Below are 57,671 nucleotides of genomic sequence, written 5' to 3' on the forward strand. Positions count from 1 at the left end.
AATCTTTGCTGGATTATTATGCCGAAATCCTTGAGCAACGGGCTGACGAACTGCTCCAGATCAGTAAATACGTGGTAGTCGATGCGTACTTTTCCCGAAATCCATTCATCCAACGCGTTGTCAATGCAGGTTTTCATGTAGTCTCCCGCTTGCGTAAAAACGTCAGTCTGCGCTACTACTACAGCGGACCACAAAAGTCAAAAGGGCGGCCTAAGGAATATGCTGGCTTTGTCAACTTATTTAACCTTGATCCTGCCGTATTTAGTCGAGTGGAAGCGCTGAGTTCACCTCAAACCGTTGCTTGGACGGGCGTGGTTCAACTAAAAGTAGCAGGATTAAAAATCCGTATCGTGGTTATACACCAACTTGACGAAAAAAACAAAATCAAGTCTGTGAAGGTATACATGAGCACCGATGTTGATCAGCCAGCCGAACAAATTGTCCATGCTTACCGCTGTCGTTACCAACAAGAATTCATTTTCCGCGATGGCAAGCAGTTCAGCGGTTTAGAAGAGGGGCAAGGGCGTGATTGGCTTAAGATCGACTTCCACGTCAACTGCGCGCTAACGGTAGTTAATTTGGCTAAAGCTGCCCACCACTTAGCGGTTCCCGACCTTGAACGCGGAGCATTTTCCATGGCTGATATTACAACTGCCTATACCAATGAGCGCTTGGCTTTACGCATTTTCAGCAGGTGTGGGATTGACCCGAACCTGCCAAAAAGTCAAGAGGTACTGGCGGAGGTCAGGAACTACGCCGCTAGAGCAGCTTGAAATCGCAGCGGACCATTGTCATAATAGTACCTGCCAATGAATTGTCTTTCTTGTCCAACAAAGCAATCATCTTTGTAGTAAGGTCTGGTTATTTCGTCAAGTTCAAAAGTGATTAGGTGATTTTCGTCAATTAATCCTTTTCCGAAATATGTAATAGTTCTTCCATTGCTGCTAACAGTTTGGCCTTTAAGTAATAAACAACAGGGAATTAAAAGTATAAATAAAAATATCTTCATCCTTCAAAATTGTGGTTAACTACCTTCCACCCACAACACCCCTTGCGCTTTTCGCTTCCCAGAACCTCATCTTGGGGCTGACGATACTGTAGCAATTGCTGAGTCTTATACAGTGCTGTAAAGCAAGCAATCTTGACGTTCTTGTTGCCAAGCAGCCCCTAGGTGTAGCGTCCGCCAATACCGCGTTCAAGTAAGGGGCGGCGAAAAAGTCGCGAAAGCCAAGATGACTTACCTTCCGATAACTACGCCCCGCCAAGATATCCCTTTCTCCTCCAAAAATACAACTCCCTTTAAAAAAAACACCCCCACCCCCTATCTTCCCCCCCATGAAAACCACCCTCCTCCTCTTCGCATCCCTCTGCCTAAGCACGCTGGCCGGACAAAACGTACTGCAAGACCTCATCGCCGCCAACCGCGGCACCTTCGGGGAATGGGCCGCTGACCCCGACAAGTTCGAAATCCAGGTGCTGTATTCGGAGATTGAGCGGGGGGCGGAAGGGAGCGTCCGCCTGAAAACCCACCGCTGGGGGGCGCGGGATACGAGCCAGTATTTTTATCCCGCCAGCTCCGTCAAGCTGCCCGTGGCGGTTTTGGCTTTGCAGCGGCTGCGGGAGCTGGGGGCGACGGGACTGGGCTACCAAACCCCGCTCTTCCACGGAACGAGCACCGCACCTGCGTCCGCGCCCCAAACACCAGCTTACGCTGACCCGAGCAGCCCCACGGGCCTGCCCACGGTGGAGCACTACATCCGCAAGATTTTTCTGGTGAGCGATAACGACGCCTACAACCGCCTGTTTGAATGGCTGGGCCCCACCTACCTCAACCAGGCCCTGCACCGGGCGGGCATCAGCGGCGGGCGACTGCAACACCGCGTGGGCGTGAGCGGCTTCGATACCGAAACCCACGCCTGGCTCAACCCCGTGCGCTTCGCCAATGGCTACGAAACCCTTTTTCAGGTGGGGGAGCGCCACGACCGCTATTTCGACCCGCTGCCCCAGATCAAGGGGCAGTTCCGCGGCCGCGGCTACACGAACAACGCGGGAGACCTGGTGCAGGAACCCTTTGACTTCAGCGCCAAAAACTACCTCTCCGTGCGCAACCTCCACGATATCCTCCTGCGCGCCGTCTTGCCCGAGGCCGTGCCCGCCCACCAACGTTTTCAGCTGGATTCGGCGGACTACGCCCTGCTGCGCCTGGCCATGGGCCAGCGCCCCCGCGAGAGCACCACACCCGCCTACGATAAGCCCGATAACTACGTCAAGTTCTGGATCTACGGCGACCAGCCCGAGGAGACGGCCATCCCCAAGCGCCTGCGGATCTACAATAAAGTCGGCTGGGCCTACGGCTACCTGACCGACGCCGCCTACATCGTCGACGCCGAAACGGGCGCCGAATTTATCCTGGTGGGCACCATCTACGTCAACGACAACGGCATTTTTAACGACGGCGTCTACGAATACGCAACGAAGGGACTGCCCTTTTTCGGGGAGCTGGGCCGGGCCGTGCTCGACTACGAACGGAAAAAACGGCGGTAGCGGGAATGCCTGGCTGAACCCGCTTTTTGGGGAGACGAAGCGCCCCGGGGCGTTTATTAGGAAAACCTTGACGGTGGGCGGGTACGACTGCGTTTGCGGAAATCGTTTCCGTAGCGCTACCTTCCGGTGGCCAAAGACAAACATTTGGCACTGCATTTGCCTTTGAATGCTTGCTGGGACGGCAGTAATTGATCTGCCGGCTCCCCCCGCGCTTTTATCTTGGAATGCGAGAAAAAAACCAACTACTATGCAAAGATTCACCTTTCACAAACTAAGCGTTCTGGTCTTGTTGCTGTCCCTGAGCGTCGGCCTGCAAACTTGCGCCGTTAACCCCGTCACCGGCAAACGCCAGGTGTCGTTCATTTCCGAGCAACAGGAAATCCAGATGGGCCAGTCTTACGACCCCCAGGTGATAGCCGAGATGGGCCTTTACGTCAACCCCAAACTGCAGCAGTTCCTTTCTCAGAAGGGGCAGGCGATGGCGGCCATTTCCGAGCGGCCGCAGTTGCCCTGGAGTTTCAAGCTGGTGGATTCGCCCGTAGTCAATGCCTTTGCCGTGCCGGGGGGCTTCGTGTACTTCACGCGGGGCATCATGGCCCACTTCAACAACGAGGCGCAGTTTGCGGGCGTACTGGGCCACGAGATCGGCCACGTTACGGCCCGCCACACGGTGCAGCAGCAAAGTCGGCAAACCCTGGCCCAGATCGGCCTCATCGGCGGTATGGTTCTGAGCCCCGAGCTGGCCAGCCAGGGCGAAGGCCTGATGCAGGGCATGCAACTCTTGTTCCTTAAGTTTGGCCGCGACGCCGAGAGCCAGTCGGATCAACTCGGCGTGATTTACAGCACCAAAATCGGCTACGACGCCAAGGAAATGGCGGGCTTTTTCACCACCCTGAGCCGCCTGAGTGGTGGTGCGGAAAACCGCGTCCCTACCTTCCTGAGCACCCACCCCGACCCCGATAACCGCGAAGTCACCGTCCGCCAACTCGCCCAGCAGGCCCAGGCCAACCTCGGCACCACCAACCTGGAAGTTGGCCGCAACAGCTACCTGCAAATGATCGACGGCATGATCTACGGCGAAGACCCCAAGCAGGGCTTCGTCGAGGCGGGCTCTTTCTACCACCCCGAACTGCGCTTCCAGTTCAAGATTCCCGGGCAGTGGCAATTGCTCAATTCTCCCTCGCAGGTGCAGATGGTTTCCCCCGATCAAAAATCGGTGATGCAAATGCGTCTCGCCCAGGGGACCGACCAAAACGCGGCGGCCCAGTCGTTCATCCAGGAAGCCAAGGTGCAGGGCGCGCAAGTCAGCAACCAGGCCATCAACGGACTGCCCGCCGCGACGGTCTTGGGCGACGTTGTGCAGCAATCCCAGGACGGCAGCCAATCGCAAACCATCCGCGTACTGGCCAGCTTCATCTCCTACGGCGGCAACACCTACATGCTGCTCGGTATGGCCCTGGCCCCCGACTTCAGCCGCTACCAGCGCGACATCGAATACACCCTCAGCAGCTTTGCTAAGCTCACCGACGCCAGCAAGCTCAACCGCCAGGCCGAGCAGATCAAGATTGTCACCAGTAAAGGTGGGCAAACGCTCCAGCAGGCCCTCCTGGCCAGTGGTCTTCCCCAAGACCGCCTCAATGAGGTGGCCATCCTCAACGGTATGGAGCTTACGCAGACCCTGCCCGCTGGCTTGATGTTCAAGACCCTGACGGGGGGTAGTTTGCGCTAGGCGTAAAGAGCGAGGCTTTCTAATTAATTGGGATGGACCCGTACTACCTCCAGGGAACTCCGTTTTTTCCGCTGCGCGGGTTTTTCACCACTAAGGCATTAAGGCCACCGAGTTGCGCTAAGGGCTTGTCTAAGTTGGTTCTCTCCAGCCAATGATCCCGGGGGCGAAAACCCGCTATGGCTTTGGCCTAGCTAATTAGACAGCCTACGGAAAGAGGTTAGCGCTTCCTTGACAGATTGGCAAGCAAAGGAGTGTTTCTTGACACGAAAGCTCCTTTGCCTGTCTTTTTGACCCATTTTTGCCCTTTAATAGGCTTTCGTGTCATAGATTAGCGCTATGGATCCCTTCAAACCTTCGTTACTGCCGCTCCGTACCCTCGATCTAAACGATTATAAAGACCTTGTCGGCCCCGCCAACCGTGCCGTGGCTCGCTACGACGGGTTATTGCACGCTATGATTAATCCAGAGCTCCTACTTAGCCCGCTTAGGACGCAAGAAGCTGTACTGTCGTCTCGAATTGAAGGGACGGTCGCTACTTACCAAGACGTAGCCAGCTATGATGCCAAGATGAAAATCCCGGACGGGCAGGCTGCTGATTTAGAGGAGGTAATAAACTATCGGAGCGCACTGGGCCAGGCGCGTGAAGACATGTTGAAGCTGCCTCTAACGTTAAATTTGGTCCGTTCCATACACCATACATTGATGAATGGTGTGCGAGGTCATAATAGTGCCCGAGGAGAATTTCGCCGTATCCAGAATTGGATCGGCCCACCTAATTGTACCCTGGAAAATGCCACGTACGTGCCACCCGCCACCAGTGATATGCTCGATGCTTTGTACAATTGGGAAAAGTACCTCCATGAGGAGGATATTGACATTATGATCCAGTTGGCAGTAGTCCATGCTCAGTTCGAGATCATTCACCCATTCCTTGATGGTAACGGCAGAATAGGCCGTATTTTGATCCCCTTGTTTTTATATCACAAAGAGGTGATTCACACCCCCTATTTCTACATGAGTGACTATCTCGAGAGCAACCGCAGGGATTACTATCGTGCACTGAAAGCCATTACCCAAGATAATGATTGGAAGGGCTGGATAAGATTTTTTTTAGTCGGAGTCATTGAACAGGCGGAAAAGAGTACTAAACAAGCCTCAGAGACCCTCGGCCTGTACGAAAAAATGAAGCACGAAATAGTCCGAGTAACGAATAGCCAGTATTCGATTCCTACACTAGATTACCTTTTTGAACATCCAATATTCAGCAACCAAGCTTTTTTTAGTGACTCGGGTATTCCACGTCGGACCGCCAACAGGATAATCGACCAACTCTTAAGGGAACAGATCATAAATGTAATTAAACAGGGAAGTGGCCGAACGCCAAGCCTTTACAAATTCCACGCCCTTCTCAAAATCGTCAATCGGTAAGGCATGGTGGGCCTCAGATATAAATCGCAGTAAGCTCCGCCTCAATACCAGACAGGGTGGCGGGTTCCAAGGCGCTCATTTCCTCGCGGTGGGTGTGGAAGAGCACGAGGGTGATGGCGGGCAGGTCCAGGGGATCCAGGCCGATGAATTCTTTCAGCTTGGCTTCGCTGAAGCCCGTAAGCCGTTCCACCTGGGGGTAATCCAAGGCCAGGCTTTCCATGCGGCTGGCTAGCCCACGGTCGAGGTAAAAAAGTACCCGGGCGTACTCGTAAAGGCCGAGGTGCAGGTATTTTTTGGGCTCGATGCAGGAGCGGAGGAAAACGTTGAGCGTCCAGATGATGGCTCCGTCGTCGGAGTGCATCTCGCTGCAGTGCAGGACGTCGTGAACGGGGGAGGGGAAATAATGGCGGTAAAAGACGACGGTGTTAAACCCTTCCAGGAGGAATTCTCGGCGGTGAAAACCGATGGTTGCGGCGGAGGCGGCGACCATGATGGGGATATCCGGCGGAATTTCCTCGATGGCCTGGCCGTGGACGTGGGTGGCTTCGCGGAGCAGGAAGGTGCGGCGGCGGAACTCCCGCTTGCCCGCCAGGTCGAGCCGGCGGTAGAGGTCGAAACGCTGCAAGAGCGGTGCCAGGTCCGTCGGCAAATCCGGTGGATGGCGCTGCCAGAACCACCACATGATCTGGGGGGAAAGGCTGTACACGCCGGCGACCACGAGCAGGGGGATGATGATGAGGGCGGAGTGCACCTCGCCGGTGGTCCAAGACAAAATGAGGCCCAACAGAATCAGACAGGCGCTGGAGAGGTAGGTGGCTTGAACGGGATTCAAGAGGTTTTGCTTTTGGGGGTAACGATTTATGGGCGGTGTACGTTGTGAGGGCTGGGGGGTGCTTTTTCCCTGCTCTCCCCCTTTGGGGGTTGGGGGGCCAACCAACTCCCCCCTTCGGGGGGTCGGGGGGGAGCACCTGCGGCCGCGCCCAGCTGGAAAAACGGCGCAGCAAAACCACCCCAAGAACAAAAAACGCGAAACGCTTGGTGAAGTCGTGGAACTGGACTTAACTTTGCGTCGCTTTACCAGGAACGCCTGGTGGACGAAGCCGCAAACAGCGGTAAATAAACGGTGCGGTAGCTCAGTTGGTAGAGCAATGGACTGAAAATCCATGTGTCGGCGGTTCGATTCCGCCCCACACCACCCAGTAGACTTGTCTTGCTGGTCCTCAAACGGCTGCAAGCGGCAAATTTTACACTGTACGGCGTTAAAAAGCCTCGCCGATGCTAAGGCATCGCCTACGTTTTTTGCCTTGTCCAGTGTAAAATTCTGCACGCTCTCGCTCGTTCATGACCAGCAGAACAAGTCTAAAGAGAACGGAAGCTGGCTGGGCCGGTTTCCGTTTTTCGTTAGACCTTATCACTCCCTCATGTTTCACTCCCTGCACCATCATCTGGCTATGTTGTCTTGCCCACGCGGCGAGCGGTAATACCAGTGAAAGGCAAGGAGCGTCCTGAAAAATTACCCCTCAAGGTCCGTCGGCAAGCTGCCAACGGGCCTTTTTTCATTTGGCCCGGCGGCGGACAAACTCTTTCTCCCCAAAATTCTTACCTCTTTATGTCTACCCAACCCCTCCGCATCGCCGTGCAGAAATCAGGCCGCCTCCTCGATGAATCCATCGAGTTGCTCCGGGAATGCGGCATCAAAATCGACAATGGCCGCGACCAGCTGAAGGCCCCTGCCCGAAATTTTCCCGTCGAGGTGCTTTACCTCCGCAACAGCGACATCCCGCAGTACATCCAGGATGGCGTGGCCGACATCGGCATCCTGGGCGAAAACACCATCATCGAGAAGGGTAAGCAGGTAGACATCGTGCAGCAGCTCGGTTTCAGCAAGTGCCGTCTGAGCGTGGCTACGCCCAAGGGGATGCCTTACGCTGGCCTGGCCACCTTGCAGGGCAAGCGCATTGCCACCAGCTACCCCAATAGCCTCAGGGCTTACCTGGCCGCCAACGCCATCGAGGCCGAAATCCACGAAATCTCCGGCTCCGTGGAAATTGCCCCCAACATCGGTTTGGCCGACGCGATCTGCGACCTCGTCTCTTCCGGTTCCACGCTCTTCAAAAATGGCCTGGAGGAGCAGGAGGTGGTGCTCCGCTCCGAGGCCGTCATTGCCGCCAGTCCCCGCATGGACGCCGGGCGCCGGGCCATTCTCGATCAGCTCCTTTTCCGCGTCAAAGCCGTCCTGGAGGCCCGCAACAAAAAATACCTGCTGATGAACGTGCCTACCGCCAAGCTGCCCGACGTTACCCGACTGCTGCCCGGTATGCGCTCGCCCACCGTGCTGCCGCTCGCCGAGGAGGGCTGGAGCAGCGTCCACACCGTCATCGCCGAAGACCGTTTCTGGGACATCATCGATACCCTGCGCGCCGCCGGTGCCGAAGGCATCCTTATTGTCCCCATCGATAAAATGATCCTCTAAAAGCCTACCCCCAAAATGACCATTTACCCCAACCCACCGCGCCAGGAATGGCCCACGCTCGTGCAGCGCCCCGCCAAAGACCTCAGCACCCTGCGCGGGGCGGTCGGCGGCATCATGGATTACGTAAAAGCGCGCGGGGACGCGGCGCTGCTGGAACTGACCAGCCGCTTCGACGGCCTGAAACTGGAAGAACTGCGCGTTTCGGACGCGACCATTGCGGCGGCGGCGGAGCAACTCACGCCTGAACTGCGGGCCGCCATCCAATTGGCCAAGGCCAACATCGAGCGCTTCCACCTGGCGCAGCGCGAGCAAGCCAGCGAGGTAGAGACCATGCCGGGCGTGACCTGCTGGCGCGAGAGCCGGGGCATCGACCGCGTGGGCCTTTACATCCCCGGCGGCACGGCCCCCTTGTTCAGTACCGTGCTGATGCTGGCCGTACCGGCCCAGATTGCGGGCTGCGGCGAAGTCGTGCTTTGCTCGCCGCCCAACCGGACGCTGGGGGACATCCACCCGGCGGTGCTCTACGCGGCGGGCTTGTGTGGGGTGACCAAAATCTTCCGCGTCGGCGGCGCCCAGGCCATCGCGGCCATGGCCTACGGCACGGAGACGGTGCCGGCGGTTTACAAAATTTTCGGTCCCGGCAACGCCTACGTTACCGTCGCCAAGCAGCTGGCCCAGCTCGAAGGCCTGGCCATCGATATGCCCGCCGGACCGAGTGAGGTGCTGGTGGGCGCGGACGCAGGTGCAAAGCCCGCCTGGGTAGCCGCCGACCTCCTCGCCCAGGCCGAACACGGAGACGATAGCCAGGTCGTGCTCGTCGTAGCAAGTCTGGAGCAGGGCGAGGCCATCAAAAGCGAAGTGCTGCGGCAATTGGAGGATTTACCCCGCCGGGAAATGGCCGCCGCCGCCATCGCCAACTCCCTCATCCTGGTGCTCCCCGGGCGCCAAGACCAGCTCGACTTCATCAACGCCTACGCCCCCGAACACCTCATCCTGTGCCGGGCCGACGCACGCGATTTCGCAGCCGGCATCTCCAATGCTGGCTCCATCTTCCTCGGCTACCATACGCCGGAGAGTGTGGGAGACTACGCCTCGGGCACCAACCACACCCTGCCGACCTACGGCTACGCCCGCAACTACTCCGGGGTCAGCCTCGACTCTTTCGTCAAAAAAATCACTTTCCAGGAGCTGACCGTAGAAGGCCTGCGCCAAGTGGGCCCCGCCGTTGTTACTATGGCCGAGGCCGAAGCCCTCCGGGGCCACGCGCGGGCGGTGACGCTGCGCCTGTCGGATTTGTAATGCTTATGGCCCCGTACTCCGGAGCATCATCTTTCCACGCGTAAAAACCGTTATCTTAACAGCTAGAAAACAGCTACTGATATGAGCAGAGTAGAAGTCAAAGATTCGATCATCGAAAACCTTGAAAAGGTTGACGAAGCCATGCTGCTGGCCGTTCAGCGGATGCTCGATACTTACCTCGCTGCGCAGGCTAAGGACAAAGATTCTTATCCTGAAGACTACGATCCAGAAGGAAACAGACTCGACCGGGATGAGATTATTCAGGAGATAGAGCTTATCAATGACCGGATTGATGCGGGTGAAGAGCCCGAAATTCCACTTGAGGTGGTGCAAAATAACCTGGAAAAAGTTCTTGCTGATTAGCCAAAAGCTATCTGAAGACCGATCCAGGAATGATCATCCAGACCATCGAAGAAGAGTAGCTTTGCGTGCCTGAACGCTTTGATAGCCCGATAATTTTAAGACAATGACCATTACTTCCGTGCAGTGGACGGCCGAAAACATCCAATCTCTAGTCCTCCCCCACCTACTAACCCTCAAGGCCTATTCCAGCGCCCGTTCTGAATTCAAAGGCGTGGCCGAAGTGCTGTTGGACGCCAACGAAAGTCCCTGGTCCACCGGCCGCAACCGCTACCCCGATCCGTTATCCACCGAGTTGCGGCGGGCTTTGGGCCAACTGAAAAATTTCAACCCGGAGCAGATCGTCTTCGGCAACGGCTCGGATGAGTTGGTCGACCAGATTACGCGCATTTTCTGCGGCGGAGACGATGCGGTACACGCCCTGCCACCCACCTTCGGGATGTACAAAGTGGCCGCCGGCATCGCTGGTGCGGACTTCCGGGCGACGACCTTGACGGCAGACTTTCGCATCCCGGTCGAAGAACTGAAGACCAGTTGGGACGAGCGCAGCAAAATCCTCTGGCTCTGCAGCCCCAACAACCCGAGTGGGAACGCCATGGACGCGGAAGTGCTGGAAGATCTGATCCGGACCTTCCCCGGTACCGTGGTGCTGGACGAGGCTTACATCGACTTCGTGCCGGAGCTGAGCTTCCTGCCCCGGCTGGCGGAATTCCCCAACCTGATCATCACCCAGACGCTGAGCAAGGGCTGGGGGATGGCGGGCATTCGCCTGGGGGCGGCCTTTGCTTCGCCGTTCATCATCGGGCTGCTCAACACCATCAAGATGCCCTACAACATCAACGTCCTGACCCAAAACATCGCCCTGGAAGCCCTGCGCAACCCGGCGGCAATGCAGGAAAAGGTGGCCATCCTCATCCAGGAACGGCAGCGGCTGGAGGCGGAGCTGCCCCGCCTGGACTGCGTGGAGTACATCTTCCCTTCCGTGACCAACTTCCTGCTCGTCCGTTTCCGGGATGCGGAGCGGGCGTACCGGCACCTGCTGGACCACGGCATTGTGGTGCGCAACCAGAGCTACTTGCCCAACGCGGAGAACTGTTTGCGGATCACGGCGGGGTTGCGGGAGGAGAATGATCGCTTGTTGGAATGCCTGCGCTTGCTCAACGACTGATCCCCGCTTCCTTCTCCCCTATTTGCAACCCGAAATTCTTCGGGACTATCGCCTGCGACCGCGCCCAATTGCCGCAAAACGCAGCCTCAGTTTCCTCCCCGCCATGAAAAAAATTCTCTTCCTCGACCGCGACGGCACCCTCATTCTGGAACCGGCCGACTACCAGGTGGACCACATCGATAAGCTCAACTTCTTCCCCGGCGTTTTCCGCTGGCTGGGCCGCATCGTGCGGGAGCTGGACTATACCCTGGTGCTGGTGACCAACCAGGACGGGCTGGGCACCGCGAGCTACCCCGAGGCCAGCTTCTGGCCCACCCACAACGCGATGCTCCGCGCCCTGGAGGCCGAGGGCATCACCTTCGCCGAGCAGATCATTGACCGTACCTTCGCCGCCGACCAGCAACCCACCCGCAAACCCGGCACCAAGCTCCTGGAACACTACCTGAACGGAGACTACGACCTGGCCAACAGCTACGTCATCGGTGACCGGCTCACGGACATCCAGCTGGCCAAAAACCTCGGCACCAAAGCCATCTGGATCGACACCGACCCTGAGCTCGGCGCCGAGGAGCTAATCAATGAAAAAATTGCCTCCGAAGAGCCCGTACAGACAGGGCATGCCCTGTCTCCCAATGCCCCCAATGCCCCCCAAGCCCCCAATCCCGCAGAGCAACTAAAAACCACCATCGCCCTACGCACCACCGAATGGGCAGACATCTACCACCACCTCCGCCTCGCCTCCCGCACTGCCACCATCCACCGCAAAACCAACGAAACGGACATTCGCATTGACCTGGACCTCGACGGGACGGGGAAGACAAACATCCACACCGGCCTGGGCTTCTTCGACCATATGCTCGACCAGCTCGGCCGCCACTCCGGCTGCGACCTGAGCGTGGCCGTCCAGGGCGATCTCCACATCGACGAGCACCACACCATTGAGGATACGGCCATTGCCCTGGGGGAGGCTTTTGCCCAGGCCCTCGGCGACAAACTCGGCATCGAACGCTACGGCTTCAACCTGGTGATGGACGAGGCAACGGTGGACGTGCGCCTCGACTTCGGCGGCCGCCCCTGGCTTGTTTGGGACGCCAACTTCCGCCGCGAAAAAATCGGCGACGTGCCCACCGAAATGTTTCACCACTTTTTTAAGTCCTTCACCGACGGTGCCCGCTGCAACCTGGCCATCAAAGTAAGTGGCCAAAACGAACACCACATGATTGAGGCGACGTTCAAAGCACTGGCCAAATCCATCAAAATGGCCAAGCGCCGCGACGTAGACAACATGCGCCTGCCTTCCACCAAAGGAATGCTCTAACCCAAAACCCACATCCATGATTGCGGTCATCAACTACAACGCGGGCAACATCCGCTCCGTCCTCTACGCCCTCGAACGCATCGGGGTGGAGCACATCTTGACGAGCGACCACGACGTGATCCGGTCGGCCGAAAAAGTCATCTTCCCCGGGGTGGGCGCTGCGGCCTCCACCATGGCCCACCTCAATGCAACGGGCCTGACGATGCTGATCCGCAACCTGGAGCAACCCGTCTTTGGCATCTGCGTAGGGATGCAACTGCTGTGTAGCCACAGCGAAGAAGGGGACGTCCCCTGCATTGGCGTATTCCCTGAGAAAGTGAAACGCTTCCGCCCCAACAACGGAGACAAAGTGCCGCACATGGGCTGGAACAATATCCGGCTCACGCCAGAAAACGACTGGGTAAGCGACGCCGTCAACGAACAGTATTGCTACTACGTCCACAGCTACTACGTGGAGCCCGGGCCGCACACGGTAGCGACTACGGAATACTGCGGCATTACCTACGCCGCAATGCTACGGAAAGATAATTTTTACGCTGCGCAATTCCACCCCGAAAAATCGGCGCTGGTGGGGGAACGTATTTTGCGGGACTTTCTGGCCGCTCAGTAGCGGAAAGGAAAAATGTTAACGGTGGTATTTACAATTGAGTAGTGGTTGAGACCTAAAAAGGTAACAACCACTAAAACGCGGTTAAGCGTCTCTCAAAAAATTGTTCATAGTAATACTAAAAGCAGAGGGGGGGCTAAGTGCCAACAATATGCGTTTTAAGGATTTTCAAAAATTCAAATTCATCGTAAAGTAAGGACAGGCAATAGGCTAGGTGGCTATTCTTTATGCAAAGATGCTGCCTGGGCGGTGTAGGTTTCATCCTAATTCACCCAGCCTTAGTTTCATTTCACGGACGGAAAACCGTAAGCTTTCCTTCGCAGAGGTCGGGGGGAGGATGGAGGGCGGCTCCACTTTTGTCGCCTGTGCGACCGGAAAGCCGTTCAAAAGTTCTGAATCCCCATTTTTTGGGGTCGTAGAAAAAAAAAGTGCCAAACGGGGGTGTGCCTGGTGTGACTTTTTCATTGAAGTGCGGTCTTAGTCCGGATAGTTAGGGGAGCACGGGAAAAGTCCGGTGTTCGCCTCCGCCGGAATCCACCAAAATCATCTGATCACCCCGCCACGGGAGCAAATACGGCCTTAGCCCCGCGCCCCCGTTGCCCAAACGAGGAATGATGTCACTTAAAAGAATCTGTTGGTGTTTAAACACCCTGGTGGTGGGCGGCAAACCTCCTTAAATGCCCTCCGCCTGTCTCAATGTTTTGCATGGCAATTGCCTACATCAATTAACCGAAGAAAACCACCTGGACTGATGACACCAAAATTCAACGCAATTGTAATAGAAGACGAAAAAAGCGAACAAGATATCCTGATCACCTTACTCCAGAAGCATTGCCCGGAGATTAAACTCCTGGGCGTGGGGAGCAGCGTCGGGGAGGCCGACGAGTTGATCAGGAATCTGCAACCGCAGTTGGTATTCCTGGATATCCAACTGGGAGATGAAACTGCCTTCACCCTGCTTTCACAACTGGAAGCCATCTCTTTTGAAATTATTTTCGTGACGGCCCACGATCAATATGCCCTTCAGGCGTTTGAGTACATGGCAGTGGATTATTTACTCAAGCCCATTGACGTCAATAAGTTTATCCGGGCCGTAAACAGTGCCAAGGTGAAGATTGAAGGCAAATTCATCCACGCCTCTATGGGGGAAATGTTATCGCACGTCCGGACCTTCAACCGCAACCAGCACAAAATCGCGCTTTCTACTTCGAGTGGCTACGAATTGGTGCCCGTTAAGGACATCATGTACTGCCTGGCGGATGGCAGCTATACCCACTTCTTTTGCGTAGGGAGGGAGCCGATCATGGTCTCCAAAAACCTGAAGCACTACGAAACATTGCTGGCCGATTACGCTTTTTCCCGGATCCATCCTACGGCACTGGTCAATCTCTTCTACGTCAAAAAAATCGACCGCTCCGAGGGCGGATCACTGGTAATGGAAGACGAGCGGACGCTGCCCATTTCCAAGGCAAAGCGGCAGGAGCTGGAGGCGAGCATCAAGGAAAACCACCGTTTGGTTTAGTCATTAGTTCAATAGTCCATAGTTTCGTAGCAGCTACTGAACTACCAGACTATGAACCACTGAACTATGAACTCCCCTCTTCCCCTGCTCCTGATCCTCCTCCTGGCATCCTGCGGCCGCGCCCCCGAAACTGCCACCAGCGAAGCCAGCAATCTCCGCCTGGAACAACAGCGGGATTACCTGCGGATTTACCACGGAGATCGGCCCGTCCTCAACTACTGGCTGACGCCCCAACTCCCCGCAGGGCTGCCCGGGCACTACACCCGCAGCGGCTTTTTGCACCCGGTGTGGAGCCCTGCTGGCGCAGTGGTGACCGATGACTTCCCCGTCGGCCACGAACACCAGCACGGCATCTTTACCGCCTGGACGCACACGACCTTCCGCGATAGTTTCGTCGATTTCTGGAACACCCAAAAGGAGCTGGCTACCGTCGTGCACCAGTCGGTCGAAGACCTACTGGATACGGCGGGCTACGTCGGCTTTACTGCGGCCCTGGTTCACCGCAGCCACGCCTTCGGGGTCATCCTGGAAGAAGACCTGACGGTGCGGGTCCACGACCGGAGCGACGTTTTTGTGTGGGACATCCGCAGTGTGCAACGCAACGTTACGGCAGACACCCTTTTCCTCAACAAGCATCTGTACGGGGGCTTTGGGGCCAGGGGCAGCCGCTACTGGAATGCGGCAGACAGTGCTTTTTATACCGATCCGGCGGAATTTCTTACCAGCACCGGAGCCACCCGGGATTCGGCCAACCACACGCGGCCGGAGTGGACGGCCATGTACGGCCCATTACCGGATGGCCCTGCGGGGCTGGTGGTCATTCCTCATCCCGAAAATTTTCGTTGGCCCGTAGCGGTGCGCGTTCATCCCGAGATGCCCTACTTTTCCGTTTCGCCCGTGGTGGAAGAAGGCTTTGCACTGGCCCCTGGCCAAACCTACGAAAGCCGGTACCGCGTGCTCGTTTTTGATGGCGCGCCCCAGCCGGCGCAAATTGATGCCCTGCGCTGGGAAAAATCCTTGGGAGATTGATGGAGTTGGGGGACTGGTGCCTTACTGCTCACTCATGGTACCAGCCGGCAAAATCTTTGGCGAAGTAGCTGATGATGACGCTGGCACCGGCGCGGCGGATGGATAGGAGGGCTTCGCTGGCTGCGCGACGGTAGTCCAGCCAGCCCCGTTCGGCGGCAGCCAGCAGCATGGCGCATTCGCCGGAGACGTGGTAGGCGGCGATGGGCAGCGTGTGGGCGTCGTGCAGCTCGCGGATGATGTCGAGGTAATTGATGGCGGGTTTTACCATCAGGTAGTCGGCTCCCTCGGCGGCGTCGAGGGCGGCTTCGCGGAGGGCTTCGCGCCGGTTGGCGGGGTCCATCTGGTAGGTCTTTTTGTCGGTCGGCACCCCTTCGAGTTGGCGGGGGGCGGAATCGAGGGCATCGCGGAAGGGGCCGTAGAAAGCGCTGGCGTACTTGGCCGTGTAGCTCATGATGGCCGTATCGGTAAAGCCTTCGGCGTCGAGGGCCCGGCGGATGGAGGCCACGCGGCCGTCCATCATTTCGCTGGGGCCGATGACGTCAAAACCCGCCCGGGCCTGGGCGACGGCCATGGCACCGATGAGGGGGAGGGTTTGGTCGTTGTCAATCCTGCCGTTCAGTACCAGCCCGTCGTGCCCGTCGGTGCTGTAGGGGTCGAGGGCCACGTCGGAGATGAGGCAAATTTCGGGGAACTCCGTTTTCAGGCGGGTGGCGGCGTGGAGATAAAAATTGTCGGGACTGGTGGCGTAGCTGCCCGTCTTATCCTTGTGCTGTTCGGGTACGGCGGGGAACATGATGAAGCTCCGGATGCCGAGGGCCAGGCACCCGGCGACCTCCTGCACGACCTCTTCAATCCCCAGGCGAAAGGTGCCTGGCAGGCTGACGACGGGCAGGCGGGCGTGGGGATCGGGCAACAAAAAGATGGGCTGCACGAGATGGCCGGGCGTCAGTTCCCTTTCCCGGACGAGGGCACGGATGGCGGAAGATTGGCGGTTGCGGCGGGGGCGGGAAAGCATAGGCAAGAGGCGTGGTTGGTAGGTGGGAGCTGGGGTAGTTCAGTAGTTCAGTAGTTCGTAGTTCAGTAGTTCAGTAAACATACTTACTTGAACGGTCTCCGGGGGAACTGGGTAGGCCTTTTGGCTTCGCTCCTGTAGGCTAAACCCAACGCCCGTACATCCCTACGGTTGCACCCAGCGGGTGCCTTCGGCTGACCGAAAAAATAGACGGGTGGACTACCCGTTCGTTACGAGCGTGCCGACGGCCTCACCGTAAATGATTTTTTTGAGGTTGTCCGGGTTGTTGATGTCGAAGACGATGACCGGGAGGTTGTTGTCGTCGCAGAGGGCAAAGGCGGCCTGATCGAGGATGCGGAGGCCTTTGATCATGGCTTCCTTGAAGGAGAGTTTTTCGTACTTCGTGGCGGTGGGGTCCTTTTCGGGGTCGGCCGTGTAGATGCCATCGACGCGGGTGCCCTTCAGGAGAACGTCGGCTTTGATTTCGTTCGCGCGCAGGGCGGCAGCAGTATCGGTGGTGAAGTAGGGGTTGCCCGTACCGGCGCTGAAGATCACGACCCGGCCTTTTTCCAGGTGGCGTACGGCGCGGCGGCGAATGTAGGGTTCGGCAATTTGCTGCATCTCAATGGCCGAAATCAGGCGGGTGAATACGCCGTGGGTCTCCATCATGCTCTGCAGGGCCATGCCGTTGATGACCGTGGCCAGCATCCCCATGTAATCTCCCTGGGTGCGCTCTACGCCCGACTCAGCGGCCGAAAGCCCCCGGAAGATGTTGCCACCGCCAATGACCACGGCTACTTCCACCCCCATGTCTACCAATCCCCGGATTTGTTGCGTATAGTAAACCAGCATTTGGGGGTCGATGCCGTACTGCTGGTTCCCCATCAGGGTTTCACCACTCAGCTTGAGCATCACTCGACGGTATTTCAGGGACATTGGGAAGGGATTTGACGTTTGTTTTTCAGGAACGGCCCAAAGGTAGGCATTGGCCCGATGACCGGCGGCAAAACTGCGCCACACTGCTTCCCCGTGTTCCAACTTTCTGCGGCCAGTTTCTCCCCGTCAAGGATCTGTCTCCTGCTTTAAGCAGATACGCCAGTCCGGCGCAGCAGCGTTATAGTTAAACCCTTCGAGATCAAATTCACTGCCTTGCGTATCCTTTCCTCCCTCTTCGTCGCTTTTGCCGTCCTGGCCTTTTGTACGACCTGCCAGCGCAACCCGGCTGGCACGCGGCTCTTTGAAGTCATTTACCCCGTGACGGACTTTGTGATCCCCGCCGGCCAGCCCAGTTTCCAGACCCTGGTGATTGCCCAGAACCGCGTCCCCACCGGCTTCGTCGATGAAATGCTGCGAACGGGCGTTGCGGCGGGTGACATCGACCTGGTGGGCGGACTCCGGGCCCGCGTCACTTCGCTGACCAACGACGATTTCGGGGAAATTGAACGGATGGAGCTGCGGGTGTGCCCCGTAGGCCAAGCGGGAGGCTGCGACCAATTTGACCTGTTGTTCAGCGTAGACGACTTATTTCGCCGCCGGCAAGACGTGGTTAATCTCAGCCCAGGCCTGCGCAATTTCCGCGAGCTTTTCCTGGGCAGCGAAACCGTTCGGGTGGAACTGATCATCACCCCCGGCATCACCACCAGCCGTACGCTGGAGGCCCGCCTGGAATGGTCGGCCACGGCGGTGGGGGATTTGGATTAAGTAGCTTTCAGGGTTCCTCCCCGAGGGAGGATTTAAATTTGTCTCCCCCTTTACTTCACCAGCGCCAGGCGCATCCGTTTGATGCGATCTTCCAGCTTTTCGCTGCTGATCCGCTCGCGCAGGCGATCGACGATGAGGGCGAAGCTGAAGGGGGTAGCCTTGGCCGGCGTCGTAAAGAGGATCGTTTGGCCATTGATCCGCTCCAGGGCCTCCCGCAGGCGGGCTTCCTGGAGCTGGAAGGTCATGATCTCATCGTAAGCCTGGGCGAGAAGCAGGTTATCGGGCTCGTAATCGGTAAAGACATCAAAAAAGAGCTTGCTGCTGCTCTGAAGGTGTTTTTCCTTTTTGGCCTGCCCGGGGTAGCCCTGGAAGATGAGTCCGGCGATGGCGGCAATCTCCCGGAAGCGGCGGCTGGCCATCTCGGTGGCATTGATACTGGCCTGGAGATCTGCCCCCAGTCCGTGGGTATCAAAAAGGCCGGAGCCAAGGGCCTCTTCGATGGGGATGGGCTGGTCGCTGAGCAGCTCAAAGCCGTAGTCGTTGCTGGCAATGGTGAAAGTAAGGGCGGCAAACTGCGCAATGCGGTAGGCCACCAAACTGGCCAGTCCCTCGTGGATGCCCCGGCCTTCACAGGGGTACATCAGCAGGTGGTAGCCCTCCCGGTCCTGGAAGTACTCGATGAGCAACTCATCCGCCCCGGGAACGGCCGAGCGGCTGGCCTGGATGGCGCGCAGGGGTGCCAGCCTGGCCAATTCCGCATCGCGGTAGTTCTCGTGCTTGAGGTGGTCAAGCGCCTCCCGCAAGGCACCGGAAAGCTGACTGCTGAGCTGCATCTGCCCGCCGTGCCACGTGGGGACTTTCCCCTTCTTCGCATTGCTTTTCCGGACGAGCGCTTCCGTCCCTTTTACCTTGACCAACTTGAGGGAGCGGCCCGCAAACCAGAAAGTATCCCCCGTTTTCAGGCTGGAGATAAAGTATTCATCGATTGTCCCGATGAGGCCACCGCTGATGTACTTTAGCAAGAGCGCCGTTCCGCTGACGATGGCCCCGATGCTCATGCGGTGCATCATGGCGATCCGCTTGTTGGTGACGCGGTAAAGGCCATCTTCCACCACAACCTTGTGGTATTCGTCGTAGGCCCCCAGGCTGTTGCCCCCCGTAGTGATGAAATCCAGGCACCAGGCAAATTCGGCGTCGGTCACCGTCGCAAAGCAGAAGGTCTGACGGATCTCGGCGAGCACATCGGCGGGCCGAAAGCCATCCCCGACGGCCAGCGTGACCAGGTACTGAATCAGGACATCGAAACAGCGCAGATAAGGCATACGCGCCTCCACCTGCCCCGTGGCCACGCACTGCCGCAGGGCCGAGGCTTCCAGCAATTCGAGGCTGTGGGTAGGGACGAAATGGATGACGGACGTTGCCCCGGGCTGGTGTCCCGAGCGGCCGGCACGTTGTAAAAAGCGGGCGACGCCCTTGGGGCTGCCGATTTGGATTACCGTTTCTACGGGCCGGAAGTCGACCCCCAGATCGAGGCTGGCCGTGCAGACGACGGCCTTGAGGCTGCCTTCGTGGAGGGCGTCTTCTACCCAGTCGCGAAGCTCCCGGCTCAAGCTGCCGTGGTGCATGGCCAGGACGCCGGCCAGGTCGGGGTCGGCCTCCAACAAGCGCTGGTACCAGATTTCGCACTGGCTGCGGGTATTGGTAAAAACAAGGGTAGGGCCGGGAGCATGCAGCAGGGGAAGGACCTGGCTGAGCATCTTGATCCCCAGGTGCCCCGCCCAGGGGAAGGTTTCGATTTTCTCGGGCAGTACGCTTTCCAGGCGAATGGTCTTCCGGGTATCGGCGCGAATGATGACGGGCCGGGGGCCAGCCGGGGCCGTGCCGACCAGCACGTCCAGGGCCTCTTCCAGGTTGCCGATGGTGGCGGAGATGCCCCAGGAGCGAAAATCTGGGCCACGCAGGGCACGCAGGCGGCTCAAGGCCAGCTCCAGCAAGACACCGCGTTTGGTGCCCAGCAGTTCGTGCCACTCATCGGCCACCAAAACCCGCAGGCTGGCAAAGAACTCCGCATGGCCCGGGGAGGCCAGCAGCAAGTGCAGGCTCTCGGGCGTGGTGATGAGGATTTCGGGGGGCTTTTTGCGTTGTTTGCCGCGTTCGCTGGTGGAGGTATCGCCGGAGCGAATGCCTACCGTCCAGGGGATGCCCAGGTCATCGATGGCGCGCTGGGCGGCCTGCTGGATCTCGCGGGTGAGGGCCCGGATGGGGGTCACCCAGATGGCTTGCAGCCCAGCTTTGCTGCTCCCCCTTCGGGGGGTGGGGGAGCCTTGCTCCTCCCCCTTTGGGGGTTGGGGGGCCAACCTACTCCCCCCTTTGGGGGGTTGGGGGGGAGCACCTGCGGCCGCGCCCAAATGTTCCAACAGAATGGGCAGGAGCAAGGAATAGGTCTTACCGCTACCCGTGGGGGCGTTGACGAGGCCACTTCTGCCCGCCAGATAAGCTTCCCAGGCAGCAATTTGGAACGGAAACGGCTGCCAGCCCTGGCGGCGGAACCATTCAATACCGGGGAGGAGCAATGGAGAAAAGGCAGGCGATTCGGGCACAATGAACCGAACGGCAGTCTGGCGAAGAAGGTTTTGGCGGCAAGCCTATTCGCAGCCCATATCCGCCTTGGCCACTGCGTCACTGCTGGGGAAGCAGTTGCCGGAAAGCACCCTTTCGGGCACGTAGCGCCGCAGGTTGGGGTCGCGGAGGCCCTCGGCGAGGAAGTCCGTTAAGTCCGTCACTTCCTGCTCCGTCAGGTTCAGGGGATGGAAGTATTCGGAGATGTTGGCGGTGGGCACGTTGTCATTTTCGGGGACACCAGCGTTGAAATACTCTACGACATCCCGGAGCGACTGGTGGCTGGCCCCGTGGAAGTAGAATGGCATATCGCTGGTGTTGTACACCTGGGGCACCTTGAACTTGTAGAGGTCTTCGGGGCGGCGGGTGAAGTCGCCGCGGCCCAGATTGCGTCCGTCGTTGGGTCCGGTACGGCGGGCACCGCCCGGGAATTCGTAGAGGTCTTTGACCCCGATGGCGTGGAAGGTATTGCCGTTCAGGGCGGGCCCGTTGTGGCAGCGGAAGCAGCCGGCTTTGCCGAAGAAAAGCTGGGCGCCACGTTTTTGGTCTTCGGTCAGGGCGCTCTTATTGCCGCGCAGCCAGTCTTGCCAGGGGGCCTGGTTGGGGAGGACGGTGCGGATGTAGGCAGAAAGGGCAAAACTCATGGCTACGCGGCCGTATTTGGCTTCGCCGGCGAATTCGGGGAAGGCCCGGTCGAAAAGACGGCGGTAGCCGAGAGTATCGAGCAGGTAGGCATCGGTGCTCATGCGGTGCACCACGGTGCCTTCGATGTTCTGGGCCTCCAGGCCGTCGAGGCCGAGGTGGTTCAGTTCGGTCGTGGGGTCAAACACGCCCCAGATGTCTTCGTAGTGGGCATTATCGCCGCGGGCACCGAAGCGGCCGGCCCACATGGAGTTGGTCACATACGCCACGCCCAGCATAGAAAGCGGGCGGGCTCCCTGGGCATCGATGTTTTCCTCGGCGTAGTTGGGGTCCATGCGCCGGCCCTGCCCGGCTTCGCCGAAGCCCATGCCTCCGTCGGCAATGCCCTGGAAGGCTCCGGCGGTAAAGGCCGCATCGGCCACGTGGCAGGTAGAGCAGGAAAAAGTGCGCAGGTTCTCGGGGTTGAGGGCATCGCGGCCGAGGGCGGTTTCGTGGAAGAGGAGCTTGCCCAGCTCCACTTTCTCTGGGGTGAGGGGATTGCCAATACCCGCCGGGATGCCCGCCAGGTTGCTGCCGTCGGGGAGCATGTAATAGCTGAGGGAACCGTTCTCGCTGAGGCGGAGGAGGGTTTTTTCCAGCTCGGTATCGAGGGTAGAGACCGCCTCATCACGAACGCACGAGGCGGAAAGTACCGCCAGCACAAGCAGGGAGCAGATCCAAAGGCCAAAAGATTTCATACGGAGATTATGCTTAGATAACTGGGAAAATGAAGACTATATCGGCGGTAGATCCAACACAAAGCACAGAGCGGTGGGCAAATATAGGCAGATTTTATGCAGCGGATGGCATTTAGTGGTCGACATATTTTGTCTTTTCACCGGCGCAATTGCGAAGGGAAAGTTTTTTGGTGGTGCGTAACGCCCGTGGAACGGAAGGAATGATCCAGCCTGCGGTACGCTAAAATGGCACCAACAACCAACAGGAAGGTGCATTTGCTGATTTCTATCTACATTTTGTTTATTATTGCATTCAACTGTGCAGGTTTTGTGTTTTTTGTGTACTTTTGCTCTTGCCTGCGCCCGCGCCCCACCTCTACCTGTTCCTGCCCCGCCCGATTTCCCGCTTTCCGCAGCCCATTTCATGCCCTTTAGCCTATTGACTATGCATCCGGATACCTACGCCCGGGTAGCCCTGAGCCGTGCGCCCCACATCGGACCGAAATTATTCCGTGCCCTAATTGAGCATTGCGGCAGTGCCTCCGAGGTCCTTCGGGCGCGGCCGCAGGTGCTGTGTGAAGTGGACGGCATTGCCGAACGCACCGCTGCTGCGCTGGCCGACGAACGCAAAAACCGCGAGGCCGAAGCCATCCTGGAGCACGCCGAACGCTACGGCATCGACATCATTTGCTGCCTGGATGACGACTACCCCGACCGCCTCAAGGCCCTGACTGCCGCCCCGCCCATTCTATACCATTCCGGCGCGACCGATTTCCGCAACGCCCGCTCGCTGAGCGTGGTTGGAACCCGCGACATGAGCAGCCGGGGGGCCTTGCAAATTGACCGCATTCTCGATCCCCTCGTCGAGTACCAACCCCTCATCATCAGTGGTTTGGCCTACGGAGTAGACATCTACACCCACCGCCGTTGCCTCCAGCTGGGCTTGCCCACCCTGGCGGTGATGGGCAGTGGCTTCAACCACGTTTATCCCGCCGCCCACGCCCGCACCGCCGCCCAACTGGCCGATACGGGAGGCGGCGTACTGACGGCCTACCCCTACTGGATGCAGCCCGACAAAGACCACTTCCCCGCCCGCAACCGCATCGTGGCCATGCTCTCCGACCTCACCATCGTTGTCGAGTCCGCCCGCCGCGGTGGCTCGATGATCACCGCCGGGATGGCCCACGACCTGGGGCGGAAAGTCGGTGCCTGCCCCGGCCGCGGTGGCGAACGCCTCACCGAGGGCTGCAATGAACTGATCAAAACCGGGCGCGCCCACCTGATCGAAGACGGCACCGACGTGGTCCAACTCCTGGGTTGGAAAGGCAGCGCCGCTGGCCAGCAACGGCGCCTCTTCGAAGATCTGGACGCCGACGAGCAAGACATCGTCAACCAGCTCCGCGACCGCGACAGCGTGGAAATCGATGAGCTCCACTACCAACTCAAAGCCCCCCCGGCCAAACTCGCCGGCTGCCTCCTGATGCTGGAGATGAAAGGCGTCATCACCGCCCTGCCCGGCCACCGCTACCGCCTGAGTTGTTAACCCTTAGCAAACAAGGCGTGCAGCTAATTTAACCTCCCCATCCGGTCCTGCTGGCCACCGCTCGTATCTTTGCGCCATGAAAAGCTTGTCCTTCTTCCTCCTGTCATTGGTCTGCCTGGTCTTAACCGCCTGCCCGCCCGCTCCGGATGATACTTTGGCGCCCTCCGCACCAACGGCCCGGCCAGCCCCGGGTACGCCGCAAATGAGCACCACGCCAGCCAGCCCCACTGCGGAAAATACCGACGCTCCTGCCGCCCGCCGCCCCCGGAACATCATCCTCATGATTGGCGACGGTATGGGCATAACCCAAATCACGGCGGGCATGTACAGCAACAGCAACCGGCTCAACCTGGAGCAATTCCCCGTCATCGGCCTCCACAAGTCGTACAGCTCGGATAATCTGGTGACCGACTCCGCCGCCGGCGCCACCGCCTTCAGTGCGGGAGTGAAAACCTACAACGGAGCCATCGGCGTGGGTGCAGATACCCTGCCCACCGTCACCATTCTGGAACTGGCCGAAGCCGCCGGGCTACCTACCGGCCTGGTCTCCAGCAGCTCCCTCGTTCACGCTACCCCCGCCAGCTTCGTAGCCCACAACCGCCACCGGGACAACAAGGAAGAAATTGCGGAAGATTTCGTAAAATCGGAGGTAGATCTCCTCATCGGCGGTGGCTATCGCTACTTCGACCGGCGCAGCAAAGACGAGCGCAAAATCTCCGCCGAACTGGCCCGCAAAAACTACCTCATCGACGTATTCCAGGAAAAGAACATCCAACAGATCAAGCCCGACGTCAGCAAAAACTACCTCTACTTCACCGCCGACGGCGAGCCGCTGCCCTATGCCCAGGGCCGCGACTACCTGGTACCCGCCTCCGCCCTGGCCCCCACCTTCCTGGACGCCCGCGATACCAAAAACAAGGGCTTTTTCCTCATGATCGAAGGCGCGCAAATCGACTGGGGGGGCCACGCCAACGACAGCGAATACATCATTTCCGAAATGCTGGAGTTCGACCGCGCCATCGGGGCCGTCCTGGCCTTCGCCCAAAAAGACGGTGAAACGCTGGTGATTGTCACCGCCGACCACGAAACCGGCGGCTACGCCATCCAGACCGGCTCCAGGCTCAACGCCATCCAGGGGGCCTTCACTTCTGACTACCACACGGCGGACATGATCCCCGTGTTTGCCTACGGCCCCGGTGCCGAAGCCTTCGGAGGCATCTACGAGAACACCGCCATTTTTACCAGAATGCGCGATTTGCTGCGCCTGAAGTAGGGCCGGGACGCGTCAGCATTTTGTAAAAAGCAAACAAAGTGGTTCGGGCAAACATTCTCTAAGTGCGTATCTTACCGCCGCCTTCGTTAAGACGGCTTAAACTATCAACTTTTGATACGCTCTGGCCTGGGTCCTTTACCCAATCCAGGCCCCTTCGCGAAGGATCGTTTCACAAATCGGTCATCATCATCAAAATACTGCGTTTTGCATAGCTCCGTTACCCCCACCGTGGACGACATCAACCAGCACCTCCGGAACTGGAAAGCGATCGTGGCCAAATACCAAAAAGCTAACAGCGCCCGCGCCATTGGCCAGATTTTTACCAGCTTTGGCCCCTTCGTTGCGCTCTGGATTGCCATGTACTTCAGCGTGGATTATTCCCTGTGGCTCACCTTCGCCCTGGGAGCCCTCAACGCCTTCTTTCTGGTAAGGATTTTCATCATCCAGCACGACTGCGGGCACTACTCATTCTTCCAGAAACGACGGGTAAACGACGCCATCGGCTTCGTGTGCTCTTTCTTCAGCTCCATCCCCTACACCTACTGGGCACGGGTCCACAGCTTCCACCATGGCCACACGGGGCAACTGGAGCACCGTGATATTGGGGACATTGACTTCCTGACCGTCGAAGAATACCGGGCACTTTCCAAGTGGGGACGCTTTAAGTACCGGCTCTTCCGTTCGCCAATCGTGCTTTTCGTGGTGGTGCCCGTCATTTACCTCGGCGTTATGCTGCGCATCCCGAGCATCACTTTCGAAGGCTGGACGCCCATTCACCGCAAGCAACACCTCAATAACCTGCTGATTGCCGCCGTTTACGTCGGCCTGGGCTTCCTGCTGGGTTGGAAGGCGTTCCTGATCGTGCAGGGTTCCATCATCTTCTTCTTCGGCATCATTGCCTTCTGGTTCTTCTACGTCCAGCACCAGCACGAGCACACCTATATGCAGTGGACGAAGAACTGGGATTACCTGACGGCCGCCATCCGCGGAGCGACTTTCTACAAGTTGCCCCGCTTCCTGCACTTCCTGACGGGCAACATCGGCTACCACCACATCCACCACCTCAGCAGCCGGATCCCGAACTATAACCTGCGGCGCTGTGCCAGGGAAAACCCCGTCTTGCAGAAGTACGTCACCAAGATTTCCTTCTTCCAGAGCCTGCCCATGATGTTCAACAAGCTGTGGGACGAAGAGAAGCAGCGCATGATCAGCTTCCGGGAGTTCTACCGTTCGGAGACCAGCGGTACGCGCATGGCCTAGGGCCGAAAGAGGGCGACATTTACAGCCCTCGTTTTAATCATCTTCCTACCCGGTGGATGCGTCAAAAGGGCGCTGCCGCAGGTGCATAGAAAAGGACACGGAGCAAGGAGTGCCGGGGCAGCGCCTCCCCTTGCTTTTAGGTTCTTTACCTGGCACCTGCGGCAGCGCCCTTCTGATGTCTGGACGGAACTGAGGACTATTCCTCCGGCACCACCGCCGCCGTTTTCCCCGCCCGCTCCGCCGGCAGGATGGAGGCCAGCAGCCCGATGAACAGCACCGTGACGGCCACGATCGGAAAATCGTACCAGCGGAAGGAAATCGGGTAAGCCTCCAGGAAGGCCCCGGGCAAACTGATGAGACCGAAGGTTTTTTGCAGCAAGTAAAGGCTGGTGGCCAGCAGGTAACCGAGTAACAACCCTATGCCACAAAGCAAAAGGCCCACCCGCAGGAAAACGCCGCGGACGTCGGCCGCCGTCATACCCAGGCTGCGGAGGATGGAGATGTCGCGCCGCTTCTCCAGTACGATCATCCACAGTGCCCCGATCAGGTTAAAGCTGATGAGGATCATCATCAGGCAGACGATGGCAAAACCCACCCATTTTTCTACGCGCATCAATTTCAGGATGCTGTTCTCCTGCTGGTAGCGGTCTTTGATCACGTAATCGTCTCCCACGTAGGCCTGGATGCGTTGGTAAGTATCCTTGTTCCGGAAGCCGGGGTGCAGGCTGATTTCCAGCGAAGACACCGTTGAATCGCCCACGCTCAGCAGGCTGCGGGCTTCGCTGAGTTTGATGAGCACGGCCTGGTTTTCGAAAGCTTCCTGGCTGCGGATGATGCCGGTGGGCTGGAAGTCGCGCCGGAGGTAAGAACTGCGGCCCGTAACCAAAAAGCCCCCACCGCCCCGGGGTTTGGGCCGGGACATAAAGATGGTCAGGGGGACAAAATTGTTGAGGGGGTCGATGCCCAGAACGATGGACAATTGGTTGCCGACTACGGCACCCAGGATCTTGCGATCGGGCAAGTCCAGCTCGTAGTTCCCGTCGCGCACCAGGCTGTCGATGCCGTTGATGAGGGGGTAGGCCGCGTCCACGCCCTTGACGCGGCCGGCGCTCTGTTTGCCGTCGTAGCTGAAGATGGCCGTTTCTTCCAAAGTCTGGGAAATGTTGTGGACGCCATCCAGGGCGTAAAGTCCCTTCAGGAGTTCATCATTTACCTCAAAAGTCTTGCCCCTGGCAGCGGTGATGCGCACGTCGGGGTTGAGGTTATTGAAAAGACCGAGAAAGAGGTCTTCAAAGCCATTGAACACACTCAACAACAACACCAATGCGGCGGCCCCGATGGCCACGCCACAGGTAGCGATGATGGTAATGATGTTGATCGCGTTGGTGGACTTGCGGGCGAAGAGGTATCGCCAGGCCATGCGGGCCGGTAGATTCATAGGGTCGAAGTTACTACTTGTTGATCATACACACCATCACCACCGGGCCAGCCTTAGCTACTGCCCCGGAAGGAGAAGGGGCGGCTGGAATGTACCAGCCGCCCCCGTGAACTTCTGCCGTGGAGCAACGACTTACTTTAAGCGGGAGAGCAGCTCGTTGAGCTGTTCCACTTCGCTTTCCTTAAGCCGGTCGCGGAGCAGTTCATCCAGCGTACCGCGCCGGCTATCGATCTTCTGCAGCAACTTCCGGCCGCGGTCGGTGATGCGCACGCGGTTGCTGCGGCGGTCTAGTTCAGAGGGAAACTTTTCCAGCAGTGCCTTTTTCTCCAGGCGGTCGATGAGACGGCTGGCGTCAGACATCTTATCGGCCAGTCCTTCGCGGACTTCCTGGATGGAAAGCGACTCCGGATGGCACTCGGCCAGGTTCCGGAGAATACTGAATTGCTTCGGGGTGATTCCGAAGGGTTGCAGGAACTGCCTCGTTCCGTTGTTCAGCCAACTACACGACTGAAACAAATTGTAACGAAGTTCCTGCAATTGACCTCCGGCGCCGGTCAGGAGACTGGCGTTGTTGGTTGGATTACTCATTCGGTTAGTTTAAAAAAATCCTTTTATTAAAAACTGATCTGCTAGGAACTGGCTAATGGGTGCAAAAGTAGCGCCGCAAGCGGACGCTCAACATTAAAGTAGGTAGTCAATTCGTTTCTGTCGGGACAGTTGCACCACCCAGCACAACAGCGGTATAACATGAAATGATCGATTTCAGGAGCTAATTTAACGTCCCATTAACCATTTTTTTTGCATCATTTGTCGGCAGCGTGCGTTATTCAGTCCGTGTGTCAATGCTTTGGCCGGAGCCGTCTTTCTGGACCATCCGAAGGCCACACCAGCTACTCTTCCCCTTGTAAAAAGCGCATTCCCATGAAATCCTCCTTCCTTCTTATGTTGCTGTTGTTCCTTGGCGGCACCACCCTACTCGCCCAGAACAAACAATACACTTCCACCCAGGACAGCGACCCCGAGGCCATTGCCATCATCAAAAGCGTGCGGCAGAAGTACGATGCGTTTAAGACGATGACGGCGAACTTCCGTTTGGACATTGCCCTCCCGAATCAACCCCTCGAAACCCAGAAGGGCAACATCAGCCGGCAGGGAGACCTGGTCCGCTTCAAGCTGGGAGACCAGGAGGGCATCATCAACGCCCAGGGAGCCTACATCATCCAGCATGGCAATAAGGAGGTGATGATCAACAACCTTCCCGAGCCGGGCGAAGACACGGGTTTGCTCACTCCCCAGTCTTTATTCAGTTTCTACGAGGGCGAAAACTTCATCCTTTCCCTCCAGGGCGAAGAGGTACAGAATGGTGTGAAGGTGAAAATCATTGAACTTAAGCCCGTTGACCGCAACAACAATGAATTTACGAAGATACGCTTGCTGGTAGACGCCGCGCGCAAGGAAATCGTCTCCATCAAAGCCTTCGCCCGCGATGGTTCGGCCTTTACCTTCTACCTGGACAAAACCCAAGGCAACGTTGCGCTGGCCGCCAACCTCTTTACCTTCAAGAAAGAGGAATTCCCTGGCTACCACGTTGAAGACCTGCGCTTCTAGCGGGCCACGGCTCCTGATCCCTGCTCCCCTTTGGGGTTGGGGGGGCCTTGCACCTGCGGCCGCGCCTGAAAATGACGACGGTCAGGTAAAAATATCAAGCACCTCAAGGGTGTGGCGTGGGCCGGCAAAACATTGTCCGGCCCATTTGCTTTTCTATGCAAAAGTACGCCACATGCCACTGCCCACTGTCGTCATTGCCGGAGCTACGGGCTTCATCGGGCGGTGGTTCATCGAACGCTTTTTCCGCGAATTTCACATCGTAGCGCTGAGCCGGACGGCCATGCAGGCACCGGACGGAGAAGCCAAGGCCGAATGGCGGCAGGTGGAACTTTATTCCCTTAGCAGTACCGAGGCGGCCTTGCGCGGGGCGGATTATGCGCTTTACCTGGTCCATTCCATGCACCCCACTACGCGGCTGCACCAGGGGTCATTTGAGGATACGGACTTGCTCCTGGCGGATAATTTTGGCCGCGCCGCCCGGGCCAACGGCGTGAAGCAAATCATCTTTGTGGGGGGCATCCTGCCGCAAAACGAGCCGGTGGAGGCGCTGAGCCGCCACTTGCGCAGCCGCTGGGAGGTGGAAAAAACCCTGGGAGCCAGCGGGGTACCGGTGACGGCACTGCGGGCGGGCATCATTGTCGGTGCGGCTGGCTCTTCCTTTACCATGATCCGCAAACTCGTAGAGCGCCTGCCCGTGCTGATTTGCCCCGCCTGGTGCCAATCGCAAACCCACCCGATTGACCTGGACGATGCCCTGCGCATGATCCACTACTGCCTGGGCCGCGAAAGCACTTTCCACCGCCATTTCGACCTGGGCGGTGCCAACGTAACCACGTACATGGAAATGATTGAGGTGGTGGCGGAGCTGTTGGGCAAACGGCGGGTGGTACGGCCGGTACGCTTTTTCAGTCCGGGTTTTTCCAAATTTTGGGTCAGCCTTTTCACCGATTCCAGCCAGGCGCTGGTATCGCCGCTCATTGAAAGCCTGCGCCACGACCTGGTAGCCGAGCCAAATGAACTGCTGGCGGCTTTTCCGCAGCGTAGTGACTTCCGGACGGCCGCGCGCCGCGCCCTCTTCGGACGCGAAACCCTGCCGCCCCTGCCCGCCCGCATGCCTACACAGCGCACGGAGCGCAATACCGTGCGCAGCGTACAGCGCCTGCCCAACCCCCGGTGCCACACCGCCACCTACGTAGCCAGAATCTATCAGCGGTGGTTGCCCATCTTTTTCCGCCTGCTCATTAACGTCCGTACGGAAGGCGATTTATCGGTTTTCCGCGTCGGGCGCATCCCCTTGCTGCAGTTGCAATTCATCCCCAGCCGCAGCGATAACGAGCGGCAACTATTTTACATCACGGGCGGCCGATTGGTGCGCCGCAAGGACTACGGCTGGCTGGAGTTCCGGCGCGTGCTCAATCAGCAGTACGTCATTTCGGCCATCCACGAGTTTGTGCCGGCCCTGCCCTGGTACCTCTACATCCTCACGCAGGCACGGGCGCACTCCTGGGTGATGGACCGTTTCGGGCGCTATTTGGGGAGTGAGTAGTTGGGTGGTTCTGTAGTTCTGTAGTCTTTAGCGAACTATGAACTATGAACTATGAACTATGAACTATGAACCAACCCAAAACCCCACTCCGTTTGCTGCGTTTTAGGAGGCATGAAGACCACCAAACTCAACAACGGGCTGGCCATGCCCCAACTCGGCCTCGGCGTCTATAAAGCTGCTAATGGCCAGGAAACCATCAACGCCATCCACTGGGCCATTGACGCGGATTACCGCCACGTAGATACCGCCCGCATCTACAATAACGAGGAGGCCGTAGGCGATGCCCTCCGCTCGGCCACCATCCCGCGCAGCGACATCTGGCTGACCACCAAGATCTGGAACGACGACATCCGCGCTGGCCGCACCACCGCCGCGCTGCACGAGGCATTGAAGCGCCTGAAAACCGATTACATCGACCTTCTGCTGCTGCACTGGCCGGTAACGGGGTCGGTCGCGGCCTGGCAGGAACTGGAAAAGGCCGTCGGTGCCGGAAAAGTGCGTGCCATCGGCCTGAGCAATTTCATGCCCGAACACCTCCGGGAAATTCTGGAAGCGGCCGAAATCATGCCGGCCGTCAACCAGATCGAGTACCATCCCTACCTCGTACAGTCGGACACCGTCAATGAGTGCGACGCGAACGGCATTGCCATCACCGCCTGGAGCCCCCTGATCCAGGGCAAGTTTCTGGAAGAACCCCTCTTCGCGCAAATCGCCGAGCGCTACGGAAAAACCCCCGCCCAGGTGGTACTGCGCTGGTGCATCCAAAATGACATCATCGTCATCCCCAAAAGCACCAACCAGCAACGCATCCACGAAAATGGCCAGCTCTTCGACTTTGAGCTGGAAGAGGCCGATATGGTGGCCATCGATGAACTCGAACGCGGCGAGCGCGTGGGGCCTGACCCATACGACTTCGATTTCTAAAACGGGCCATTCCGCGGCTTGTCGATTCCCTGCCACTTTTCTGGCGAAGGACCGGGCGTTTATCTTTGCGCATGGCTGGGTCACTCTTTTTCCCTAACCAAGGCCTGGCTTTTACGTCCTACCAATAGCTTATTCGACCATGACGCTTACTTTTCATCCGCTCGAAAATACCAATACCGCCTTTTTCCACGAGCTCTTTCATTCTTCCTTCTATACGCCGCCGGGGGAACCGCCCCTGCCATTTGACGCGATCCGGAGCCCGGAGTTGCGCCGCTACTACGAGTACTGGGGCAAAGCGGGGGACTTGGGCTTCATCGTCCAGCAGGACGGGGAAGAAGTCGGAGCGATTTGGTCCCGCAAATTCACGCGGGAATCCCCGGGTTACGGCTTTGTGGCCCACGATGTTGCCGAATTGGGCATCGCCATCAAGCGGGGACTCCGGGGAGCGGGCGTTGGCCAAAAACTGATGGACCACTTCCTCGACGCTATGCGGCAGCGGGGAGACAAACAGGTTTCGCTTAGTGTACACGGAGACAACCACGCAGCGCAGTGGTACCAGCGTATGGGTTTCCGCACGGTTGCCTTTGATGGGAAGAAAATGACGATGGTACTGGATTTATGAGGAGATTCCGGTAGGGCGTGAGGATGGGATTCCGGTGTTAAGCCACCGAAAAGGCCTAACTTCCACCCTACAAACATCCCGAATGCTACGTTATGCACTGTTTTTGGCAATCGCTCTGGGGTCGGTTGCTGCCTTTGCTCAAGACGAAAGCCACATCGATAGCCTGGAAGCAGACCTTGCTGCGCGCGACGTCAGCGACACCCTGCGCATCCATACCCTGATCAATCTCTGGCGCGCAACCTCCAACAACGACCTTGAGCGCGCAGAAGCCTACAGCCGGCGCATCATCGCTGAATCGCAGGCCCTGAACTACCCGGTGGGAGAAGCCACTGGCTACCAGCGCCTGGGCATCGTCCAGGATTTTCTGGCCCTGAAAGACAGTGCTTTGGCCAACTACGCCAAGGCCATGGCCATCTACCGCGCCCGCAAGATGGGCCGCCTGGAAGGCATCATGCTGTTCAACACCGCCATCATTCACCAGGAAAGCGGCGGCTACGATACTGCCCGGCATTACCTGCGACTGGCCGACGAACGCTTTGCCGACGGAGACCACCCCGTGGAACGCAGCGCCGTCAATAAACTCACCGCCGTGATTGAGCGGCAGCTGGGCCACCCCGATCAGGCGCTCGTCCACGCCCGGTTGGCTTACGACCTGGCCCGCAACGCCGGAGACAGCAGCCGCATGGCCGACGCCGAACAGGAAATCGCCTTCGGCTACCAGGCCCTGGATGACTACCGCACGGCCGCAGACTTCTTCCGCCGCTGCGCCGGATACTACCGCCGGGTGGAAGATGACTACTTCGCCACCGTGAGCCTGCTCAATCTGGCGACCTGCTTCCAGTCTTTAGGTCAGGTAGACGAAGCGCTGCGGGTAGGGCAGGAAGCCCTGGCTTTTGCTACCGAGGGCAAATTCCTGGGCCTGGAACTGGACGTGCGCAACACCCTGGGCAATGTCTACTGGGAAAACAATGACTACGAGCGCGCCCGGCAGGAGTTCCTTACGGGCCTGGAACTCGCCCGCGACCAAGACAACCAACGGATGGAGGCCGAACTCGCCACTTACCTCACCGGCGTCCGGCTCGAACTGGGCGAGTACACCGCCGCCCGCCAGCACGGTGAAGCGGCCTTAGCCCTGTTGGAAACCCAGGGACAGTTGGAACTCATTCACCGGACCCACGGACACCTGGCCACCATCGCCGCCCGCTTGGGAGATTACCCGGCGGCCTACCAGCACCTCGTCGTTCGCCAGGGCCTCCAAGACAGCCTGCACCGCCGCAGCATCGCCGATAAAGTGGCCGAGCTAACCCTGCTTTTTGAGAAAGAAAAGCAAGACCGCCTCATCGGCGAACAACGAGCCAGGCTCAGCCTGCTGGAAAGCCAGGCGCGGGCCAACCGACTCCAAAAAATCAGCCTGGGAACGGGGCTGGCCCTCGTCTTCGTCCTGCTCCTCGCCGGGTGGTACTCCTTCCGCCAGCGCCGCATCCGCCTGCAGCTGGCCCGCGAACAACTCATCCAACAGGTAAAAGACCAACAGCGCACCCTCAGCACCCACGCCCTCCAGATGGCCCAGAAAAGCCGCTTGCTCGATCAGCTCGGCGAAGAACTCCGCCAGGTCAAAGGCGAACGGCCCGACGACCGCAAAAAACTGGACAGCTTACTGCGTAACCTTAGCGGTGAAGAACGCATTGACCAAGACTGGGAAAATTTCCGCACCTACTTTCAGGGCGTGCACGGCGACTTCGAAGCCGTCCTCGAAAAGGCGGCCGAACAGAAGCTTTCCCCGCGCGAATTGCGCCTGGCCGCCCTCATCAAAATGCAACTCAACAACCAGGAAATTGGCGATATCCTCGGCATCTCGCAGGAGAGTCTTTACAAGGCCAAGTACCGCCTCCGCAAAAAATTCCCCGCCGCCGCCGGCGGCGAGCTTGACACCTACCTCCACGAATTGGTCCGGTAGCCCTCCCTGGGAACCAGGAGGCACTAATCCTAGGCTGTCTAATCTAATGGGTTTAACCCGTGCGCGCTTTAGGGGCCTGGCCCCCCTAGGTTGAGACCCTCTGGGTCGATCCAGCTAATCACGGTGCCCCCCTGGGTTGAGACCCTCTGGGTCGATCCAGCTAAGTACATTGGCGTATTCTCCTACGACCCAGAGGGTCTCGACCTATTAAGCGCTTGAGCCTCCCCCGGTTGGCCAAAGTGAGTACGGCTGCGGCCTGGCTAATTAGACAGCCTAGCACTAATCCCCCGCCCTCCCGGTAATTCAGCCAGCAAGCAGCTTTTTCTGCGCCTGTCCGGTAGATGTCCGGCCCCAAAAATTGCAGTCAAAGGGTCGTGTACCTGAGTTTTGTGGACCAACCGATTGTTGGTTGCTCACCCAAAATTCATAGCATCCCAATGAAAAACCGACACAAAGCCATTTCTGCTCTCCCGCGCCGTGGTGCCCTCCTTGCCAGTGGCGGGCGAGCGGGTGAGCGCTTACCTTGATTGACCCGTGCCCCGCCTGGCCAGTCGACACCCGCCGGGATGTGGGCACGGCGTCAATTGAAGGTCTCTCCACCCGGGCCAGGTAGACTGTCCCCCGGTGCCAACCGCCACAAACGGGGGCCGACTTTAGCGACGCATCCCTTGCGCTGGCCCACTTTTCGCTTATTTAATCAAGGTATTTAACAATGACCAGCCGAATTCTTTTCTCCCTGCTGTTGCTCAGCACGGTGGGGAGCCTCCGTGCGCAGCCCGAAGCCGACACCTGGTTTTACGGCTTCAAAGCCGGGGCAACCTACCACCGCATTGCCGAAATCGGCACCACCATCATCCCCGACGTTTTTCCGCAGGACAGCTACAGCACGGAGATTGCCCCGCAGTTGGGCTTTGCCGGTGGGGTGGTGTTTTACCACCGCTTTTACAAATCGCGCTTCGCCATTCAACCCGAAATCCTTTTCGCCAGCCGGGGCGGCGACTTCAACTACTCCGACGTCCGCGACCTGGAGTACAGCATCGGTTTTAATTACCAGTACCTCAGCCTGGGTGGCCTGATCAAGACTTACCCCGGCGGCGGGTTGCACTTTGGGGTGGGTGCCCAGGTCGCTTTCAACGTCGCAACGGATAAGCTGACCTACCTCAGCAACATGCCCGAACTGGGCCCCGACCTCCAGATCCAGCAAAGCCTGCGGGAGGTGCTGGTGGGGAGTAACGACATCAACGTACTGCTGCAGGCGGGCTACGATTTCCCCTTCGGCCTCATGGTGGAGGCCCGTTACGTATTGGGTCTCAAAGACGTTTTGGAGACCAGGGCCAACGGCTTCAACTTCATTGAAAACACCAACCGGAGCAGTGGTTTCCAGATCACCCTCGGCTGGCTAATCGAATTCCCATGAGGTGCTATCCCCATTTCCCGGCCCTGCTGGTATTGCTTTTTGTGGCCCACCATCTGGGCGCGCAGCCCGTTCCCGTCCCCGGGTTGGCCGGGGCGGGCGGCTACTACATTTTCACGGTGCACCCCCCGGCAAGGGGCGAGGCCGTGGTTTGGCAATACGGCGATCTTACGTTGACTACCCATCGCCTGGTGGACCGCTCAGACAGTACGGTGCTGCACCTTGCTCCGCCGACGCACCTCACTTTGCGGACCTTTGTACAATCGGGCGCGGACGCAGGTGCCGGGTGGCGGATGGAGGAGCAGGGGCTGGGGGAGACCGGCGAAGTCCTGGTCTATCCCACCCTCCTGAGCCCCGGGCAGCGGCAGCTTACGGAAAGCTACCTGGCCCTCCGCCACGGCATCACCCTTAACCAAGGGCTGCCAACGAATTACCTGGCCCCGGCTGCCGAAGGTGGCAGTTACCCGGTCTGGACGGCCACGGCGGCCCCGGAATTCCGCCACCGCATCGTCGGGCTGGCCGTCGACACCACGGCGGGCTTGCTGCGCACGGCGGGATATTCCGTCTTGGCCCCGGAGCTTTTGCAACTGCGCTGGCGGGAAGCCCCGGCGGCTACGGCCTACTTCGTTGTAGCCGACGACGGAGCGCCCACCGCCCGCCGCGCAGACCGACTCCAACGGCGCTGGCGCGTGGAAACCCACGGCGCGGTACCCGACACAACCTGGCTGAGCATCCAGCCCCGCTCCCTTTTTGAGCGACTGGCCACGGGCGAAGGCTGGGCGCTCGCCGTGGAGCTGGCCGACGGGCAAACCGTGCTGTTGCCGCCAACGCCGTCCGAAGGTGAATTACTCTTCCCGCTCCCCGCCGGCACAGCCTATTTTCAGCTGGCCATTACCGGGGCCCGGACGGACGGGCCTACAGAAGACCCGGCGCTGGCCCACCTTAGCCCCAACCCCGTCGCCGTCGGCCAAGCCACCCAATTGCGGATAGCGCTGGCGGTGCCCCAAGCCCTCCACCTCAGCGCTTATGACCTCAACGGCCGGCAACTGGAAGAGCGTTGGTTGCCCCCAACGACCCACCACCTGACGGAGCTGACCTTCCCCGCTCCCGGCACCTATACCCTGCACCTGCGGCCGCGCCCCCATGGGCCTACGCAAGCCCTTTTCGTAGTCGTCCAGTAATCCCTCCCAAAAGCCCACTGCCATGAAAACCTGGCTTCTTTTGCTCCTCATCGTCTGCTGCGCCCTGCCGGTGAACTGCCTGGCGCAGGCTCCGGCCAGTCCGCCGCCCCTTTACCGCCTCCTTTCGCCCCAGGAGACGTCGCCGGTGGCCAATCCCGCCGACGGCATTGCGCTGATAGAGCCGCCCGTAGCCAACCCCACTGGCGGAGCTCACCTTAGCTACCCCATCAAGCTGCCGCCCGCCCGCAAGGGCCACGCTCCCCTGTTGGGCCTGTCTTACGCCTCCGACCACCTCCACGGTTGGTTGGGCCGGGGCTGGGACCTCAGCCTGCCCAGCATCGACGTAGAAACCCGCTGGGGCGTACCCCGCTACGACCCCGCTACGGAGACGGAAACCTACCTGCTGGAAGGCAATATGCTCGCCCCCGTTGCCCACCGTGGCCCCAGCCGGCCCCGCGCCGCCGACCGCAGCTTTAACCCCCGGGTGGAAAGCGACTTCCAAAGAATTACCCGCCACGGCAACGGCCCCCGCAACTACTGGTGGGAAATCGCCTACCCCGATGGACTGGTGGAGTACTACGGCGGTAGTTCCGAAGGACTGAGGGCCGATGCCCTGCTCCGTGACCCCGCTGGCAACATCAGCAGTTGGGCCCTCGTCCGCAGTACCGACGTATACGGCAATCGCATTGACTACCACTACCACCTCCAGGAAGACACCGGCCACGCCAACTCCACCGAAAGCGGTACTGAGCGATACCCCGACTTCATCACCTACAACGGCTACGGAACGGAGGAAGGACCCTATGAAATCCGCTTCCGCCGCGACCGCCAACTGGGCGAAAGCCGTCGGCCGGACGTACGGACCGACTACAACAGCGGGCACAAAAAAGTGGTGGCCGACCTCCTGCGCCGCATCGAGATCAGCTACCGCGGCACCCCCGTGCGCCACTACGAACTGGGCTACCAAACGGGCCCCTTTCAGCAAAGCCTGCTGGAGGACATCACCGAATTCGGCTCCGATGGCAGTGTGCTGGCCAGCCACCGCTTTGCCTACCACGGGCTGCCAGCGGGGGATTTTTCGGCCTTCGGCGCTGCGGAGACCTGGGACACGGGCAACGATAACGTCCGCGGCAACATCCTCAACCCCATCCCCGGCTTCACGGGTGAAATCTCCGCACTCGGCGGGGCGGGCTCTACCAGCCTGCAAGGGGGGACGGCCGCTACCGTGGGGCCAATCGGCCCGCCCGGCTCCAAAGAACTCACCGTGGGCGGAACGATTGGCCTGGGCAGCAGCTCGGCCAACGGCCTGTTGGCCTTTGTCGACATCAATGGCGACGCTTTGCCCGATAAGTTGTTCCGCCGGGGCAACGACCTGGTTTGGCGCGAGAACCGATCTGCCAGCGGGCAGACCAGTTTCGGGCCCGTTCGCCCCGTCAATGGCCTGCGGGACTTCAGCGTCACGGAAACGGCCGAAAACAACTTTGGCTTTGAGGCCAACATCACCCCCTTCTTTGCGGGTTACGAAAACACTACGGCCCGCACGACCACGACTACCTATTTCAATGATTTTAACGGGGACGATTTGCTCGACGTGCTCCACCGGGGCCGCATTTATTTCAACCACCTTGACGGGGAGGGCAACCCCACCTTCACCCTCAACAGTGGCGACACGCCCAGCCCCATTGTGGCCGGGGCCAACCCCGACGGGGGGCTGGTGGAGGTTGACCCCGCCGAGCAACAAGAACTGCTGGACCAAACACCCCGCCACGACGTAGTCCGCAGCTGGGAGGCACCGTGCGCGGGGCAGATCTCCATTTCCGGGGCCGTCGCCCTCGTCGAACAGCCGGGCATCGATGCCTACAGCCGGGAAGACGGGGTGCGGGTAAGCATTGAACTCGGTGGCGCGCTGGGGAACCTCGGCATCCCCAACATCCAATTGTTTACGGCCGTGCTGCCCGCCAACGACTATGCCCCACGGGTGCCCGACTTGCGAAACATCCCGGTGGTGGCGGGCCAGCGGATTTACTTCCGGGTGCAGTCCATCCTCGATGGGGCCTTCGACCGCGTGAGTTGGGACCCCGTGATCACTTACGACGGGGAAGATTTGACGGAGCTGGACCTCAACGGACGCCCGCGCTACCGTTTTCAGGCCAGCGAAGACTTTCTGCTGGCCAGCTGCCAGACCGTAGCCATGCCACTGGCGGGGCGGGTTGACCTGGTGGGGACCTTCAGCAAGCCCGTGCTAACGGACACCCTCCACCTGGAGTTGCGCCGCGGCGGCAACGTGATTTTCCGCCAAAGTTTTGCGCCGGATACGGTGGTGACGGAAGCGGCCATCCGGCTGGAAAACTTTGCCGTGGCGGCGGAGGAGCAGTTGCAACTGACGATGCGGGCCAACAGCTCCATTGATTGGACGGCCCCCGCCTGGTCGCCCCGCCTCGTCTACCGGAGTGCCGATGACGGCACCGTGGTGGTCAGCCCCGAGGGCGAAGACCTCTACAGCTATTGCCCGGCCATTGATTATACGCTGCACTCGAAAATTGTCCGCAAGGGCGACCGTTGGCGGCCACAGACTGATAGTTTCACCTATTCGCTGTCGCTCGACCTGGGCTTCCCCCCCGTGCAGCTCGCCGGGGAGTGGCTCACTTTGGTGGTGCGGGGCCCCGATACCGTATACCACCGTTACGAAAGATTCCTGTTTGGCGCGCTCGCAGGTGCAATGGCCGTTGGGGATACGCTGGTGGTGCCGCCGGGGGTCGAGGTCTGGGTGGAGGTTTTCGGACCCGCCGCCCTGGCCAATGCCCTGAGGAATTTAACCCTCGCCATTCGGCCCATCGGGCAAATCCTTCCGGGGGGGCTGCCCGTGCCCTACGGGGTGTACCGCAAGCGGAGTCCCGACGAGTTATTGCTCGGACCACAGTACCGGGGCTGGGGGCAGTTCGTGTACCGGGGCGAAGGGGCCGCCGCAAATACGGGCATCATTGAAGCCAACTTGCGCCTGACGGAGCCCGACATTGACGAGGAGGACGTAGAGGACATTGAGATTGACCCCGACAACCCCGACTTCAGCGACTTTGAAGGCCTGGCCAATGACCCAACGCAGGAGCCCTTCGTGGTGATGGTGGCCAGCCCCAAAGATGGTTACTGGCAGGGCTATGATAACCTGACGCTGCTGGGGGCGGATTACCAATCGAGTTCCCGCCTGGGGCAGGATGATGTGGTGCTGACGCCCGACTTTGGCACGGGGAGTTCCGCCCCACCGCTGGCGAGTGTAGCCCGTATCCGGGCGGTCTCCGTGGGCGTGGGTTTTGGGCCAGCCAGCCTGGCGGGCAGCAAGGCCGACAACACCACCACCAACCTGCTGGAGGTGATGGACCTGAACGGCGACCGTTACCCCGATATCGTTTCGCCCACCCTGGCGCAGTACACGACGGTTTACGGCGGCCTGAGCAACCGCACCTATCGCCACGGCTTTGGCAGCCACGTTGCCCAAAGTAGCGCCCTGGGGGGGACGGCGGGCGGCAAGTTCGTGGATTCTTCCCCCACCAACTCTGGCGACAGCAGCGGAAAGGGCAGCCGTCGCCGTTCCCGCCGGGCCAAGACCACTACCAAAAACCAGGGCGCGAAGGCGCAGTCGGCCAACGAATCGGCGGAAGCCGGGGGCTCCATCAGCGTCAACTTTGCCATCGACAACGACTACACGGTACACAGCTGGTTCGACATCAACGGTGACGGGCTGGCGGACAAAGTGTGGGACAACGGCGACGTGGCCTTCAACTACGGTTATCGCTTCGGGGGGCGGGAAAACTGGGGCTTTGCCGACATTCGCCGGGGGGTGAGTATGGACTACGGCGGCGGCGGCGGCATCAACGTGAGCAACAACAGCTTTGCCGCCGGCGTAGCCATTACCCGCACGGACAACTACAGCACCGCAGGCCTCCAGGACATGAACAACGACGGCCTGGCCGACGCCCTTTCTTACAACCCCGACACCCGAATGCTGCGCGTGGCCCTGAACACCGGATCAGGCTACGCACCGGCCATCAACTGGGGCCGGCTCACCGAACCCTACGACAAAGGAGACGCTACGGCGGAATCGGTCAATTTCGCCTTCACCGTTTGTATCCCCATTTTTTTCATCCGCGTTTGTGTGAACCCCAGCGGATCGGCCGGACGGGGCGTCAGCCGGGTCCTGAGCCAATTCGATGACGTAGACGGAGACGGATTCCTGGACGAAGTGATGGCTACGCGCGACAACGAAATTATGGTCCGTCGCTCCACCCTCGGTAAAGTCAACCTCTTGCGGGAAATCCGCCGCCCCCTCGGCGCAACCATCCAACTGGATTATACCAAAGCTGGCAACGACTACGGCTTGCCCTTCGCCAAATACGTTCTGAGCGAGGTCCGTCTCAACGACGGGGCAGACGGCGACGGGCCCGCCTGGCGCAAGACAAGGCTGGCCTACGCAGGCCCCAACCACGACCGCCACGAGCGGGAATTCCTGGGCTTTGCCCAGACGATCAGCACCGAGCTGGATACGGAGGATGGGGACCGGCCCTACCGCAGCCACACCCTGGAATACGCCAACAATAATTTCTACGACCGCAACCTCCTGCTGCGCGAGTACACCGAAGACGCTGCGGGGAATCGCTACCGGGAGACCGTCTTTACTTACTTGCTGACCAATCCCGCGACCCAGACGGAGTTGCCGCCCGCGCTGCTGGCCTCCGACCAGGGCCGGGCCTTCCCCCTGTTGGTGGCCCGGACGGAGAACTTCTACGAAGGCGCCGCTGCGCCACAGCTGAGCCGACGGACGACTTTCCGCTACGACAGCCTCGGGCAAATCCTGAGTAAAACCGACTTTGGCGATGGGAGCCCGGAGGATGAATTGCGCACCGACTACCAATACGCCCCGCTCCCCGCAACGGTGTTTAAGGCCGACCGCCTGACCGCCCTGCGGGTTTACGGCGGCGGAGAACTGCTGCGGCACAGCGAACTGGACGTCGATGAGCGAGGCAACGTGCTCCAACTCCGGCAGTACCTGGACGAGAACACAGCGGCCGTGCGGGATTACACCTACGATGCGTGGGGGAATGTGTTGACCAGCACACGACCACCGAATGAGGCCGGGGAACGCATGCGCTACACCTACACGATTGACACGGTGGAACGGATGTACGTACTGCGGACGGAAGACAGCTACGGCTACGTTTCTACGGCGGAGTACGAGTTTCGCTACGGACAGCGGGTGGCGGCAACGGACGTGAACGGGCATACCGTACGCTACGCCCTCGATCCCCACGGCCGCGTCCGGGAAATCAAGTTGCCGAAAGACTCCGTTTTCAGTTTTCGTTTCCGCTTTTACCCCACGGCAGATCCGCCCTACGCCACGACGGAGCGCTACGACCCCCACCGGGATGGGGTGGTGACCAGCCACAGCTTCCTCGACGGGCTGGGGCGGGTCATCCAGCGGCAGCACGCAGCGGTCATCGACGGCCAGGAGCAATTCCGGATTAGCGGGCAGATGGGCTACGACGCATTTGACCGGCCCATCCGGGAGGGCTACCCCCTGGCGGCGAACCCGGCTCCCGGACGACTTCACCCGGCACCTGCGGCCGCGCCCACCACCACGTCTGCTTACGATGTACTGGACCGGCCGACGAGCATGACCCTGCCCGACGGCTCCCGCAGCACCCTGGAATACGGCATCGTGCCCGGGCCTACGGGCGAATTGCTGTTTCAGGAAAAGATGACCGATGCCCTGGGCTTCCGGGAAACGACCCTCACCGACGAGCGCGGCAGGCAGGAAGCCTACCTGCGCGAGGCGGACACAACAACGATCACCACGGTTTTTGACTACAACGTACTGGGGGAATTGCGGGCGGTGGTGGACGACGGCGGGTTTGCCACGCGCTACGAATACGACCGCCTGGGCCGGCGCACCGCCGAGATCCCCGCCGACGGAGGGCGCACCGAAAAGGTGTACGACCTGGCGGACAACATCGTGCGCAAGCATACGCCCAACCTGCGGGAAACGCTGGGGGAGCAAGGAGCCATCATCTACCACTACGACCACGAACGGCTGCGGGAAATCATCTACCCCATCAACTTCCAGAATAAGGTCAGCTTCAGTTACGGGGGGCCAGAGGCCGGGTTTAACCGCCGCGGGCGCATCGTCTTATGCCTCGATGCCAGCGGCGGGACGGAGTACTTCTACGACGCCCACGGCGAGACGAACAAGACCATCCGGACGCTACTGATCAATGAATCTACCGTGCGGACCTTCATCCACGAAATGGCCTACGACAGCTGGGGGCGTGAGCAGCGGATGGGCTACCCCGACGGGGAGTTCGTAGCGTATGGCTACAACGCCGCCGGCCAACTGGAGACCATGAGCGGCGAAAAAGACGGCAACCACTACACCTACCTCAAAGACGTTCGCTACGACGTCTTTGGCCGCACGGTAAGCAAAACCCTGGGCAACGACGCGCAGGAAACGCTGACTTTTGACCCGCTCACGCAGCGGCCCGCCACAGTGGGCATCATGGCCAACGGGGTGGCCCTGCAAAACCTCCGCCTGGGCTTCAGCCCGGTGGGCAACCTCGAGACCAGGGAACAAACGGCCGGCCCCCAGGATGGCCTGGGCGGCAGCTACCGCGAGCGTTTCGTGTACGACCCCCTCCACCGCCTGACCGAAGCCAGCGGGGAATTCAACCTGGCGGAGGGGACCAAAAGCTACACCTACTTCGTCGACCACGATGCGCTTTACAACCAAACCCGGCGGGAGCTTGAACTGCGCAATGACGGCGCGGTGGATGCGCTAAACAGCTTCGATCGGCGCCTGGTAACGGAACCCAGCTACCCCCACCGAATCCAGACCCTGGGTGGGCGGCAACACCACTACGACGCGAATGGCAATCTGCTGGGCTACACCGGCGAGGCGGGCAGCTACCGTTACCAGCAAAGCCGCTGGGACGAAGAAGACCGGCTGATGGAATTCAGCGACAACGGCACCATCACCCGTTACACTTATACGGCGTCAGGCAGTCGGGCCATCCAGAGCACTGGCACCCTGCGGGGGGTGTTTACGGACGGAGCGCCGGCGGGTTTTGTGAGCCATAGCGGGAATTATACCGCCTACGTATCGCCGTTTTTCAGCTTTACCAAAAGCAGTTTCACCAAGCATTACTTTGCCGATGGACAGCGGCTGCTGACCAAGCAGGGCACGGGAGAATTCAACAACATTTACTGGTACGCGGGCGGCCTTACGGCGGGAGACCTGAACTATACCGCCCGGATGAACGACCTGACGCAGACGGTGTGGAATTATTACCTGGCCTTGGGTTTGCCCCCGGGGCCGCCGACGCTGCCGGGCTACTACGGCCAGCCCGGCGTTACGGGGGACCCCCTGCCGACGAGTGCGGGAGGCGATTTTGGTTCCGCCCCGGGCCAGGCCCCCCCAGGCCCGGGTGGCCCGCCGGACCCGACGGGCCCACCCGGGCCGCCCACCTGGTACCGTAGTCCGCCGGGCCGCGATAGCCTGGGCGCTGGCTACGGCTACGAGGGCTACGGCGTATTCCCCGAAGTGGTGGGCTCGTACTACCACAGCGACCACCTGGGCAACGTAACCTGGGTAACGGACGCCCGCGGTGCCGTAAGCACCTACCGGGCCTACTTGCCCTCGGGTGAGTTGTTGGTGGAGCAGGAGCGCAAAGCCGCGCCGCTGAAGTTTACCTTCAATGGCAAGGAGGAAGACCCCGCCAGCGGCCTCAACTATTTCGGGGCCCGCTACCTGAACCCGGAAGACGGGCACTGGCTCAGTTTAGATCCGATGGCCGAGGCCTTCCCCGGGCACAATCCCTACGCCTTTGGTTTGCACAACCCTTTGCGTTTTGTGGACCCCGACGGCCGGGCTGCCTTCGACTTCTACCCCACGGAAGTGGCGGCGGCGATCAATTTTGCCAACATCCACAACAAGGCCTCCATCCAGGACAACCGCGAGCGGGGAGCCAACATCTACCGGACGACCCTGCGGGGGCAGACCGTGTACTTCTACGACGACCCCGTGCGCGGGGAAGAAAGCGGAGTAGACCTACCGCCCACGCTGCCTTTCGTGGAAGTGGTGGCTGACATCCACACCCACAGCCGGATGGAAGATGGAGCCGAAGGGTACAATCACCATTCCGATGACGACCTGGATGGCAACGATGAAGCCAAAAGGAGGGGCTACGTAGCCGTTCCCCTGGGACAATTAAAAGTCTATGACCCCAGCACGGGCGAAATCGACGTGGTGGCCGATGGCCTGGCCTACGACAAGGGCTATTACGAAAAGTTCTTCGGCCAGGAGCATCCCGCCAAAACCCGGCAGAAATACTATCGCCGCATCAAACACGGGCAGGTGACGGGGGGAGGTACGGCGGCCCGGACGGCAGCCCAGGAAAAACGCAACCTGCTGCGCTACGCCCAGAGCATTGCCAGGGCGGCGGGACCACCACAGGAGCCCGCCCGCCCCCGCCCGGGGGTAATGAACCAGCTGAAGGGGTACGTCCGGCGGGTATTTTGGCGGTAAAACGACCGGTGATAAAGCAAAAACGGCCGCGCCCAAGGTGCCGTTAGTGGTCTTGGGCGCGGCCGCAGGTGCCGTGGAAAAGGGTACGGCGAGGGACGTCTACTTCCCCTCCGGAAGTTCTTGCTGACCGAGCCAACCGGTGTCAAAATTACCGTCCCGGAAATCCTGTTGCTTCATCAGCCACTGGTGGAAGGGGACGGTGGTTTTGACGCCCTCAATGATGAACTCATCCAGGGCACGTTCCATTTTCGTGATGGCCTCCTGCCGCGTTGGAGCGCGAACGATGAGCTTAGCGATCATGCTGTCATAAAAGGGCGGGATCGTGTAGCCGGCGTAAACGTGGGTATCCACCCGCACGCCCTGGCCTTTGGAGCTGTGGAAACTGCTGATCTTGCCGGGGCTGGGGCGGAAGCTGTTCCAGGGGTCCTCGGCGTTGATCCGGCACTCGATGGCGTGGCTTTTGGGATAGTAATTGGCACCGGAGAGGGGCTCTCCGTAGGCAATTTTAATTTGCTCCTTGATCAGGTCGTGGTCGATGACTTCTTCCGTCACGGGGTGCTCGACCTGGATCCGGGTGTTCATCTCCATGAAGTAGAAGTTGCGGTCGGCATCGACCAGGAATTCCACCGTTCCTACACCTTCGTAGTTGATGGCTTTCCCGGCCTCAATGGCCGCTTGTCCCATTTTCTCCCGCAGCTCGTCGGTCATGAAGGGGCTGGGGCATTCCTCCACCAGTTTCTGGTGGCGGCGCTGTACGGAGCAATCGCGCTCGGAGAGGTGAATGACCTTGCCGTACTGATCGCCGATGATCTGGATTTCGATGTGGCGGGGCTTGGTGATGTACTTTTCGAGGTACATCCCATCGTTGCCGAAGGCGGCTTTGGCTTCCGCGCGGGCACTGTCCCAGGCCCGCTGGAACTCCTCCTTGCTGTTGATGATCCGCATGCCTTTGCCGCCGCCGCCAGCGGTGGCTTTGATCATTACGGGGTAGCCCATTGCGGCGGCCTGTTCGAGGCCATCGGCGGCGCTTTTGAGCAGTTCGCCGTTGCCGGGGACTACGGGAACCTTGGCCTTGATCATCGTGTCTTTGGCGGTGATCTTATCCCCCATGCGGCGGATTTGCTCGGGGCGCGGGCCAATGAACTTGATGCCGTACTCCTGGCACACTTCGGCAAAATCCGCATTTTCGGAGAGGAAACCGTAGCCGGGGTGTACGGCGTCGGCGTTGGTGATTTCCACCGCAGCCATGATTTTGGGAATGCTCAGGTAGCTTTCGGAGGAAGCGGGTGGCCCGATGCAGACGGCCTCATCGGCAAAGCGGACGTGGAGGCTTTCGCGGTCGGCCGTAGAGTAAATGGCTACGGTCTTGATGCCCATTTCCCGGCAGGTACGGATGATGCGCAGGGCAATCTCGCCCCGGTTGGCAATGAGGATTTTTTTGAATTTCTCAGCCATGGTACAAGTCTTTATGGTAGGGGAGTGGGCAAACCCCGTGGTATGGGCCGCCGCTTCCCTGGCGTGCTGGAAGAAAAGTTGCGTTTGTTACTTGGGGGAGGATCAAGAGGGGTCCACCAAAAACAGCGGCTGATCGTACTCAATGGGCTGGGCATCTTCGACGAGGACTTTGACGATTTTGCCGGAGAAGTCTGATTCGATCTCGTTGAACAACTTCATAGCTTCCACTACGCAGACGGTATCCCCCTTCGCGATTTTGTCGCCTACTTTCACGTAGGGATCTTTATCGGGCGAGGGCGAGCGGTAAAAAGTACCGATCATGGGCGACTTGATTTCCACCAGCTTGCCCTCTCCTTCGGAGGGAGCAGCCTTGGCCGCCGCGGGAGCAGCCGCCGGGGCAGCAGGTGCCGCAACAGGAGCGGGAGCCGCAGCAGCAGCGGGCATACTGATGATGGCCGGGGGGGCGTACTGGGCATCGCGGGCAGCACCTCCGCCGGCGCCGTAAGATTTGCCGCGGATGTGCACGGTCACTTCACCGTCCTTAAATTTGAATTCGGAAAGTTCTGACTTGGCGACAAGCTTGATCAGTTCCTGGATGTCTTTCAAGTTCATGCTGGGTCTAGTTTTTTGCGCGCTCGACGTAAGTATTGGTACGGGTATCGATTTTGATCCGGTCGCCAATGTTGATGAAAAGTGGCACCCGAACCTCCGCACCGGTTTCCACCGTGGCAGGTTTGAGGGTGTTGGTGGCCGTATCTCCCTTCACTCCCGGCTCCGTGTAGGTAATTTCCATTTCTACGTACTGGGGCAGGTCGATGGTAAGCGGCGTGTTATCGGCTGTATTATACAAAACTTCCACCGTATCGCCCTCCCGCAACATGCCAGGATTGTCGATAAAGGCTTCCCCGATGGCGGCCTGCTCGTAAGACTCGGCGTTCATGAAGTGGTAACCCATGTCATCTTTGTAGAGGAATTGCATCTTATGCCGCTCTACACGGACCTCGTCGACCTTATGGCCAGAGGGAAAAGTTTCCGAAAGGACCTTGCCCGTAGAGAGGCTTTTGATCTTGGTACGCACGAAGGCGGCACCCTTGCCGGGCTTCACGTGCTGAAATTCGACGACGGTGTAAATGTCGTTACTGTGGCGGAACGTGAAGCCGTTCTTGATGTCTGAAGTACTGGCCATGAAAGCTGCTTTGAAACTTGGTTTTGGGTGCGCGAAGGGGTGTCCGCTCCGCCCACTGCCTGGTTAAGTGGCGCGAAGATAAGCACTTGCCATCTTTAGCGCACCTCCGGGCCCCAGTTATCGGCCGGCGCAGATCCCTTTTTCCGTCCTTTCGGGCGCTCCCGGCGGGCGCAGACGGGGACCAAGGCAGCCCGAATGCCCCCCATCCGGCAGAAAAAACCGGGTGCATCCGGTCTCCAGGATAGCGGACGGGGGCGCTGGCGTTAGTGCGCTGTGTTAGGGCCAATCTTCTGCCGCCCTTAGTCGTCTTCCGGGTAGAGGACGCCTTCGTCGGCAAAGCTGTAGTAAGATTGGCCAGCGATGATGAGGTGATCGAGGACGTACAGATCGAGGTTGCGGGCACCCGCGCTGAGTTTGCGCGTCAGGGCCAGGTCCGCCTGACTGGGATAGGCCTGGCCGCTGGGGTGGTTGTGGGCCAGTACCAGGGAAGCCACGCTGCCGTGGGAGAGGGCTGCCCGGAAGATCGTCCGGGCGTCTGCCACCGTTCCCGTTACCCCGCCGCGGCTGATGAGGTGGCGGCCCAGCAGGCGGTTGGCACGGTTGAGGCAGAGCAGGTGAAATTCTTCGTGCGCCAAATCCCCCAGCAAGGGGCGCAGGTAGCGGTAAGACTGCTCACTGCTTCCCAGTACCGGTTTTTCGACGTCCCAGGCCGCTTCCCGCCGGCGCCCCAGTTCCAGGGCCGCCACCAGCCGCAGGGCTTTGACTGGCCCGATGCCCGGCAGGCGCTCCAGGTCGGCAATCTCCTTGCGGGCCAGGTCGTGGAGGTTGTGTTCTACGGAGCGCAGTAGCTGCCGCGCGAGGGTCAGCGCCGACGTACCCTGCAAGCCAGAGCCCAACAGAATGGCGACGATCTCCGCATCGGAAAGTGCACTTGGGCCGTGGCGGGCGAGTTTCTCGCGTGGCTGGTCATCCGCAGCCAGGTCCTGGATGCGTAAGGGGGCCGGGGGATCAACGTACTGGGTCATCGTTTCGGGAAGAGGGCGAAACGGAAAGGGTAAACACTTGCTTGGAGGCAAAGATAAATTTTTTGTTGATTAATTTTTAAATTTTCAACATTTAAAATTAAAATCGTACTGTTTCGCCTCACCCTGCTCCATGTCCCTACTCCCCCTTTCGGGGGGTCGGGGGGGAGCACCTGCGGCCGCGCAAAAATCCGGCTTATTCTTCGCCGATCACGCGGGCTTCCAGGCGGTTGTTAAGGGCGTAGTCTTCTTCGGTGCAGGCCAGGCAATTCCGCAGCCGGAAGCGGTTGCCGTAGGAGAGGGTGCGCAGGCGGTCGGGCGCAATGCCCCGGCGAATGAGGGCCTGCCGGACGGCCTCGGCGCGGTTATCGCCCAGCAAAACGAGCTGATCGGCCGCCTCCCGACCATCGGTATGGGCGATGAGCCGCAGTTGAATATCCGGCCGGTCGCGCAGCAACTGGACGAGAATGTCGAGATCGCGCGAAAGCTCTTCCTGTAAAATGGCGGTGTTGCTGTAAAAACTGATGGCGGGCAGGGCCAGGCTGGCGGCGTCGGCGTCGGTGCCCCGGCGGGTGACGAGGCCTTCGGGCTGGAGGGCTAAATTGATGCGGGGGTGGGCCGAGGCCCGCAGCTGATCGGCGTTGATTTCAGCTACCCCCGTAGCGAAGCCCAGCCTGCCGGCGGAGAGAAGGTAGCCGCAGTCGGCCCGCAGGCAAACTTCGTAGTAGCCGGAAAGGTCGCTGACGGCCGATACTCCGCCGCTGGTGCAGCCGATGGGCCGGAACTGGAGCGGAACGTTGCCGGCCCCCGCGCCCCGTGAATCCGTCAGCCGCCCCGTCAGCAACACACAGTCGGTGGGCTGGAGGGTGATGGCCAGCAGTCGGCTGGGGCCTTCGGCGGTGTAGAGGAAGCGGAGGGTCTCCGGGGCGTAGCCGGGCATGGCGACGTGCACCTCGTAGGTCTTGCCCGTGGCCAGTTCGAGCCGGACGTTGCCTTCGCGGTCAGAGCGCAAAGGCGGCAGGCCCAGCTGCCCCATGGGCTTGACCACCGGGCGGATGCTGCGCCCCGCGCCCGTTTGCTCCAGTTGAAAGGAGTAGTAAGGGGCGGGGAGCCGACCGGCGGGGTCCACTTCGCCCAGCCATACTTCCGCACCCGCCACCCGCTGGCTGGTGGACCCGTCGTAGATGGTGAGCACTTCCCCGTCCATCTCCGGCCCGCGCAGCGAAGCGAAGCCCCGGGCGAAGCGCAGCAGGTAAATATCGTCTTTGCCCTTGCCGCCAGCGCGGTTGCTGACGAGGTAGCCGCGCGCGGCATCGTTGGTCAGGGTAATGCCTACGTCGTCGGCGGAGGAATTGACGGGAGCGGGCAGGTTGATGACCTTGCCCCAGCGGCGCTGGCTCAGGTCGATGAGGAAAAGGTCGTAGCCCCCCAGGCCTCCGTGTCCGTCGCTGGCAAAAAACAAGCGGCCGCTGGGGTGGATGTAGGGAAAAGCTTCGTTGCCTTCGGTATTGATTTCGGGGCCGAGGTTGATGGCCGGGCTCCAGCGGCCGTCGTGGTAATCGCTGAAGTAGAGGTCGTAACCACCGTAGCCACCGTTGCGGTTGCTGGCGAAGTAAATGCGCCGGCCATCGGGGGTAAGGGCGGGGTGCTGGTTGCTGAAATTCGCTCCGTTGAAGGGCATGGGCCGCACGTCCGCCCAATCGTATTCCGCCCGGTAGGCGGAGTAGATGCCCAGGTTGGCCTTGCCCGTGGGGTCCGCTACCGATACACCATCGCGCAACTGGGTGCGGGTGAAGTAGATGACGCGGTCATCCTGGGTAAAGGATACCGGGCCCTCGTTGTAGTTGGAGTTGAGCTCTACGGAAAAGCGGGACGGGTAGCCGGGCACGCCATCGGGCGAGAGGGGTGCGCGGAAGAGTTTGAAGTAGGTTTGCTTAGTGACGGGGTCGATGCTGCCCCGTTTGGGCCGGGTGAGAAAAACCAGGTCGGAGCCATAGATGGCGGGGCCAAACTCCGTTTCGCGGCCGTTGATGCGCGCGCAGTTTTCAATTTCGATTTCGCCGTTGTTGCTGGGGGCGGTCAGGAGGGTGCCCTGCGCCAGGAGGCTGCCCAGGCCCAGCGCAACCCAGAGCGTGGCCACCGTAGCCATGCGGACCGCCCGGCGGCGGCTGTCCGGCCTCGGGTCCATCATAACAGGAAGGCTTCATCGGCGTAGACCTCGCGCATTTCTTCGAGGGTGGCGAAGAGGGTGGCGGGTTCGAACTCGCTGACCAGCGTTTTACGGTATTCCTTGATGCCGGGCAGGCCCCGGAAGTAGTTGGTGTAGTGGCGGCGCATTTCGAGCACGCCCAGCTTATCCCCTTTCCAGTCGATGCTCCGCTCCAGGTGCTCGCGGGCGGCGGCCACCCGTTCGTCGATGGTGGGCGGGGGGAGCAGGGTACCGGTGGCGAAGTAGTGCTTGATCTCCCGGAAGATCCAGGGGTAACCGATGGCGGCACGGCCAATCATGATGCCATCCACGCCATAGCGTTGCCGGTAGGCTTCGGCCTTCTGCGGGCTGTCAATGTCTCCGTTACCGAAAATGGGAATGCTGATGCGGGGGTTTTCCTTGATGCGGCCAATCAGCGTCCAGTCCGCCTCCCCTTTGTACATCTGCTGGCGGGTGCGGCCGTGGATGGAAAGGGCCTTGATGCCCACGTCTTGCAGGCGTTCGGCTACTTCCTCGATGTACTTCGTGTTATCGTCCCAGCCCAGGCGGGTTTTTACGGTGACGGGGAGCTTGGTGCGCTCTACGATGGCCTTGGTGAGGGCAACCATCTTGGGGATGTCTTGCAAAATGCCCGCACCAGCGCCTTTGCAGGTGACTTTTTTGACGGGGCAGCCGAAGTTGATGTCGAGCAATTCCGGTTGGGCTTCTTCAACGATGTCGGCGGCCTGGACCATGCTCTCCAGGTTGGCTCCGAAGATCTGGATGCCAATGGGGCGCTCGTAGTCGTAGATATCGAGCTTGGCCACACTCTTATCGGCGTCGCGGATGAGGCCCTCGACGCTGATGAACTCGGTGTACAGCAGGTCGCAGCCCTGCCCCTTGCAGAGGGCACGGAAGGGGGGGGTCGCTGACGTCTTCCATCGGGGCCAGCAGCAGGGGAAATTCCCCCAGTTCGATGTCGGCTATTTTTACCATGGGCAGTACCCTTCTGATTCGCTGATGAACGCCGGCCGCCCCCCGGTAGTTTGCCGGGATGTTGGGCGCGGCCGCAGGTGCAAAGATAAGGACGGAGGAGATAGCCTGGCCAAACCGCCGTCCATTGCCTGTTTTTAACGCCCTTGCCAGCACCTGCGTCCGCGCCCCCATACATGAAAAAAAAGTGGATAAATGCGTAACACCGGCTTTTGCGGGGCCATAGAGCACTGTAACCACGATGGTGGCAACAAATTGGCGGCTGAAAGCGCTACTTTTGGGCAACGACACTAAATTATTGCTCCGTGGAAGTGAAGGAAACGCCCCAAGAAGACACTGCCCTGTTCGACGCCATCCGCTCCGGAAGGCACGAACTGCTCGATGAACTCTACGTTCGCCACCGGGCGGCGTTCCTGACTTACGCCCAGCGGCAGCTCTTCGCCACGGAGGAGGACGCCGCCGATTGCTTTCAGGACGCGGTCATTGCCTTCTACAAAAACATCGTCAGCGGGCGGCTTACGGAGCTGACTTGCGGCATCCGCACCTACTTGTTTGCCGTGGGCAAGCGCATGGTGTACCGCCGCAACCAGCAACGCCACCGGGAGATGCCGACGGACCCCGACGCGGGACTGGGCCTGGGCAACGACCCCAGCAGCGAGCTGGACCTGAGCCTGCTCAACCGCTTCGACCAAGACCACGACCGGGCCTTGCTGGCCCACGGCATCGCCAAGCTGGGCGAAACCTGCCAGCAAATCCTCACCCTCTTTTACTACCACCACTACCCGATAGAAAGTATCCAGAGTACCCTTAATTTAAGCTCTCCCGGTGCTACGCGGATCAAAAAGATGCGCTGTTTGGACCAATTGAAAACGATTTTACTTCCCCAGTCTTAGGCAAGAGCACCAGGGGATTCTCGCGGCACTTTTCACGTGCGTTTCGCCCCCTGGGGCCGCGGGGAGACCAACGTGCCCGCCGTTAATTTCAGGATAATGAGCAAAGAAGAAACACAAGGTCGCATCGACGATTATCTGCTCGGCCGCGCCAGCCGGGAGGAGCGCCGGGAGCTCGAAGCGGAAATCACCCGCAATGCCGACCTGAGCCAGGAGCTGGCCGCTACTGAGCGGGCCATCGCGGCCATTGAGCTGGCCGAAGACCGCGCCCTGAAGGCCCGTCTGCAGCGGCTGGAAGCCTCCCTGCAAGGGGCGGGGACGGCGGAGACGGGGGCCAGGGTTGCCCCGCTCGTCCCCCGCCGCCGGGTGTTGCGCCTGCTGGCCTTTGCCGCCAGCTTTTTGCTGGTGCTGACGCTGGCCTGGTTTACCCTCCTCCGCCCGGACGCTAACCAGGACCCCGCCCAATTGGCCATGGCCGAGTTCAAGGCTTACCCCAACATCGCCTACGTAATTGAGCGGGGGGGAACGGAAGAGCCCCCGGAAGCGGCGGCTTACCTGGCCTACGAAGCGGGAGACTACGCCACCGCCGCCCAGCGCTTTGCCCAGTTGCCCGGCAGCGCCGTGCAGCAATTTTACCTGGGCCAGAGCTTGCTGGGCAGCGAAGACTTCGTCGGGGCCGCCCGCGCCCTGGGGCCATTGACCGTTGACCCGGACTTCAACCTGGCCGCCGAAGCCGCCTACTACCTGGCCCTGGCCCAACTCGGCAGCGGAGACCCCGCAGCGGCCATCGTCACCCTGGAATACATCGTCGGCACCCCCGAGCATCCTTACCTGGCCGAAGCCCAAAAACTGCTGGAACAACTGCAGTAAAGGGAGGAAAGGAGGAAAAGAGTAAAGGGTAATGGGGGCTACAGCAGGCTAAAAAACAGCCTATATATCCACCTGCAATACCAAAATTTCCGCATCCGCAGGCCGGGGCCGTATCTTGCGGCGATGACCGCTAAAATCGGACTAGAAGACGTACGCTTTTACGCTCCCCACGGGTTCTTCAAGGAAGAGCACCTGATGGGCAACGAGTTTCGTATTGATGTGGAGGTAGAAGCCTCCATCACCGGTGCCGCGCAGGAAGACGACCTGGGCGGCACGGTCAACTACGCCACCATCTACTACCTCCTGCAGGCTGAGATGAAAAAGCCCACCCAACTGCTCGAAGCGCTGGCCTACCGCATGGCCAACCGGATCATGAACCAGTTTGAGTCGGTCCTTTCTGTCCACCTGCGGCTGCGCAAGATCAATCCTCCGCTGGGCGGGTCAGTGGGCGCGGCCGTGGTGGAAGTAAACCTGGGAGGGAGCCGGACCGGCGGCCTGGGCGGCGGGCAGCCCGGCCGGCAGGATACCTTCGAAGACCCCGCTCCCCGGGGCGGCTACGACGGCTTTTCCGGCGGCTACCCCAAATCCGACAGCCTCGACGGGGGATTCGCGGCCGGCGGGCTCAGCGGCATCACCCCCAAGAAAACTCCGCCTCCCATCCCCGCCCCCCTGCCCGCCGATGCCTTCGACGACGAGGACGACGACGAGGATTTTGACGATGACTTCGACGACGATGAACTCGCCGCCCTGGGAGGGGATGACGACGACGACGGATTCGAAGGATTCGACGACGACGATGACTTCGATGACGACGACTTCGACAATATGGACTGGGACAGCATGGACTTTGGTGATATGAACTTCCCCGATTTCGACCCCGACGATTTCAAGTAAACTCCCGCTCCCACCATAGAACAACGCACATGGTACTGGCGAAAACCAGGCGGTAAAAAGCACGCTTCTTCATCAGTTTAAAGTAAAGTATTACATTTGTAGTACTAAACCCCGCCGGGGTGGCGTTTGTCGTTTCTATCTTTGCCTTATTAAAGTGCTTTCCAACATGTTGCGTCCTTTACTGCTCTTGTTTTTTGCCTTCGGCAGCGCGGCGCTGCTGGCGCAATTTGCCAGCCCCATCCGCTGGGAATTCAGCTACGAGCGGGTGCAGGGGGATGAGTTCCGGCTCATCGCCAAAGCCTCGGCCGAAGCGGGCTGGGCCATCTACAGCCAGTATACGCCAGACGGGGGGCCGATCCCCACCTCATTTATGTGGACTAAGGGCAAGCATTTTGAGCTGGTGGGCAAATCCGAAGAAAAAGGACACCGCAAGAGCGGGATGGACGAAATGTTTGGCGTGGAGGTCATCAAATTCCTCAGCGACGAGCCCACGTACTTCACCCAGCGCGTGGTGGTGAAAGACTACGCCACGCCGATTGAAGTGGCGGTGGAATACATGTGCTGCGACGACGAGCAGTGCCTGCCCCCGACGGATGTGGTGCACTCTTTTGTCTTACCCCCGTCGGGACCCCGGCAGGGGGCCAATACCTCCACCGCTGCCCCCGGCGCCGTTGCTGGGGCTGGCGATAATAGCGGCAATCCCGGGACGGGGAACGCTGGCAGCCAGACCTCCTCTGCTCCTCGTTCCGATCTCCCCCCTTCGGGGGGCCTGGGGGGAGCACCTGCGGCCGCGCCCTATACCCCTACTACGCCCTTGGCCATCCATACGGCCGTGGGCACCGCCGCTACTGCCGATGACCCGGTAAGCTGGGTCTTCACCGCCGAGCAGTTGGCCCCCAACCAGTACCGCCTGCGCATGACCGGCAATATGCGGGAGGGTTGGACGATGTACAGCAAAGACGTGGACCCCGACCCCGGGGCCATTCCCACTGAGTTTTTCGTCAAAACCACCGACGGCGTCACCACCCTGGGCCCAGTGGAAGAGATCAGCGCCACGCTGAAGGTCAAGTACGACAAAGTCTGGGGTGCCGACATGGCCAAAATCGAAGGCGGCAATGTGGTGTACCAACAAACGGTGGCCCTGAACGGGGCGAAAATGTTGGAAGGCTACGTCTATTACCAGACCTGCGACGATGAGATGTGCTTTCCCCCCAAGGAAGTGCCTTTCACCCTCGACCTGAGCGGACCAACGCCCGTGGCCAGCGTTGATGGTCTTACTGGCCAGGCATCCAGCGGCGGCGGGGCCAGCGTTTTGCCCGCCAACGAACTGGGCATTACCGTAGCTTTCGATCCTGCGCCGGTGGGCACCTGCAGTGAGGGTGAGGAAGTTACGGCCGGGCAGGGGATGTGGACGATCTTCGGCCTCGGCTTCATCGGGGGGCTTTTTGCGATGCTGATGCCCTGCATTTTCCCGATGATTCCGCTCACCGTCAGCTTTTTTACCAAGAGCGGGGGCACGCGCGCAGAGGGTATTCGCCGGGCCAGCCTTTACGGGTTTTTCATCTTCCTGATTTACGTGCTGCTGAGTTTGCCCTTTCACCTGTTGGATGGGCTGGACCCCGGCATTCTCAATACCATTGCGAGCAGTGTACCGCTCAACGTAGCTTTTTTCCTGATCTTCCTGTTCTTTGCCGGCAGCTTTTTCGGCTTCTACGAGCTGACGCTGCCCGAAAGCTGGAGCAACCGCGCCAGCCGCGCCGAAGGGGCCGGGGGCATCATCGGCATCTTTTTCATGGCCCTCACGCTGGCGCTGGTCAGTTTCAGCTGTACGGGTCCGATCCTGGGCAGTTTGCTGGTGGAGGCCGTCAGCGACGGGGCCTGGCCGCTCACGGCCGGCATGGCGGGCTTCGGGGTGGCGCTGGGCTTACCCTTTGCCCTCTTCGCCGCCTTCCCGGGCTTCCTCAACAATTTGCCCAAGAGCGGGGGCTGGCTCAACAGCGTGAAGGTGGTGCTGGGTTTTGTGGAGATTGCCCTGGCCTTCAAGTTCCTGTCGAATGCCGACCTGGTGGGCGAGTGGGACCTGCTGCGGATCGAGCCTTTTCTCCTCATCTGGATCCTTTGCGCGCTGGGCATTGCGGCCTACTTGTTTAAGCTCATCAGCTTTCCGCTCGACAGCAAAAAGCGGAAGATCGGCGTCATTGGCGGCGTGGTGGGCGGTGCGGGCATCGCCTTTACGGCTTACTTGCTCCTCGGCCTGACCACGAGCAGCGAGACGGGCACTTACCGCAACCTCAGCCTGCTGAGTGGCATTGCCCCGCCGGTTTGCTACAACTACTTCCTGCCCTGCGATGCAACCCGTAACATCACCCCTTTCAAGAACCTGGAGGAAGGCCTCGCCTACGCCCGCCAGGTGAACAAGCCCGTGATGCTCGATTTTACGGGCTACACCTGCGTCAACTGCCGGAAAATGGAGGAAAACGTCTGGACGGAAAACGAGGTGAAGCGCTACCTGACGGATGAGTACGTCATCATCAGCCTCTACACCGATGATCGTTCGGCCCTGCCCCCGGCCGAACACCGCGAAGTGCAGCGCCTCGATGGTTCCGGGCGCACGCTGCTGATCAACGAAGTGGGCAAGAAGTGGCACTATTTCCAGCAGACGGTCTACGCC

At 59.9% G+C, this 57,671-nt stretch carries 40 protein-coding genes, 1 tRNA gene and 1 pseudogene (1 of these 42 running past the window's edge); 29 read left to right on the forward strand and 13 right to left on the reverse strand.

Annotated elements, in window-relative coordinates:
• The 4 genes from H9S92_RS15800 to H9S92_RS15815 form a co-directional block, all read left to right on the forward strand.
• A partial coding sequence (locus tag H9S92_RS15800) for a transposase (RefSeq protein ID WP_187464848.1) occupies positions 1–773 on the forward strand: 773 nt, incomplete at its 5' end.
• A gap of 562 nt (positions 774–1,335) precedes the next feature.
• Positions 1,336–2,544 carry a serine hydrolase gene (locus H9S92_RS15805; protein WP_187467663.1) on the forward strand — a complete coding sequence of 403 codons (1,209 nt, stop codon included), beginning with the start codon at positions 1,336–1,338 and terminating at the stop codon, positions 2,542–2,544.
• Between the two features lie 247 nt (positions 2,545–2,791).
• On the forward strand, positions 2,792–4,273 hold the full coding sequence (locus H9S92_RS15810) for a M48 family metalloprotease (protein WP_187467664.1): 1,482 nt from the start codon (positions 2,792–2,794) through the stop codon (positions 4,271–4,273).
• Positions 4,274–4,609: 336 nt separating this feature from the next.
• On the forward strand, positions 4,610–5,701 hold the full coding sequence (locus H9S92_RS15815; RefSeq protein ID WP_187467665.1) for a Fic family protein: 1,092 nt from the start codon (positions 4,610–4,612) through the stop codon (positions 5,699–5,701).
• Positions 5,702–5,714: 13 nt separating this feature from the next.
• On the opposite strand, the gene H9S92_RS15820 is transcribed toward H9S92_RS15815, so the two are convergent.
• A complete protein-coding gene (locus H9S92_RS15820) occupies positions 5,715–6,533 on the reverse strand; it encodes a hypothetical protein (RefSeq protein ID WP_187467666.1) in 819 nt (272 codons plus the stop codon).
• 290 nt (positions 6,534–6,823) lie between these two features.
• Between H9S92_RS15820 and H9S92_RS15825 the strand changes: the two genes are divergently transcribed.
• The 9 genes from H9S92_RS15825 (at position 6,824) to H9S92_RS15865 (ending at position 15,477) form a co-directional block, all read left to right on the forward strand.
• Positions 6,824–6,896, forward strand: a tRNA-Phe gene (locus tag H9S92_RS15825).
• A 414-nt stretch (positions 6,897–7,310) separates the two neighbouring features.
• A complete protein-coding gene (gene hisG / locus H9S92_RS15830) occupies positions 7,311–8,174 on the forward strand; it encodes an ATP phosphoribosyltransferase (RefSeq protein ID WP_187467667.1) in 864 nt (287 codons plus the stop codon).
• Between the two features lie 15 nt (positions 8,175–8,189).
• Positions 8,190–9,473, forward strand: coding sequence for a histidinol dehydrogenase (hisD, locus tag H9S92_RS15835; protein WP_187467668.1), 1,284 nt, complete (start codon positions 8,190–8,192; stop codon positions 9,471–9,473).
• Between the two features lie 81 nt (positions 9,474–9,554).
• Positions 9,555–9,836 (forward strand): hypothetical protein, encoded by a 282-nt coding sequence (locus H9S92_RS15840; protein WP_187467669.1) that lies wholly within the window; start codon positions 9,555–9,557, stop codon positions 9,834–9,836.
• Between the two features lie 103 nt (positions 9,837–9,939).
• Positions 9,940–11,001, forward strand: a complete 1,062-nt coding sequence (gene hisC, locus H9S92_RS15845) for a histidinol-phosphate transaminase (RefSeq protein WP_187467670.1) — start codon at positions 9,940–9,942, stop codon at positions 10,999–11,001.
• 103 nt (positions 11,002–11,104) lie between these two features.
• Positions 11,105–12,319, forward strand: a complete 1,215-nt coding sequence (hisB, locus tag H9S92_RS15850) for a bifunctional histidinol-phosphatase/imidazoleglycerol-phosphate dehydratase HisB (protein ID WP_187467671.1) — start codon at positions 11,105–11,107, stop codon at positions 12,317–12,319.
• A gap of 16 nt (positions 12,320–12,335) precedes the next feature.
• Positions 12,336–12,929, forward strand: a complete 594-nt coding sequence (gene hisH / locus H9S92_RS15855) for an imidazole glycerol phosphate synthase subunit HisH (protein ID WP_187467672.1) — start codon at positions 12,336–12,338, stop codon at positions 12,927–12,929.
• 748 nt (positions 12,930–13,677) lie between these two features.
• Positions 13,678–14,448: a LytR/AlgR family response regulator transcription factor gene (locus H9S92_RS15860; RefSeq protein ID WP_187467673.1), complete on the forward strand. Its 771-nt coding sequence runs from the start codon at positions 13,678–13,680 to the stop codon at positions 14,446–14,448.
• A 66-nt stretch (positions 14,449–14,514) separates the two neighbouring features.
• Positions 14,515–15,477, forward strand: coding sequence for a DUF6807 domain-containing protein (locus H9S92_RS15865; RefSeq protein ID WP_187467674.1), 963 nt, complete (start codon positions 14,515–14,517; stop codon positions 15,475–15,477).
• Positions 15,478–15,505: 28 nt separating this feature from the next.
• Here the strand turns inward: H9S92_RS15865 and hemB are convergent, their stop codons facing one another.
• Positions 15,506–16,492 (reverse strand): porphobilinogen synthase, encoded by a 987-nt coding sequence (gene hemB, locus H9S92_RS15870; RefSeq protein ID WP_187467675.1) that lies wholly within the window; start codon positions 16,490–16,492, stop codon positions 15,506–15,508.
• Between the two features lie 216 nt (positions 16,493–16,708).
• Complete coding sequence (gene pyrH / locus H9S92_RS15875; RefSeq protein WP_187467676.1) at positions 16,709–17,425, reverse strand: UMP kinase; 717 nt, start codon at positions 17,423–17,425, stop codon at positions 16,709–16,711.
• Between the two features lie 213 nt (positions 17,426–17,638).
• On the opposite strand from pyrH, the gene H9S92_RS15880 reads away from it, so the two are divergent.
• Positions 17,639–18,190: a hypothetical protein gene (locus H9S92_RS15880; RefSeq protein WP_187467677.1), complete on the forward strand. Its 552-nt coding sequence runs from the start codon at positions 17,639–17,641 to the stop codon at positions 18,188–18,190.
• A 50-nt stretch (positions 18,191–18,240) separates the two neighbouring features.
• On the opposite strand, the gene H9S92_RS15885 is transcribed toward H9S92_RS15880, so the two are convergent.
• Both H9S92_RS15885 and H9S92_RS15890 read right to left on the reverse strand, forming a co-directional pair.
• Positions 18,241–20,790 (reverse strand): ligase-associated DNA damage response DEXH box helicase, encoded by a 2,550-nt coding sequence (locus H9S92_RS15885; protein ID WP_290283107.1) that lies wholly within the window; start codon positions 20,788–20,790, stop codon positions 18,241–18,243.
• A 45-nt stretch (positions 20,791–20,835) separates the two neighbouring features.
• Positions 20,836–22,188: a cytochrome-c peroxidase gene (locus H9S92_RS15890; RefSeq protein ID WP_187467679.1), complete on the reverse strand. Its 1,353-nt coding sequence runs from the start codon at positions 22,186–22,188 to the stop codon at positions 20,836–20,838.
• 424 nt (positions 22,189–22,612) lie between these two features.
• On the opposite strand from H9S92_RS15890, the gene H9S92_RS15895 reads away from it, so the two are divergent.
• From H9S92_RS15895 to H9S92_RS15905, 3 genes are all read left to right on the forward strand, one after another.
• Complete coding sequence (locus tag H9S92_RS15895; RefSeq protein ID WP_187467680.1) at positions 22,613–23,710, forward strand: DNA-processing protein DprA; 1,098 nt, start codon at positions 22,613–22,615, stop codon at positions 23,708–23,710.
• Between the two features lie 76 nt (positions 23,711–23,786).
• Positions 23,787–24,983 carry an alkaline phosphatase gene (locus H9S92_RS15900; RefSeq protein ID WP_246463928.1) on the forward strand — a complete coding sequence of 399 codons (1,197 nt, stop codon included), beginning with the start codon at positions 23,787–23,789 and terminating at the stop codon, positions 24,981–24,983.
• Between the two features lie 204 nt (positions 24,984–25,187).
• A complete protein-coding gene (locus H9S92_RS15905) occupies positions 25,188–26,243 on the forward strand; it encodes a fatty acid desaturase (protein ID WP_187467681.1) in 1,056 nt (351 codons plus the stop codon).
• Between the two features lie 196 nt (positions 26,244–26,439).
• Here the strand turns inward: H9S92_RS15905 and H9S92_RS15910 are convergent, their stop codons facing one another.
• Both H9S92_RS15910 and H9S92_RS15915 read right to left on the reverse strand, forming a co-directional pair.
• The gene (locus H9S92_RS15910) at positions 26,440–27,681 is read right to left on the reverse strand and encodes an FtsX-like permease family protein (protein ID WP_187467682.1); all 1,242 of its coding nucleotides are present in this window, start codon (positions 27,679–27,681) and stop codon (positions 26,440–26,442) included.
• 132 nt (positions 27,682–27,813) lie between these two features.
• Complete coding sequence (locus H9S92_RS15915) at positions 27,814–28,269, reverse strand: MarR family winged helix-turn-helix transcriptional regulator (protein ID WP_187467683.1); 456 nt, start codon at positions 28,267–28,269, stop codon at positions 27,814–27,816.
• Positions 28,270–28,602: 333 nt separating this feature from the next.
• On the opposite strand from H9S92_RS15915, the gene H9S92_RS15920 reads away from it, so the two are divergent.
• The 8 genes from H9S92_RS15920 to H9S92_RS15955 all read left to right on the forward strand — a co-directional run bounded on the left by H9S92_RS15920 (position 28,603) and on the right by H9S92_RS15955 (position 45,502).
• Entirely contained in the window at positions 28,603–29,289 is a 687-nt protein-coding gene (locus H9S92_RS15920) for a LolA family protein (protein ID WP_187467684.1), read from the forward strand.
• A 172-nt stretch (positions 29,290–29,461) separates the two neighbouring features.
• The gene (locus tag H9S92_RS15925; protein WP_187467685.1) at positions 29,462–30,835 is read left to right on the forward strand and encodes an NAD(P)H-binding protein; all 1,374 of its coding nucleotides are present in this window, start codon (positions 29,462–29,464) and stop codon (positions 30,833–30,835) included.
• 111 nt (positions 30,836–30,946) lie between these two features.
• The gene (locus tag H9S92_RS15930) at positions 30,947–31,759 is read left to right on the forward strand and encodes an aldo/keto reductase (protein WP_187467686.1); all 813 of its coding nucleotides are present in this window, start codon (positions 30,947–30,949) and stop codon (positions 31,757–31,759) included.
• Between the two features lie 139 nt (positions 31,760–31,898).
• Entirely contained in the window at positions 31,899–32,381 is a 483-nt protein-coding gene (locus tag H9S92_RS15935; protein ID WP_187467687.1) for a GNAT family N-acetyltransferase, read from the forward strand.
• 82 nt (positions 32,382–32,463) lie between these two features.
• Complete coding sequence (locus H9S92_RS15940; RefSeq protein ID WP_187467688.1) at positions 32,464–34,338, forward strand: MalT transcriptional regulator family protein; 1,875 nt, start codon at positions 32,464–32,466, stop codon at positions 34,336–34,338.
• Between the two features lie 712 nt (positions 34,339–35,050).
• On the forward strand, positions 35,051–35,755 hold the full coding sequence (locus H9S92_RS15945; RefSeq protein WP_187467689.1) for a porin family protein: 705 nt from the start codon (positions 35,051–35,053) through the stop codon (positions 35,753–35,755).
• Positions 35,752–36,933 carry a hypothetical protein gene (locus H9S92_RS15950; RefSeq protein WP_187467690.1) on the forward strand — a complete coding sequence of 394 codons (1,182 nt, stop codon included), beginning with the start codon at positions 35,752–35,754 and terminating at the stop codon, positions 36,931–36,933. The genes H9S92_RS15945 and H9S92_RS15950 overlap by 4 nt, the downstream gene beginning before the upstream one ends.
• Before the next feature lie 22 nt (positions 36,934–36,955).
• Positions 36,956–45,502, forward strand: coding sequence for a SpvB/TcaC N-terminal domain-containing protein (locus tag H9S92_RS15955; RefSeq protein WP_187467691.1), 8,547 nt, complete (start codon positions 36,956–36,958; stop codon positions 45,500–45,502).
• A 99-nt stretch (positions 45,503–45,601) separates the two neighbouring features.
• On the opposite strand, the gene accC is transcribed toward H9S92_RS15955, so the two are convergent.
• From accC to dusB, 6 genes and pseudogenes are all read right to left on the reverse strand, one after another.
• On the reverse strand, positions 45,602–46,957 hold the full coding sequence (accC, locus tag H9S92_RS15960; RefSeq protein ID WP_187467692.1) for an acetyl-CoA carboxylase biotin carboxylase subunit: 1,356 nt from the start codon (positions 46,955–46,957) through the stop codon (positions 45,602–45,604).
• Positions 46,958–47,059: 102 nt separating this feature from the next.
• Complete coding sequence (gene accB / locus H9S92_RS15965) at positions 47,060–47,569, reverse strand: acetyl-CoA carboxylase biotin carboxyl carrier protein (protein WP_187467693.1); 510 nt, start codon at positions 47,567–47,569, stop codon at positions 47,060–47,062.
• Between the two features lie 7 nt (positions 47,570–47,576).
• The gene (efp, locus tag H9S92_RS15970; RefSeq protein WP_187467694.1) at positions 47,577–48,143 is read right to left on the reverse strand and encodes an elongation factor P; all 567 of its coding nucleotides are present in this window, start codon (positions 48,141–48,143) and stop codon (positions 47,577–47,579) included.
• Between the two features lie 299 nt (positions 48,144–48,442).
• The gene (radC, locus tag H9S92_RS15975; protein WP_187467695.1) at positions 48,443–49,168 is read right to left on the reverse strand and encodes a RadC family protein; all 726 of its coding nucleotides are present in this window, start codon (positions 49,166–49,168) and stop codon (positions 48,443–48,445) included.
• 193 nt (positions 49,169–49,361) lie between these two features.
• Positions 49,362–51,356, reverse strand: coding sequence for an OmpA family protein (locus H9S92_RS15980; RefSeq protein WP_187467696.1), 1,995 nt, complete (start codon positions 51,354–51,356; stop codon positions 49,362–49,364).
• Positions 51,353–52,349, reverse strand: a pseudogene (dusB, locus tag H9S92_RS15985) (tRNA dihydrouridine synthase DusB). Before dusB ends, H9S92_RS15980 begins: the two are co-directional and overlap by 4 nt.
• Positions 52,350–52,651: 302 nt before the next feature.
• Here dusB and H9S92_RS15990 point away from each other — a divergent pair.
• From H9S92_RS15990 to H9S92_RS16005, 4 genes are all read left to right on the forward strand, one after another.
• Positions 52,652–53,239: an RNA polymerase sigma factor gene (locus H9S92_RS15990; RefSeq protein WP_187467697.1), complete on the forward strand. Its 588-nt coding sequence runs from the start codon at positions 52,652–52,654 to the stop codon at positions 53,237–53,239.
• 96 nt (positions 53,240–53,335) lie between these two features.
• The gene (locus H9S92_RS15995) at positions 53,336–54,106 is read left to right on the forward strand and encodes a hypothetical protein (protein WP_187467698.1); all 771 of its coding nucleotides are present in this window, start codon (positions 53,336–53,338) and stop codon (positions 54,104–54,106) included.
• A gap of 123 nt (positions 54,107–54,229) precedes the next feature.
• Complete coding sequence (gene folB / locus H9S92_RS16000) at positions 54,230–55,000, forward strand: dihydroneopterin aldolase (protein ID WP_187467699.1); 771 nt, start codon at positions 54,230–54,232, stop codon at positions 54,998–55,000.
• A 166-nt stretch (positions 55,001–55,166) separates the two neighbouring features.
• Positions 55,167–57,671, forward strand: the 5' portion of a protein-coding gene (locus H9S92_RS16005) for a protein-disulfide reductase DsbD family protein (protein ID WP_187467700.1). 147 nt of this gene lie beyond the right edge of the window; the window shows 2,505 of its 2,652 coding nt (coding positions 1–2,505); the start codon lies at positions 55,167–55,169; its stop codon lies beyond the right edge, outside the window.

The organism is Neolewinella lacunae (assembly GCF_014349155.1).
GTDB lineage: Bacteria > Bacteroidota > Bacteroidia > Chitinophagales > Saprospiraceae > Neolewinella > Neolewinella lacunae.

Coding starts and splice junctions, on each gene's coding strand:
- H9S92_RS15805 (WP_187467663.1), top strand. CDS start 1,336: ATGAAAACCACCCTCCTCCTCTTCGCATCCCTCTGCCTAAGCACGCTG.
- H9S92_RS15810 (WP_187467664.1), top strand. CDS start 2,792: ATGCAAAGATTCACCTTTCACAAACTAAGCGTTCTGGTCTTGTTGCTG.
- H9S92_RS15815 (WP_187467665.1), top strand. CDS start 4,610: ATGGATCCCTTCAAACCTTCGTTACTGCCGCTCCGTACCCTCGATCTA.
- hisG (WP_187467667.1), top strand. CDS start 7,311: ATGTCTACCCAACCCCTCCGCATCGCCGTGCAGAAATCAGGCCGCCTC.
- hisD (WP_187467668.1), top strand. CDS start 8,190: ATGACCATTTACCCCAACCCACCGCGCCAGGAATGGCCCACGCTCGTG.
- H9S92_RS15840 (WP_187467669.1), top strand. CDS start 9,555: ATGAGCAGAGTAGAAGTCAAAGATTCGATCATCGAAAACCTTGAAAAG.
- hisC (WP_187467670.1), top strand. CDS start 9,940: ATGACCATTACTTCCGTGCAGTGGACGGCCGAAAACATCCAATCTCTA.
- hisB (WP_187467671.1), top strand. CDS start 11,105: ATGAAAAAAATTCTCTTCCTCGACCGCGACGGCACCCTCATTCTGGAA.
- hisH (WP_187467672.1), top strand. CDS start 12,336: ATGATTGCGGTCATCAACTACAACGCGGGCAACATCCGCTCCGTCCTC.
- H9S92_RS15860 (WP_187467673.1), top strand. CDS start 13,678: ATGACACCAAAATTCAACGCAATTGTAATAGAAGACGAAAAAAGCGAA.
- H9S92_RS15865 (WP_187467674.1), top strand. CDS start 14,515: ATGAACTCCCCTCTTCCCCTGCTCCTGATCCTCCTCCTGGCATCCTGC.
- hemB (WP_187467675.1), bottom strand. CDS start 16,492: ATGCTTTCCCGCCCCCGCCGCAACCGCCAATCTTCCGCCATCCGTGCC.
- pyrH (WP_187467676.1), bottom strand. CDS start 17,425: ATGTCCCTGAAATACCGTCGAGTGATGCTCAAGCTGAGTGGTGAAACC.
- H9S92_RS15890 (WP_187467679.1), bottom strand. CDS start 22,188: ATGAAATCTTTTGGCCTTTGGATCTGCTCCCTGCTTGTGCTGGCGGTA.
- H9S92_RS15895 (WP_187467680.1), top strand. CDS start 22,613: ATGCATCCGGATACCTACGCCCGGGTAGCCCTGAGCCGTGCGCCCCAC.
- H9S92_RS15900 (WP_246463928.1), top strand. CDS start 23,787: ATGAAAAGCTTGTCCTTCTTCCTCCTGTCATTGGTCTGCCTGGTCTTA.
- H9S92_RS15910 (WP_187467682.1), bottom strand. CDS start 27,681: ATGAATCTACCGGCCCGCATGGCCTGGCGATACCTCTTCGCCCGCAAG.
- H9S92_RS15915 (WP_187467683.1), bottom strand. CDS start 28,269: ATGAGTAATCCAACCAACAACGCCAGTCTCCTGACCGGCGCCGGAGGT.
- H9S92_RS15920 (WP_187467684.1), top strand. CDS start 28,603: ATGAAATCCTCCTTCCTTCTTATGTTGCTGTTGTTCCTTGGCGGCACC.
- H9S92_RS15925 (WP_187467685.1), top strand. CDS start 29,462: ATGCCACTGCCCACTGTCGTCATTGCCGGAGCTACGGGCTTCATCGGG.
- H9S92_RS15930 (WP_187467686.1), top strand. CDS start 30,947: ATGAAGACCACCAAACTCAACAACGGGCTGGCCATGCCCCAACTCGGC.
- H9S92_RS15935 (WP_187467687.1), top strand. CDS start 31,899: ATGACGCTTACTTTTCATCCGCTCGAAAATACCAATACCGCCTTTTTC.
- H9S92_RS15940 (WP_187467688.1), top strand. CDS start 32,464: ATGCTACGTTATGCACTGTTTTTGGCAATCGCTCTGGGGTCGGTTGCT.
- H9S92_RS15945 (WP_187467689.1), top strand. CDS start 35,051: ATGACCAGCCGAATTCTTTTCTCCCTGCTGTTGCTCAGCACGGTGGGG.
- H9S92_RS15950 (WP_187467690.1), top strand. CDS start 35,752: ATGAGGTGCTATCCCCATTTCCCGGCCCTGCTGGTATTGCTTTTTGTG.
- H9S92_RS15955 (WP_187467691.1), top strand. CDS start 36,956: ATGAAAACCTGGCTTCTTTTGCTCCTCATCGTCTGCTGCGCCCTGCCG.
- accC (WP_187467692.1), bottom strand. CDS start 46,957: ATGGCTGAGAAATTCAAAAAAATCCTCATTGCCAACCGGGGCGAGATT.
- accB (WP_187467693.1), bottom strand. CDS start 47,569: ATGAACTTGAAAGACATCCAGGAACTGATCAAGCTTGTCGCCAAGTCA.
- efp (WP_187467694.1), bottom strand. CDS start 48,143: ATGGCCAGTACTTCAGACATCAAGAACGGCTTCACGTTCCGCCACAGT.
- radC (WP_187467695.1), bottom strand. CDS start 49,168: ATGACCCAGTACGTTGATCCCCCGGCCCCCTTACGCATCCAGGACCTG.
- H9S92_RS15980 (WP_187467696.1), bottom strand. CDS start 51,356: ATGATGGACCCGAGGCCGGACAGCCGCCGCCGGGCGGTCCGCATGGCT.
- H9S92_RS15995 (WP_187467698.1), top strand. CDS start 53,336: ATGAGCAAAGAAGAAACACAAGGTCGCATCGACGATTATCTGCTCGGC.
- folB (WP_187467699.1), top strand. CDS start 54,230: ATGACCGCTAAAATCGGACTAGAAGACGTACGCTTTTACGCTCCCCAC.